Raw genomic sequence first — 53,831 nt, forward strand, 5'->3', positions numbered from 1 at the left:
ACGCTTCGGCCTGTGGATTTCCTTCTACCCCTTCAGCCAGGACGACTACCTCAACATCACCGCCCACTGGCTGGCCCACTTCGGCTGCGCCGCGGCGGCGCGCGAGAGCTGGGAGCGGGATGCCCTCAACTGGGCCCTGCAGCGCGGCTCCCGCAGCGGCCGGGTGGCCTGGCAGTTCGCCCGGGACTACGCCGGCAGCCATGCGCCGAAGGGTGGCAAATGAGCAAGGTGGTGGAAGTATCGGCGGCCGTCATTGAACGCAATGGCGGCCAGGAATTTCTCCTCGCCTGCCGCCCCGAGGGCAAGGTCTACGCCGGCTACTGGGAGTTTCCCGGCGGCAAGGTGGAAGCCGGCGAAAGCCACCGCCAGGCCCTGGACCGGGAACTGCAGGAAGAACTGGGCATCACCGTCACCGCCGCCACGCCCTGGATTTCCCGCCGCTTCGTCTATCCCCACGCCACGGTGCGCCTCAAGTTCTTCCGCGTCACCGCCTGGGAGGGGGAGATCGCCCCGATCGAGCACTCCGCTTTTGCCTGGGCCAGGATCGGCATGGATGCTGGCGTTGAGCCCATCCTGCCGGCCAACGGCCCCATTCTGCGGGCCCTGGCCCTGCCCCCCCTGTACGCCTTGACCCAGGCCGAGGAGCGGGGAGTGGAGGCTGAAATGGCACGTCTGGAGCGGGCCCTGGCCGGGGGGCTGAAGCTGGTGCAGGTCCGGGACAAGCAACTGCCCCCTGCCGTACGCGCCGATTTCGCCGCCCGGGTGGTGGCCCTGGCCCGCGCCCACGGTGCCCGGGTCCTGCTCAACGCGCCGGACGAGGCCAGCGACCTTCTCGCCCGCCGCCTCGGCGCCGACGGCCTCCACCTGCCCGCCGCCCGCCTGCAGACCCTCACGGCCCGCCCCGATTTCCCCCTGGTGGCCGCCTCCTGCCACTCACCCCAGGAACTGGCCCTGGCCGACCGTCTGGAACTGGATTTCAGCGTCCTCGGCCCGGTCCGGCCCACCCCCAGCCATCCGGAGCAGGCCGGGCTGGGCTGGGACGTTTTCGGCGAGTGGGTATTCGATTGCGCCCAGCCGGTCTACGCCCTGGGAGGCATGACCACGACCGAACTGGAAACGGCCCGCCGCCACGGCGCCCAGGGCATCGCCCTGATGCGCGGCTGGTAGGCCTCAGGCCTTGGGGAAGGGGCTGTCGGCAACGGCCCCGTCTTCCCCCGGGCCGGCCTCTTCCTGCACCGGCACCCGGTAGGACTCGGAAGCCCAGGCGCCCAGGTCGATCAGCTTGCAGCGCTTGGAGCAGAAGGGACGATAGGGATTGTCGGGGGACCAGAGGGAGTCGCCGCCGCACTGGGGGCAACGGACTTTACGGGGTGCGCTCATGGGCGATGGCAGCCAAGGACGGAATGGGCGAAAGGGAAAAGGTACGGCGGCGGCAGGAGCAATCCCGCAGCGCCACGGGCCGCATTAAAGCAGAATTTCCAGACCGCCGCAGTCTTCCCAGGCGCAGACGTGAAAGCCACGAGTCCGGAACGGGAAAAGAACATTCAGCTGCGGGATGGAAGGCGAAGCGGCGCGAGCGGCCGCCCCAATGACGCTCAGAGGTTGCAGAAGGTCATGTCGAAGGCGACCTCGCGGTCGCAGGCCCGGGGCTTGAGGTCGCCGTCCGGGCAGGTGAAGCGGATGTTCAGGGCGTATTTGTTGGCGCTGATTTCGGGAATGGCGGGGTCGCCGTCCCGCAGGGTGACCCGCACCATCTGGGCATTGCTGCCGCCGAGCATGAGCTGGAAACCGCCGGAGGGCGCCACCTGGGCCTTGGGCCGGCCGGAGGAGCGCAGCAGGCGCAGCACGATGGTGAGGCCGTCGCGCAGGGGCAGCAGGGGCTTGAGCCAGCCCATGAGGGCGGCCCGGCGCTGCTCGGCCGGGTGGTGCTGCCAGAAATGGTAGGAGGGCAGGTCGAATTCGCAGACGCCGCCGGGAATGGCGGCCCGGCTCTTGATGCTCATCAGCCACTCGTTGTCGCGCAGGTGCTGACCGATCTTGCCGGTCATGGCCAGCAGGGCGGCGGAGGCCTGCTCGATCTCGTAGAGGGCACCGGAAAGGGCCTCTTCGGAAATGTCGGGGTTGTTGCGGAAAGCCAGCAGGGTCTGGCGCTGACGCTCCAGTTCCTGGATCAGGTCCATTTTCAGGTCGGCCCGGGAAACTTCCAGGATTTCGAACAGGGTCAGCAGGACGACATGGTGTTCCAGGTGGCCTTCGGCCTGGAGATAGTAGGCGGCCTTGTCGAACAAATCCTCCAGCCGCAGCAGGGTGCGGATGCGCTCATTGAAGGGATATTCGTAGGTGATCACGCCAGGTTTCGCCAGGGTTTGCCAGTCAGGGTCCGGTAAGTGCGCTTACGGCGGGCATTATGTCGTCAAAGTGCGAGGATTCTGAACCATTCAGCCATAAACCTCAACACTAATAAGCCTTTGGGCATAAATTTGAATAATATGCATCAAGTTGGTGCATGAATTCCGGAAGCGGCCGCCAGATACTGGCGGTGCAGGCGCTCCACCTGGGGGACCAGGGCGGCCGCATCGCCGCCGTTGTCCACCACGTCGTCGGCCACCGCCAGGCGCTGCTGGCGGCTGGCCTGGGCCGCCAGGATGGCCTGCACCTCGGCCTCGCCCATGCCGTTGCGGGCCGTCACCCGGGCCACCTGGACTGCCTCGGGGCAATCCACCACCAGCACCCGCTGCACCCGTTCCCGGTAGCTGCCCGATTCCACCAGCAGGGGCACCGCCAGGATGACGTAGGGCGCCCGGGCCGCCTGGCAGCGGCGATCGCTCTCGGCGCGGATCAGGGGATGGAGAATGGCTTCCAGGCGCTGACGCGCCGTGGCATCGGCAAAGACCTGGCGGCGCATGGCGGCCCGGTCCAGGGCGCCCCGGGCATCCACCACCGCCGGCCCGAAGGCCTCGGCGATGGCTGCCATGGCGGCGCCCTGGGGCCCGGTCAGTTCGTGGGCGATGGCATCCGTATCCACCAGGGCGGCGCCCCGGGAGACGAAGAGGTCGGCCACGGTGCTCTTGCCGCTGCCGATTCCGCCGGTGAGCCCGACGACGTAGGGCATTTCAGGGCTTCTTCGCCGCCTTGGCCTCGCAGGCGGAGGGCGTGGCGGTGATGGCGGTGCCCGAATCCTTGAGGCCCTGGATCTGGGTCGGATCGCCCCGGGCTTCCACATGCACGGCGGTGGTCTTGCCGCCCCGCAGCCCCACCTTGGCCGAACGCACGCCCTTGGCCTTGAGGCTGTCCAGCTGGTCCTTGGCGCCCTGCTCGCTGGAGAAGATGCCGAGGGAAATGGCGTACTGGTTGGCGCCGGCTTCGGTGACGATGAAGAACTCGGTGACCCCCAGCTTCTTCAGCTCGCCGGCCTTGCGCTCGGCGTCGGCCTTGCTCGCCAGGGGCGGAATGAACACCCAGTGGCTGCCGCCTTCGGCGGAGACCACGCTGCGGGAGAGGGTCAGGCTCGGGTAGCGCTTCTTGGCCAGGGCCACCAGGGCGTCGGCCTCGGCCGCCGGCAGGTCGGGCCAGGCCAGGCAGGCCTGGGCCTTCTTCTCCTCGGCTTTCTTGTCCTCGGCCTTTTTCTCTTCCGGCTTCTTTTCCTCCGGCTTTTTCTCGTCGCCCTTCTTTTCGTCCGCCTTCTTGTCGGTCGCCTGGGAGGCAGCAGGGACGGGCGTCTCCGCCACCCCCTGGCTGGCAGGCGCGTCCTCCTTGGCTACGGGGGCAGGGGCCTCGGTGGCCGGCTTCTCAGCTGCCTCCGCCGCCGGCTCGCCCTTGCTGACGATGACGATGCGCTCCGGCTGCAGCTGCTGGTGCAGCCGCTCCCCATCCGGGTTGTCGCCGCCGCCCAGATAGCCCCGGGCGAAGACGAAGAACAGCAGATTGGCCAGAACCAGCAGGAAGACCAGGACGCGCATGACGGAAATCTCCGGAAAAGGCCGGCTGGCCTCAGCCCACCTTGGGCAGATGTTCCAGGGAACGGGCGACCGCCTCGGCCGGGTAGTCGTAGTCCTCCAGCTTGCCGCTGAAGAAGCGCTCGTAGGAGGACATGTCGAAGTGGCCGTGGCCGGTGAGGTTGAACAGGATCACCTTGGGCTCGCCGGTCACCTTGGCCTTCAGGGCCTCGTCGATGGCAGCGCGGATGGCGTGGCAGGATTCGGGGGCGGGGATGATGCCCTCGGCCCGGGCGAACTGCACGCCGGCCTCGAAGGTGGCCAGCTGGGAGACGGCCACCGGCTCCACCAGGCCCTCATGCACCACCTGGGAAACCAGGGGCGAGGCGCCGTGGTAACGCAGGCCGCCGGCGTGGATGCCGGGGGGCATGAAGTCGTGACCCAGGGTGTACATCTTCATCAAGGGGGTGAAGCCGGAGGCGTCGCCGAAGTCGTAGGCGTAGGCGCCCTTGGTCAGGGTCGGGCAGGAGGTGGGTTCCACCGCCAGGCAGCGCAGGTTTTCTGCCCGCTTGTCGCCGGCGGCCTTGTCGGCCAGGAAGGGGAAGGCGATGCCGCCGAAGGAGGAGCCGCCGCCACAGGGCCCGATGACCACGTCCGGGTATTCGCCGATCTTGTCGAACTGCTTCTTCGCTTCCAGGCCGACGATGGTCTGGTGCAGCAGTACGTGGTTGAGCACGGAGCCCAGGGTGTAGTTGGTGTCGGGGCGGGAGGCGGCCTCTTCCACCGCTTCGGAGATGGCCAGGCCCAGGGAGCCCTGGTTGTCAGGATTCTCCGCCAGGGCGGCACGGCCGGTCTGGGTCAGCTCGGAGGGGCTGGCGAAGACTTCGGCACCCCAGGTCTGCATCATCAGGCGGCGGTAGGGCTTCTGGTCGTAGCTGACCTTGACCATGTACACCCGCACCGGCAGGCCGAACATCTGGCCGGCGAAGGAGATGGAGGAACCCCACTGGCCGGCGCCGGTTTCGGTGGTCAGGCGCTTGATGCCGGCCTGCTTGTTGTAGAAGGCCTGGGGCACGGCGGAGTTGGGCTTGTGGGAGCCGGCCGGGGAGACGCCTTCGTACTTGTAGTAAATCTTGGCGGTGGTGCCCAGGGCCTGCTCCAGGCGCACGGCCCGGACCAGGGGCGCGGGGCGCCACAGGCGGTAGATTTCGCGCACTTCCTGGGGAATGGGAATCCAGCGCTGGTCCGACATTTCCTGTTCGAGGATGGCGCCGGGGAAGATGACGCCCATCTGCTCCGGCGTCGCCGGCTGGCCGTCCGGACCCAGGGGCGGGGCCGGCGGGGTCTTCAGGTCGGCCACGATGTTGTACCAGTGGGTCGGAATCTCGTTCTGCTCGAGCAGGATGCGGGTGTTCTCCATGATCTCCCTTTGTCTTTTAACGGTTCTGGCCGGCAGCAAGGCCGGCAGGCGAAGTATAACGCGGCCCCGCCCCGGCTTTCCGGCCGGGCGGGGCCGCCGCGGCGGCCGTCAGGCGACGGCCGGCAGATCGGCGACCCGGGCCAGTCCTTCCAGCACCAGGTAATCCACCCGGCGCACCGGCAGGGTCGGGTCCAGGCATTCGTCCAGCTGGGCGGCGCCGCCGCCGGAAAGCAGGCAGGGGGAGCCGGGCGGCAGCTGCCGGTAGAGCCGCTCCACGGCGCCGGCCTGGGCATGCAGGCAGCCGCTGACGATGGCCGCATCGGTGCTGCGCGGCAGCTCGGCGAAATCCCCCTCGGCCAGGGGCAGCTGGGCCGTATGGCGGTTGAGGGCACCCCGCATTAGGTCGAAGCCGGGCAGGATGCAGCCGCCGGCGAAATAGCCGTGACCGGGTCGTTCCGGGTCTTCCAGCAGCACATCGATGGTCAGGGCGGTGCCCGCATTGACCACCAGGCAGGGCCGTCGCTCCTGGTTCCAGGCGCCCACCAGGGCGGCCCAGCGGTCCGCCCCCAGCTGGGCCGGGCGGGCGTAGCCGTTGCGCACCCCGGCAGCTTCCGGCGTCGCCAGAAAATTCTCCAGCCCGGGGGACAGGGGCACCAGGGCCTGGGCCACGGCCGCCGCCACTTCCGGTCCGGCCACGTTGCAAAAGAGAATGCGCTGCAGGCCCTGCCCCACCGGCAGGGCCTGGCGCAGGGCATGGGGCAGGTCGCCGATGCGCTCCCGTTCCAGGGCGCCCCGGGCACGCCAGGCGCCGGCCTGGCGCAGGCCCCACTTGAGGCGGGTGTTGCCGGCATCGAGCAGCAGGATCATAGGGGCCTCAGGGAAAGGTCGCCGGCCAGATGGCGCAGCACGCCGTCCGGGCCCTCCAGCAGCAGGGCGCCGTCGCCGTCGGCGCCGCGGCACAGGCCGGAGGCCACCACCTTGCCTTCCTCCAGCAAATGCACCGGACAGTCCTGCCAGGCATGGCGCTGCTGCCAGTCGTCGGCGAGGGCGGCAAAGCCGCCGCGGCTGAAGCGGTCCAGCACCGCCACCAGCTCCCGCAGCAGGGCCGCCAGCAGGTCGTGGCGCTCCGGCACCGCGCCCAGCAGGGTGGCCAGACCGGCCGGGGCCAGACCGCCGGGCGCACTCACCGCCGGTGCCCGCAGGTTGATGCCGATGCCGATGATGGCCTCGGTGCCGCTGCGGCTGGACGACAGTTCCACCAGGATGCCGGCCAGCTTGCCGAGGCCGCCCGGCACCGGGGCCAGCACGTCGTTGGGCCATTTCAGGACCACGCCGGTGGCGCCGAGGGATTCGCAGGCCCGGGCGACGGCCACGCCAACGGCCAGGGACAGGCCGGCCACCTTGTCGAAGCCGCCGGCAAAGCGCCACAGCAGGGAAAAGGTGAGACTGTCCTCGGGGCTGGAAACCCAGTCCCGGCCCCGCCGCCCGCGGCCGGCGCTTTGCCGGTCGGCCACCACCACACTGCCGGCCGGCGCCCCCCGGGCGGCCCGGCGCGACAGTTCGGAACTGGTGGAATCGCAGCTTTCCAGGCTGTCCACATCCACCCGGCCGACGATGGCGCCGAGGCGGGAAACGAGGAGGGCCGGGTCGATCAGGGATGCAGCCATGACAGCGCCAGAAGGAATGAAGGCGCCATTATCGGGGATAAGGCCGGGAAGGAAAAACTTCTCTGGCCCCATGCTCTGGCCTCATAGGCAGCCGCCGCCGGGAATCGAATCCCCCGGCGGGGCCGAAGCCGCTTATTCCGCCGCCGGTTCCTCGGCCGCAGCGGCGGCCTTGCCGCCCTCCAGACCCAGTTCCTGGATCTTGCGGGTGATGGTGTTGCGGCCGATGCCCAGGGCCTGGGCCGCCTCGATGCGGCGGCCGCCGGTGTGGGCCAGAGCGCGGGAGATGAGGATGCGCTCGAAGGTGTCGGAGAGCTTGCCGTGGATGTCCGGCACGCCCCGGGCCAGGAGCCGATCAGCCTCGGCCGCCAGGGCTTCCTCCCAGCCGCCGATGACGCCGGCGCCGCTGGCGGGGGAGGTTTCCCGCAGTTCCGGCGGCAGGTCCCCCACTTCCACCAGCTGGCCGGGAGCCATGACGGTGAGCCAATGGCAGAGGTTTTCCAGCTGCCGCACGTTGCCCTGGAAGTCGAGGGAGACGAGGAACTTCACTGCCCCGTCGGACAGGCGCTTGGGCTCCACCCCCAGCTCCTGGGCGCTCTTGGCGAGGAAGTGGCGGGCCAGCAGGGGAATGTCCTCACGCCGCTCGCGCAGGGCCGGCAGGCGGATACGGATAACGTTGAGGCGGTGGAACAGATCCTCCCGGAAGAGGCCGTCCTTGACCCGGGTTTCCAGGTTCTGGTGGGTGGCGGCGATGACCCGCACATTGGCCTTCAGCGGCTGGTGGCCGCCGACCCGGTAGTAGTGGCCGTCGGAGAGCACCCGCAGCAGGCGGGTCTGCAGTTCCGAGGGCATGTCGCCGATTTCGTCGAGGAACAGGGTGCCGCCCTCGGCCTGCTCGAAGCGGCCCCGGCGCTGGGTGGCGGCGCCGGTGAAGGCGCCCCGCTCATGGCCAAACAGTTCGGATTCGAGCAGGTCCTTGGGAATGGCCGCGGTGTTGATGGCGATGAAGGGCTTGTCCGCCCGGGGGCTGTGGCGATGCAGGGCCCGGGCCACCAGCTCCTTGCCGGAACCGGATTCGCCGGTGATGAGCACGGTGGCGTGGCTCATGGCCAGACGGCCGATGGCGCGGAAGACTTCCTGCATGGCCGGAGCCTGACCGAGAATCTCCGGACTGATGCTGGTTTCCTCGACCGCACCATCCTGGTGCATCGACTCATCCAGGGCCCGGCGGATCAGTTCCAGGGCCTGGTCCACGTCAAAGGGTTTGGGCAGGTATTCGAAGGCCCCGCCCTGGAAGGCGGCGACGGCGCTCTCCAGGTCCGAGTAGGCGGTCATGATGATGACCGGCAGGGAGGGGATGTGGGACTTCACGTGCTGCAGCAGCTCCAGGCCGGACTGGCCGGGCATGCGGATGTCCGAAAGCAGGACCTGGGGCACCTCTCCGGCATCCAGGGCGGCCAGGGCATCCACGGCGGAGGCGAAGCTCTTGTGGGCGATCTGTTCCCGGGCCAGGGCCTTTTCCAGGACCCAGCGGATGGAGCGGTCATCGTCGACAATCCAGACGGGTTTCATTGTGATCCCTTATTCGTTTTACGCTGTGGCGAAATGGTCCACAGCACCGAGCAATTACTTTGCCAGCTTGGCTGCCGGCCTCAGGCGTGTTCCAGGGGCAGGCGCACGATGAAGCAGGTGCGGCCCGGGCGGCTCTCGCATTCCACCGTGCCCTGGTGCTGCTGCACGAAGCTCTGGGCCAGGGTCAGGCCCAGGCCGGAACCACCGTCCCGGCCCGAGACCAGGGGGTAGAACATGCGCTCCCGGATGTCTTCGGGAATACCGGGGCCGTTGTCGATCACCTGCAGTTCCAGGGCCAGGCGGAAGCGCTTCTTGGCCAGGGTCACCTGGCGCACGGCCCGGGTGCGCAGCACGATCTCGCCCTTGCCTTCCATGGCCTGGGCGGCGTTGCGGGCGATGTTGAGGATGGCCTGGATCAGCTGCTCCCGGTCGCCGATGAGGTCCGGCAGGCTGGTGTCGTAGTCGCGGCGGATCTTCAGCTGGCCGGGGAATTCGGCCAGCAGCAGGCTGCGCACCCGTTCCAGGATTTCGTGGATGTTCACCGGCCCGGGCTGCATCGGCCGGTGGGGCGAAAGCAGGCGCTGCATCAGGTCCTGCAGGCGGTCCGCTTCCTTGATGATGACCTGGGTGTATTCCCGCAGGCTGGGGTTGTTCAGTTCGAATTCCAGCAGCTGGGCGGCGCCCCGGATGCCGCCGAGGGGATTCTTGATCTCGTGGGCCAGGTTGCGGATCAGCTCCCGGCTGGCCTGTTGCTGCTGCAGCAGGCGCTCTTCCCGGGAGGCGCGGATCTGCTGGTCGATGGGGCGCAGCTCCAGCAGCAGGCGGGCCTCCGGGGCATCCACCGGCGTCACGGTGCAGTTGATCTGCAGCACCTCGTCGTCTTCGCGGCGAATCTCGATGTTGTGGCCGGTATAGCTCCAGTCGTTGTCCAGGGCGCTGTCCATGGCCTTCTGCAGGCCGGCCGAGGCCTGGATGATGTCCAGCAGGGAGCGTCCCACCACCACCCGGCCGCTGGTGGCCAGCAGATTCTCCGCCGCCGGGTTCATGTGGCGGATGACGAGGCCATCACCCAGGAGGATGACAGCGGACGAAAGCAGGTCGAGGCCGCTGAAGGGGCCGGGATTCAGATTAGGCATGGCTGGTTGGATAGCAGGAAGCGTACCAGCCGCGGCGCTCAACGCAGATTGCCGATTTCCTTGCGGATGGCTTCGATGTTGCGCTCATGCAGTTGCACCTTGTCCTTGTAGGGCTGCACCCGCTCGGCCACCTTGGCGCCGTTGATGCCGCCGCCGACGTTGCGGTCGGTCGGCTGGATGTTGGCCTCCTGATTGGCCAGCTCCTTCTTGGCGGCCTCCAGGTTCTTCTGCTCGGCCGCCAGTTCCTGTTCCAGGATGGTGCGGCGGTCGTTGTCGCGGCTGCGCTGGGTTTCGCTGCCCACCTTGGGGAAATCCGAAGGCGAAGGCGTGCTGACCTTGGCCGGGGCCCGGCTGCCGCCGCTGGGAGCCGAGTTGGCGGGATCGGTGATGATGCGCTTGCAGCCCTTGCCGGGGGCATTGGCATAGGTGATGTGACCGGCGTCGTCGGTACATTTGAAGATGTCGGCCCGGACCGGGCCGACAAACCCCAGGGCCAGCAGGCTGGCCAGCAGGGAGGCACGGGAAAGCTTGGTATTCATTGCCGCTCCTTGAGTTCGGGGCAAGTGTATTGGATCGATAGGGCTTTTACAAATGCCTTTGCCATTGCTCCGGGCAAGCCCGGACACGGCGTCGGAGGCCACGCTCGGCGGCCTCGGGAGCAAAAAAAAGGGACGGCCGCGGCCGTCCCTTTTCTTGGTACTACAGCCGCTTAGCAGCTGTAGTACAGGTCGAATTCCACCGGGTGGGTGGTCATGCGCAGCTTGTTCACTTCTTCCATCTTCAGGTCGATGAAGGAATCGATCCAGTCGTTGGAGAAGACGCCGCCGCGGGTCAGGAACTCGCGGTCCTTGTCCAGGTTGGCCAGAGCTTCGTCCAGGCTGGCGCAAACGGTCGGGATCTTGGCATCTTCTTCGGGCGGCAGGTCGTACAGATTCTTGTCGGCAGCGTCGCCGGGGTGAATCTTGTTCTGGATGCCGTCCAGGCCAGCCATCAGCAGTGCAGCGAAGCACAGGTAGGGGTTGGCGATGGGATCGGGGAAGCGGGTTTCGATACGGCGGGCCTTGGTGGATTGCACGAAGGGCACGCGGATGGAAGCGGAACGGTTCTTGGCGGAGTAGGCCAGCTTCACCGGAGCTTCGTAGTGGGGCACCAGACGCTTGTAGGAGTTGGTACCGGGGTTGGTGATGGCGTTCAGGGCCTTGGCGTGCTTGATGATGCCGCCGATGTAGTACAGGGCGGTTTCGGACAGGCCGGCGTAGCCGTTGCCAGCGAACAGGTTCTGGCCATCCTTCCAGATGGACTGGTGCACGTGCATGCCGGAACCGTTGTCGCCAACGATGGGCTTGGGCATGAAGGTGGCGGTCTTGCCGTACTGGTGTGCCACGTTGTGCACGATGTACTTCAGGATCTGGGTCTGGTCGGCGCGACGCACCAGGGTGTTGAAGACGGTACCGATTTCGTTCTGGCCGGCGGTGGCGACTTCGTGGTGGTGCACTTCGACGGGCACGCCGCAGGCTTCCAGCAGCAGGCACATCTGGGCGCGCATGTCGTTGAAGGAATCAACGGGGGGCACGGGGAAGTAGCCGCCCTTGACCATGGGACGGTGGCCGGCGTTGCCGCCATCGAACTTCTCGGCGGTGGACCAGGCAGCCTCTTCGGAGAAGATCTTCACGTAGGTGCCGGACATGTCGGTCTTCCACTCCACGGAGTCGAAGATGAAGAATTCGGGTTCCGGACCGAAGAAGGCGGTGTCGCCGATGCCGGAGGACTTCAGGTAGGCTTCAGCGCGCTTGGCGATGGAGCGGGGGTCGCGGTCGTAGCCCTTGCCATCGGCCGGTTCCACCACGTCACAGGTCAGGATCAGGGTGGTTTCGTCGAAGAAGGGGTCGATGTAGGCAGTGTTGGGGTCCGGCATCAGCAGCATGTCGGAGGCCTGGATACCCTTCCAGCCAGCGATGGAGGAACCGTCGAAAGCGTGGCCGGATTCGAACTTGTCTTCGTCGAAGGCGCTGACGGGCACGCCCACGTGTTGCTCTTTACCGCGGGTGTCGGTGAAACGGAAATCGACGAACTTGACGTCGTTTTCCTTGACCATCTTCATGATGTCTTGGGGGGTAGCCATACGCTAAGTCTCCTAACTGAACAGGTACCGGCCGGACCGGCAAAATCAAATAATTCGGTGCGCGACTTTCATAGCAGGTTCCATGCCAGCACTTCGCGCCGAGTAGGCCATTGTGCCATAAGCAAACTTCCCGACCGGGACTTTTTTGACGCACGCAAACGGTGCATTTTACAGGCTAACGCACCATTCTGGTGCGTTCGTGTATATCAGCGCCCCAAAGCTGCTCGTCCCCCCTCGCGACAACTCCGGCGCCAGGAAACCTGGATGGCTCCGCCGGCAGCGGCATCTGACTTATACTTTTTCCATCAACCAGCAGAAGGACAAGCGCCATGGGCAAGATTTCCGACATTCTGACCCTGGCCCAGGAACGGGCCCGGCAACTGGGCCTGCCCTATGGCGGCGCCCTGACGCCCCGGGAGGCCTACGAACTGCTGCAGTCAGCGCCGGGAGCCAAGCTGGTGGATGTGCGCACCCACGCCGAGTGGGACTGGGTCGGCCGCATTCCCGGTGCCGTGGAAATCGAATGGATGCAGTATCCCGGCAACCAGCCCAATCCCCACTTCGCCGCCCAACTGGTGCATCAGGTGGATAAGGAGGCACTGGTGATGTTCATCTGCCGCAGCGGCGCCCGCTCCCACAAGGCCGCCGAAACGGCGGTGCAGGCCGGTTACACCGAGGTGTACAACGTCCTCGAAGGCTTCGAGGGCGACAAGGATGCCAACGGCCAGCGCAACAAGGTGGGCGGCTGGCGCCATGCCGGCCTGCCCTGGCAGCAGGGCTGAGGATCAGCCGAGCAGGTCCTTCAGCCCGGTGTAGATGGACAGCACCGTGGTGCCGATGGCCACCAGGGAGCTGGAAACCTCGTTGATGCGGGACACCGCCTTCTGCAGCTTTTCCATGCTGGGCGGGCCGCTCACCAGGCGCCGCGCCAGGGCCATCTTCCAGCCCCCCTGCCCTGCCGCCGACTCCGCCGCCAAGTCCGCCGGCAGCGCGGAGACACGGCGGGCCAGCAGGCGCCCCAGCAGCATGCCGGTGAGGTAGCTGAAACCGATGCTGGCGGCGTACTCGGCGAATTCACGCCACTCCACCCGCCCCTGGGGCAGCCAGGGCACCCCATCCACGTAGGCCACCAGACCACTCATGCCGAGCACCGCCAGGGCCGCCATGGCAAAGGCGGCAGCGCCGGCATGCCAGAGGGACCGCGGCCCCCGTTGCAGCAGCAGAAAACCGAAGGGCAGGGGAATGAGCAGGGAAACGATGCGCAGATATAGCGTGTCGAGATCGAAGGCCAGCACGATGAGGCCGTGGGCAAGCAGCAACAACAGCAGGGGCAGCCCCCAGTACAGCAGCCAGCTGCCCCGCCCGCAGCCGGAACCGCCGGTCGCCGCGCCGGGCATGGCCCCGGGCGGGCTGCCGCCTTCCAGCAGGCGAATCCGCTCCTGCAGGGCCGACAGTTCCGGTGCTGCCTCGCGGCTCTCCTGCAGCCGGGCCTCCAGGTCCGCAATGCGGGCCAGGAGCGGCTTGAACAGGTAGAGGTCGCGGCGGCAGACGGGACACACCAGGGCTTCCCGGGAAATGTCGGAGGTGCAGTAGGGGCACTTCATGGGATCACTTCACCACATTGAGCTGCAGCACGGTGGAGGACTGACGCCCCTCGCTGTCCTGCACGGTGACGCGGATCTGGTGCTCCCCCGGCGGCACTTCGGCGCCCGCCAGTTCGATACCGCCCGCACTCAAGCCGGTCTTGACCCGGGGCAGCAGGTCCACCGGGGTCGCCTTCAGGTAGGTGACGGAGACGCTGGCCGGATCGATCCGGGCGCCACCACGGGGTTCGAAGCTGACCTTCAGGTTGAAGGGGGATTTGACCGGGCCGGCCGCCGGGTCGGGGGACAGCATCTTCACCCCCGGGCCCCGGGTGATGCCGCGGGTGACCAGCCCCGCCGCCGCTGCCGGCAGACGGGCTTCCTCATCCTTGATCAGGGTCACCGCCGCGGCCGGGCCGCTGAGGAGGCCGAGCAAGGCCATCGTCGCAAAAAAACTCGTCACTCGCTGCATCGTCGCTCTCCTCTCAATCGCCCACCACCACGAAGGGGGCCCAAAACAGGGGATGGGCATAGCTGAACGCAGCCTTGCCCGTTTTCGCATCCACGCTGCCCGGCCCGGACAGAAGGGCCAGCATGGACTGGCGCAGGGCCTCAGCCTTGGCCAGCCCCGGCGTCTGCACCTGGCGGCGGAACAGGTCCGTCATGATGAGACGGGCCGCCACAGTTTCCACCGGCCAGTTGGAGACCAGCAGGGCCCGGGCGCCGGCGTAGAAAAAGGCCCGCCCCAGGCCGGATACGGCTTCGGCGCCACTGCCCTCCCCCGCTGCCGTATTGCAGGCGGAGAGTACCACCCAATCCGCATTCAGCTTCAGGCCGAGAATCTCGTCCAGGGTCAGCAGGCCGTCGCCCTTGCCGCCGCTGAGCTGGGGCGCCGTGAGGGCCAGGGCCGGCTGGGTCAGGCCATCCAGGTCGCCGGGCACCAGGCCGTGGGTGGCGAACATCACCACCCGCCGGTTGCTCAGGTCCGTCTCCAGGACGGAGCGTTCGCTGGCCCGGGTCTGCAGGTAGATGTCGTCATCCCGTTCGGCCCCCAGGACCCGGGCAATTTCCCGGATTTCGCTGCCCGTGTCGGGCAGGCGCGGCAGCAGGGCCAGCTCGGCCGAATCGACGCCGCCGGTGCGGGGCACGCTGCGCAGGTGCAGGGGCGCTCCCCGGGTGGCCATGCCCTTGGGGGGCAGCGCCGCCAGCCGGGCCTGCTCCTCGCTGAACAGGGGATCGCCGAAACCGATGAAGGGACGACGCCCGGAATCCCCCGGCTTGAGGGCCCGCAGGCTGCCCAGGGCCGTCACCGAGGGCAGCTGGGCGATGGCGACGCTACGGGCCAGCCAGGGCACCTCCTTGTAGGCGGCGAAAGGCAGCGGGCTGCGCCCCGGCGCCGGTACCGCTTCCGTCACCAGGACGGACAGGGGCAGCTGGCCCAGCTCGGCGTGGGGCACCGCCAGCAGGACCCGGGCGCCCTGCCAGGCCGGCAGCACGGGCTGCAGCAGTTGCACGTAGAGATCGTGGGCGGCGGCCACGTCGAAGGGGGGGATTTCCTCGATGCTGGTCACCCCCGGGTCCAGGGCGCGGCGCAGGCCGGCCACGGCCTCCGCCAGCCGGGCCCGCGACAGGGCGACGGGCGCCGAGCGGGCCTGGCCCTGGGCCGGCACCGCCCATACCTGACCGCCCTCCTCACCGAAGTACCAGGCCACCAGCACCTCCCCCGGGTGCAGCCGACGCCGCGCCTCCTCCAGGGTCACCGGCCGGGGATCCACCAGCTGGGCGTAATCGGGGAAACGGCGGGCGATGTCCTTACGATAGCTTTCCCGTTGCTGGCGCAGGGCATCCACATCGCTGCGGATCTTCTGCTGCACCTGGGGCAGCTGCTGGTCCGCGGCAGCCGACAGCAGCTGGGTCAGCAGGGTGTTGAGAGAATTGATGCGACGCTGGGCGTCCTGTTCCTTGCGCGCCAGCTCGGCCAGGGCCGGATCGTCGATGCGGGCCCGGGCGGCACTGGCGGTAAGGGCCCGCTGCACGCCACTGGAACGGGCAATGTCGGCCAGGCGGAAGGACTCGGCCACCACATCGAAGCCCTTGGGCAGGACCGGGCTGGAGGCGTCCAGGCGACCCAGCAGCTGCAGGTAGCTTTCCAGGATCAGCAGCAGGCGCTGCTGGCGTTTGCGGCTGCCGGTTTCCGCCTCGGCATCGTTGCGGGCCTGGTCCAGCAGGATCGGCACCGCCTGGGCAAAGGCCTGGAAGGCCTCCTCGGGGCGGCCGGCGGCGCCCAGGGTCATGGCCAGGAAGCCCCGCACTTCGGCACTGCGGGCACTGCCCTCGCCGTAGCGCTGGCGGGCCCAGTCGTACATGGCCCTGGCCATCTGCTCGGCCCGCGTCACATTGCCGGTACGCAGCAGGGCCAGCACCCAATCCAGGTCGGCGGCACCGGTCTTGGCCAGCAGCTCGGGGGAAGCGGCGATGCCGGCCCGCAGTTCCTCGAATACCTGGAGGGCCTCGCCGTAACGGCGCTGGGCCACCAACGCCGCCGCCAGGGCACGGCGGGCATCCGAAAGCAGGCGGGATTCTGGCACGGCGCCGGCCTCGAGGAAAGTGTCCAGGGCCGCCCGGGCCAGCAGGGAGGACTCCTCCAGGCGCCCCTCCTCGGCCAGGATGGAGGCCAGGATGCGCAGGCCCTGGCCCACATCGGTCGAATCCCGGCCGCCCCGCTCCAGGGAGTGGCGGATGGCCTGGCGGGCATAGATCTCGGCCTCCGCCGTCTTGCCCTGGGCCAGCAGGGTGGCCGCCAGGCTCCGTTCCAGCACCTCGGTGAAACGGCGGCTGCCATCCACGCTGCCGCCGTCGATGTTCCGCTCCTCCAGCCGGGGCAGTAGCGCCAGGTAGGCGTCGTTCTCCCGCAGGGCACGGCGGTAGGCCGCTTCGGCTTCAATGAAGCGGCCCTCGACACGGAACAGCTCACCCCGGGCCCGCTCGTAGTTAGCCACCCAGGAATGGCCGAAGTTGTCCCAGTTGCGGCTCTGCTTCATGCGGGTCAGGATGGCCTCCAGGTCCCGCAGCCGGGCCCGGGCGCTGTCGAAATCGCCGATCAGGGTGTACTGGTAGGCGGCCAGCTGGTTGGTCCCCGTCAGCTGGCCCTGGGAATTGGCCGGGGTGGCGCGGATGGCTTCCTCGGCGTAACGCACGGCCGCCAGCAGGTTGCCGCCGGAGGTCTCGGCGGAGGCCAGTTCCCGCAGGGCGCGGGAATAGCGGGCCGAACCGGCTTCGCCCAGGAGCCGGGCCTGGCCCAGGTCGGCGATCTGCTGCCGGACCCGGCCGATACGGCCGGCAGCCCGGGCCCGTTCCAGATAAAACTCGAACAGCACATTGCGGTCCGAGGTATCGGGTACCGGCTTTTCGGCTGCGGCGACGGCTTCGGCCGCCACCTTGGGGTCCGGCTTGTACTGGGCCAGCAGGCGGGTTACGTCCTGGATGGTGCGGGGCGGCGGCGCCAGCAGCAACTCCTCCGGCTCCAGCAACGCTTCCTCGCCGAACACCGGTGCAGCGCCCCCCGCCAGCAGCAGGCAAAGCAGCGAAAGGGGCCGGCCCCAGCGATGATAGAATTTCCGCTTTCCCAACATTGCTCCTCGCCCCCGGGCTCCCATTCCGTACGGGAACATACTAGCAAATGCAAGCCACCATTCAATTCGACCGTTTCAACCAGATGGCCGACGCCGACTGCCAGGAGCGCATCCGCGCCGCCCGGGCCAAGCTGGGCAAGAAGGCCGTCCTGCTCTGCCACCACTACCAGCGGGCCGACGTGTACCAGCACGCCGACCTCACCGGCGACTCCCTCAAGCTGTCCCGCCTGGCCTCCCAGACCGACGCCGAATACATCGTCTTCTGCGGCGTGCATTTCATGGCCGAGGTGGCGGACATCATGTCCAAGCCGGAACAGATCGCCATCCTGCCGGACCTGGCGGCCGGCTGTTCCATGGCCGACATGGCCAACCTGGCCAAGGTGGAGCGCTGCTGGCGCGAACTGAACGAAGTGCTGGGCAATGCGGAAAGCCTGGTGACCCCGGTCACCTACATCAACTCCGCTGCCGACCTGAAAGCCTTCTGCGGCGAACGGGGCGGCATCGTGTGCACCTCCTCCAACGCCGGCACCATCGCCAAGTGGGCCTTCGCCCAGCGGGAAAAGGTGTTGTTCTTCCCCGACCAGCACCTGGGCCGCTGGACCGGCCACAACATGGGCATCCCCATGGAGCAGATGGTGGTGTGGGACCCGGACCAGGAATACGGCGGCCTCACCCCCCAGCAGATCAAGGAGGCCAAGATCCTGCTGTGGAAGGGCCACTGTTCGGTGCACCAGATGTTCCAGCCGGCCCACATCCAGCGCTTCCGCCAGGAGCATCCGGACGGCCTGGTGATCTCCCATCCGGAATGCTGCTTCGACGTCTGCAAAGCCTCCAACTACGTGGGCTCCACCGAACACATCGTCAAGACCATCAAGGAAGCCGCCCCCAACACCCGCTGGCTGGTGGGCACCGAGCTGAATCTGGTGAACCGCCTGGCCGAGGAAGTGAAGGCGGAAGGCAAGATCGTCCAGTTCATGGCCCCCACGGTGTGCATGTGTTCCACCATGCAGCGCATCGACCCCCAGCACCTGGCCTGGACCCTGGAAAACCTGGCCGAGGGCAACGTGGTGAACCGCATCAGCGTGCCTGCCCACGAAGCCCCCATGGCCAAGCTGGCCCTGGACCGGATGCTGGCCATTTCCTGAGCCATGGCAGAAAGAAAAAAGGGCGTCCTCGGACGCCCTTTTTTTTGCCCCGCTGAATCAGAGACGGAAACGCGCCACGGCATCGTGCTGGGCCTCCGCCAACCGGGTCAGACTCACTGCCGTCTGGGCGACTTCCTGGATGGCCAGGTTGTTATCGCTGGAGACCCGGGCAATTTCGTCCACCTGATGAGTCACGTGGCGACTGTTTTCGGCCTGGGACCTGAGGGCTGATGAGATGGTCACGATCTCTTCGGTAATGGCCTCGGTGCCAGCCTTGATTTCCAGCATGGTGGCCGCTGCCTGTTGCACCAGGCCCACGCCGTCCTTGGCTTTCTCGGAGCCAAGCAGCATGGATTCCACCGCCCGGCTCGTGCCGGTCTGCACTGCGGTAATCATGGCCGTGATTTCGTGGGTGGATTGACTGGTGCGCTCCGCCAGCTTTCGCACCTCATCGGCCACCACGGCAAAGCCCCGCCCCGTTTCCCCCGCCCGGGCCGCTTCAATCGCCGCGTTGAGCGCCAGCAGGTTGGTCTGGTCGGCAATTTCCTTGATTACATTGACGATGTCAGAGATGCGCCGGGACTGGTCGCCCAAGGACTGGATGGTGTCCGATGTTTCTCCCACCCGGCGCGCCACTTCCGCCACCTCTTCCGCGGTGCGGGTCACCGCGGCGCTGCCCTGCGCCGACGTATTGCCTGCCTCATGCACCATGGTTTCCGAACGATTGGCGCTCTCAGCCATGGCTGCGATCTGCTCGGTCAGGGCAGAAACTGCACCGGCAATGTTCTGGGCCGACTGGGACTGATCCTGAGTGCGGGCCGAAACCTGCTCCGCCGACACGGACAGTTGCTGGGATGCGCTGAAAATATGGTCGGCACTCTCGCCCAGATGGGCAATCAGTTCCCGCAGCCGCAACTGCATGGTCTGCAGGGCCGACATCAACTCGCCGACCTCACCGCCCCCATCCACCGTGACCGGGGTACGCAAGTCGCCCTGGGCCACCCGGGTGGCCACCTCGGCAGCCTGGCGGATGCGCTTGATCAACCCCCTGCTGATGACCAAGGCCAGCGCCCCTCCGCCCAGCAAGGCCAGGCCAAGCACCAGGACCAGCCCGAAGCCGGCGCGGGAAATGGCCCGATCGGCCTGTTGCTCCTGGGTGGCATTGCTACGGTTGGCCATCTCCACCACCCGGTCCACGGCCTGCCGATGGGCCTCGTAACTCGTCCGCAAAGTTTTCAGGTCGCCGCGTAGCGCGGCATTGTCTCCCGCCTTCAAGTGGGGCAGGAAGCGCTCGTTCACCAGCTGAAAGAACTGCTCCGCTGGCCGATGCGCTTGGGTCAGCAACTGTTCCCGGATATCGGAGGCCAGCGGTTCCCCCTGCCAGAAAGTGCGGCGGCTGGCGTACTCCTTTTCAAGGTTGTGGAGGCGGGCGATCAGGGACTCGCGCTCGGCAGCCTGTTCCGAATCGGCCAGCTGCAGCACCACCAGATAGGACTCGATAATGTAGCTGGGGGGCGGCAGAACATCGGCCACAAGGTCCTTGCCGCGGACGATATCGCGGTAGATCGGGCCATTGACTTCCACCTGCCCTAGGGTACGGAAGGACCAGGCGCCGAAAACCAGCATGCCGAGCACCAGCACTCCCAGCATGATGGCAATCTGGGTGCGAACTCGGAAATGGGAGATATCCATGTTGGGCATCGGGTTTATTTGATTGAGCGCGCATCTTACCGACCGGCCCAGGGCGCCAGAACTAGGGCGTTACCTAGTTCGTGCATAAGGGCGTGGTAACCTCCGACTATCGAAAATGGACGGAATCACCTCCCCATCGCCATGCCCGCGCCCACGTTGCATATCACCACCTACAACATCCACAAGGGCTTTTCCCAGTTCAACCGCCGCATGATGGTGCACGAGCTGCGGGAACGCCTGCGGGCCCTGGGTCCGGACCTGGTCTTCCTGCAGGAGGTGCAGGGGCTGCACCTGGGCCATGCGGAACAGCACGAGCACTGGCCGGAGGAACCCCAGCACGAATTCCTCGCCGAGGACGTGTGGCCCGACGCCGCCTACGGCCGCAACATGGTCTATGACCACGGCCACCACGGCAACGCCATCCTCTCCCGCTTTCCCATCCTCTCCAGCCACAACCAGGACGTCACCCATCTGCGCTTCGAGCGCCGCGGCCTGCTCCATTGCGAAGTCCGGGTGCCGGGCTGGGAGCACCACCTACATTGCGTCTGCGTGCACCTGTCCCTGATCGGCCGCAGCCGGCGGCGGCAGATGGACGCCCTGGCCCAGCGCCTGGAGGGTCTGGTGCCCGAGGATGCCCCCCTCATCATCGCCGGCGATTTCAACGACTGGCGCAACCGGGCCGACGGCCTGCTGGCCGAGCGCCTGGGCCTGACCGAGGTCTTCCACGGCGCCCGGGGCCGCCCGGTGCGCAGCTATCCGGCCGGCCTGCCTTTGTTCCGCCTGGACCGCATCTACGCCCGGGGCTTTGCCGTCAGCGCCACCCAGGTCCATTTCGGCCGTCCCTGGTCGCGCATCTCGGACCACGCGGCCCTCTCCGCCCACCTCACCCCCGTCTAGGCACCATGGACGCGGCCTACCTGCCAGGCAACCGGGTCACCCTGCTCAACAGCGGCGACGAGTTCTTCCCCGCCCTGCTGGCCGCCATCGACGGGGCGGAGCGGGAGGTGCATCTGGAGACCTACATCTTCGAGGCCGACGAGACCGGCCAGGCCGTCGCCTCCGCCCTCTGCCGGGCCGCCCGGCGCGGCCTCAAGGTGCGGGTCCTGGCCGACGGCTTCGGCGCCCGGGACTTTCCCCGGACCCTGATGCCGGCCCTGGTGGCCGATGGCGTGCAGGTCCTCATCTACCGCCCGGAACTGCCCGACCTGGGCCTGCGACGGCATCGCCTGCGCCGCCTGCACCGCAAGATCACCGTGGTGGACGGCCGCCTGGCCTTCGTCGGCGGCATCAACATCATCGACGACCGCAACACGCCGCACCAGATTCCGCCCCGCTTCGATTACGCCGTCTGCGTCGAGGGCCCGTTGCTGGAACCGATCCAGCGCTCGGTGCGGCATGTCTGGGAAATCGTCGTCTGGGCCAGTTTCCGCCACCGCTTCCGCCTGCCGCCGCCGGCCCCGGCCTGTTGCCAGCCGGTTGGCAACCAGACGGCCGCCTTCGTGGTGCGGGACAACATCCGCCACCGGCGCGACATCGAGGATGCCTACCTGCAGGCCATCGCTGCAGCCCGGGAGGAAGTGATCCTGGCCAACGCCTATTTCCTGCCGGGGCGCCGCTTCAAGGAAGCCCTGCGGGAAGCCGCCGCCCGGGGCGTGCGCGTCACCATCCTGCTGCAGGGGCGGGTGGAATACCGGCTGCTGCACTACGCCAGCCAGGCCCTCTACGGCAGCCTGCTGGAGGCCGGCATCCGCATCGTCGAATACCACCGCAGCTTCCTCCACGCCAAGGTGGCGGTGGTGGACCGGGACTGGGCCACCGTGGGCTCCAGCAACATCGATCCCTTCTCCCTGCTGCTGGCCCGGGAGGCCAATGTGGTGGTGCGGGACGCCACCTTCACCTCCCAGTTGCGGAGCAGCCTGCAGCAGGCCATGGCCGAGGGCGGACGGGAGCTGCTGCCGGGACGCTGGCGCCGCATTCCCTGGCATTCCCGCTGGCTGCGGCGCCTGGCCTATTCCCTGGTGCGGCTGATGATCGGATTGGCGGGCTACGGCGCCAGGCACTGAGGGCCTGGGAGCCAGCAGGCAAGCCCTATTCCAGGCTGACGGCCCGGCAACGGGGAACCAGCGCCAGGTTCCAGTGGGCCACTGCCCAGGCCCATACCTCGTCCCGGCTGGCGGCACGCAGGGCCGGAGGCGGCCGCTGGCCAAGGAACTCCAGGGCATCCACCAGGGCCGGCACCGGCCGGCCGTCGTCCAGGGCCGGTGCCCGGGTCTGCTTGGACAGCTTCTCGCCCCGGGCATTGGTGGCCAGGGGCAGATGCACGTAGGCCGGCGTCGGCACGCCCAGGCACTGCTGCAGCCAGATCTGGCGCGGCGTCGAATCCAGCAGGTCGGCCCCGCGCACCACATGGGTGACGCCCTGGAAGGCATCGTCCACCACCACCGCCAGCTGGTAGGCGTACTGGCCGTCGGCCCGCAGCAGGACGATGTCCCCCACGTCCCGCTCCAGGTTGTGCCCCACCCGGCCCAGCAGGCCGTCCTCGAAGCTCACCTCCCGGTCCGGCAGACGCAGGCGCCAGGCCCGGGGCGACTGCCCGGGCTGCAAACCGCCGCGGCAGGTGCCGGCATAGCGGGGGGCGCCGTCGATGGATCGGCCGCCGTGGCCCTCGGCGATCTCCTTGCGCGAACAGGCGCAGGGATAGGCCTGCCCCGCCGCCTGCAGGCGGGCCAGGGCGGCGGCATAGGCCTCGTGGCGCTGGCTCTGCCACAGCACCGGGCCGTCCCAGACGAAGCCGTAGGCTTCCAGGCTGCGCAGGATGGCATCCGCTGCGCCCGGCACCGTGCGCGGCCCATCCACATCCTCCATGCGCACCAGCCACTCGCCCTGGCGGCAACGGGCCTCCAGGCAACTGCCGAGGGCAGCCACCAGGGAACCGAAATGCAGGGGGCCGGAGGGCGAGGGGGCAAAACGGCCGCGATAGGCCGAAGGGGAGCGGGTCATGGGCCGGAGTTTACCGGATCGGCACCAAGAAAAAGCCGGCCCGCTCTGACGAGGGGGCCGGCCGGCATGGGGCGGAAGGAAATCAGACGTTGAACAGGAAGTTCATGACGTCGCCGTCCTGCACCACGTATTCCTTGCCTTCGGAGCGCATCTTGCCGGCTTCCTTGGCGCCCTGCTCGCCCTTGAAGGCGATGAAGTCGGCGTAGGCGATGGTCTGGGCCCGGATGAAGCCCTTCTCGAAGTCGGTGTGGATGACGCCGGCGGCCTGGGGCGCGGTATCGCCCTTGTGGATGGTCCAGGCGCGCACTTCCTTGACCCCGGCGGTGAAGTAGGTCTGCAGACCGAGCAGGTCGTAGCCGGCGCGGATGAGACGGTTGAGGCCCGGCTCCTCCAGGCCCAGGTCGGCCAGGAAGGCCTGCTTGTCCTCGTCTTCCAGGTCGGCCAGTTCTTCCTCGATCTTGGCGCACACGGCCACCACGGGAGCACCTTCCTTGGCGGCATGTTCGCGCAGGCGGTCCAGGTGGGGATTGTTCTCGAAGCCGTCTTCCATGACGTTGCCCACGTACATGGCGGGCTTCACGGTAAGCAGACAGAGGGGCTTGACGATGAGCTTGTCGTCGTCGGACAGGCCGGCGGTGCGGGCGGGCTTGCCTTCGTTGAGGTGGGGCAGCAGCTTTTCCAGCACGGCCACCAGCTTCTGGGCTTCCTTGTCGCCGGACTTGGCCTTCTTGCCGTCCCGGGCGATGGTGCGCTCCACCACGGCCAGGTCAGCCAGGGCCAGCTCGGTGATGATGGTCTCGATGTCGGCGATGGGATCCACCTTGCCGGAGACATGCACCACATTGGGGTCGTCGAAACAGCGCACCACGTTCACGATGGCATCGGTTTCCCGGATGTTGGCCAGGAATTGGTTGCCCAGGCCCTCGCCCTTGGAGGCGCCAGCCACCAGGCCGGCAATGTCCACGAACTCGACGATGGCCGGCTGCATGCGCTGGGGTTTGACGATCTCGGCCAGGGCCGCCATGCGGGGATCGGGCACTTCAACGATGCCCACATTGGGCTCGATGGTGCAGAAGGGGTAGTTGGCCGCTTCGATGCCCGCCTTGGTCAGGGCATTGAAGAGGGTGGATTTGCCGACGTTGGGCAGACCAACGATGCCGCATTTCAAGCTCATGGTGTTTTCCTTGCTAAACGGTTTTGCCGTGTAACTGTTGTTGGGCGGCGGCGAAATCGCCGGCGGCGATGCGGGGCCAGGCCAGCAGGCAGCGGTCGATGGCTTTGTCGATTTCCGTCTGCTCCTCGGCCCGGGGGCGATGCAGGACGAAATCGACGACTTCCTGCTTCAGGTTGAGGCTGCGGGGGTGGCCGATCCCCAGGCGCAGGCGCCAGAAATTGGGACTGCCGAGCTGGGCCTGGATGTCCTTGAGGCCGTTGTGGCCGCCGTTGCCGCCGCCCTGCTTGAGGCGGATGGCACCGGGCATCAGGTCCAGTTCGTCATGCACCACCAGCACCTCTTCCGGTTCGATCTTGTAGAAGCGGGCCAGGGCCGCCACCGCATGGCCGGAACGGTTCATGAAGGTGGTGGGCTGCAGCAGCCAGGTGTCACCGGCCCGGGCGGCCAGGCCGAGGAACTTGCTCTGGGGCGCCAGGCTGACCTTGAGGTCCCGGGCCAGGCGGTCCACCAGCCAGAAGCCCGCATTGTGCCGGGTATCTTCGTATTCCGCGCCGGGGTTGCCCAGGCCAACGATGAGACGGGGAGCGTTCACTGGAAAGACTCAAAAAATAAAGCCGCCGCGAGGGCTGAGCCCGGCGGCGGCTTCTTGCACGGTCAGACCGGAAGATTAAGCAGCAGGAGCCGCTTCTTCGGCTGCGGCAGCGCCGCGCACGGTCATGATGGTGGCGACCACGGGGTTGTCCTGGCCGTGCTGCACCAGAGCCACGCCCTTGGGCAGCTTGACGTCGGCGATGTGGATGGAGTGGCCAGCAGCCAGGTCCTTCAGGTCCACTTCGATGAACTCGGGCAGGTCGGCAGCCAGGCAGGTCACTTCCACTTCGTTCAGCACGTGGGAGACGATGCCGCCGCCCAGCTTGACGCCGGGAGCAATGTCAGCGTTCACGAAGTGCAGGGGCACCTTGGTGTGCAGCTTCTGGTTGGGATCGACGCGCTGGAAGTCCACGTGCAGCACGATGGCCTTGTAGGGGTGAGCCTGGTAGTCGCGCAGCAGAACGGATTCCTTCTTGCCGTCGATGTTCAGGTTGATCAGGGAAGAGTGGAATGCTTCCTTGCGCAGAGCCAGGTAGATGGCGTTGTGGTCCACCTCGATGGAGATGGGGGCAGCGGTACCACCGTAGACGATGCCCGGGACCTTGCCGGCACGACGCAGGCGGCGGCTCGCTCCGGTGCCCTGGTCGTTGCGCTTATCGGCGTTGAATTCAAAGATCATGATGACTCCAAAGTAAAGACCCCGACCGCGACCAGCCGGGGGGTTGAGAAAACTTATTCGATGAACAGGGAGGACACGGAGTCCTCGTTGCTGATGCGCCGGATGGTCTCGGCCAGCAGTTCGGCCACGGACAGCTGGCGGATGCGGGAACAGGCCATGGCATCGTCGCGCAGCGGAATGGTGTCGGTCACCACCAGTTCGTCCAGGTCGGAGGAATTGACCCGCTCCACGGCGGCGCCGGACAGCACCGGGTGGGTGCAGTAGGCCACTACCTTCTGGGCGCCGTTGGCCTTGAGGGCGGAGGCGGCCTTGCACAGGGTGCCGGCGGTGTCGACGATGTCGTCCATGATGATGCAGGTGCGGCCGTCCACTTCGCCGATGATGTTCATCACCTCGGAGACGTTGGCCTTGGGACGACGCTTGTCGATGATGGCCAGGTCGCACTCCAGGCGCTTGGCCAGGGAACGGGCGCGGACCACGCCGCCGTGGTCGGGGGAGACCACCAGCAGGTTTTCGTGGTTCTGCTTCTGAATGTCTTCCAGCAGGATCGGCAGGGCGTAGACGTTATCCACCGGGATATCGAAGAAGCCCTGGATCTGCTCGGCATGCAGGTCCATGGTGAGGACCCGGTCCACGCCGGCGGCGGTCAGCAGGTCGGCCACCAGCTTGGCGGCGATGGGCACCCGGGAAGAACGGGAGCGGCGATCCTGGCGGGCGTAGCCGAAATAGGGAATGGCGGCGGTGATGCGACCGGCGGAGGCGCGCTTCAGCGCATCCACCATCACCAGCAGTTCCATCAGGGTATCGTTGGAGGGGGCGCAGGTGGACTGCAGGATGAAGACGTCGTGACCACGCACGTGCTCTTCGATTTCCACACTCACTTCCCCGTCGGAGAAGCGGCCTACGCTGGCACGTCCCAGGGGACGGCGGCCCAGGCGGGAAACCACGTCGGCAGCCAACTTGGGATTAGCGTTGCCGGTAAAGACCATCAGGCTATTGAAAGCCATAGGGGCGCCCCCAGAAATGCAATACGGGCAGGTATGTACCTGCCCGTTGTCTCGGAATTATTGGCTGGGGAGGAAGGATTCGAACCTTCGCATGCCGGAATCAAAATCCGGTGCCTTAACCAACTTGGCGACTCCCCAGTAACCGGTTTGGCGCTGCCGGACATCAGAACTGCTGCCGCCAGCGACTGGAAATCTGTGCCTGTCCCGCAACCTGCGTTGCGCTGCGTGACTAGCGAGGCGCGGATATTACACAAAAAATTTCGGGCGGGCAAATCTTTTGCCAAAAAACTTCGCCACCCACCCGGCCACCCTAGGGCAACAGTCCGTACAGGGGGTGGCTGTCCAGCCCGGGCGCCACCCAGCCCCGCATGTCGGGCGGCAGCTGGGCCAGGGCCGCCTCGGCCCCGGCCTGGTCCGGGAATTCGGCAAAGACGCAGGCCCCGGAGCCGCTCATGCGGGCCCGGCCGAAACGCTGCAGCCATGCCAGGTGACGCGCCACCTCGGGAAAGCGGGCGCAGGCCACCGGCTCCAGGTCGTTGCCGCCCAGGCCGGGTCGCCAATCGGCAGCCGCCATGGCCGGCGTGTCCCGCTTCAGTTCGGGAGCCCGGAAGATGTCCACGGTGGGCACCGCCACCGGCGGTTGCAGCACCAGATACCAGGCCGGCGCCGCCGGCACGGCCTGCAGCGCCTCGCCCACGCCCTCGGCGAAGGCGGTGCGGCCGAAGACGAAGACCGGCACATCGGCCCCCAGGGTCAGGCCCAGGGCCTGCAACCGTTCCCGGGACAGGCCCAGTTGCCACAGGTGGTTGAGGGCCAGCAGCACGGTGGCGGCGTCGGAACTGCCGCCGCCCAGGCCGCCGCCCATGGGCAGCCGCTTCTCCAGGCGGATATCCGCCCCCCGGGTGCAGTTGGCCGCCTGCTGCAGGAGACGGGCAGCCCGCACGGTCAGGTCGCTCTCCTCCGGCACCCCGGGCAGGGGATTGAGCAAGCGCACCCGGCCGTCCTCCCGGGGCGCGAAGTGCAGGGTGTCGCCGTAATCGACGAAACGGAACAGGGTCTGCAGCAGGTGATAGCCATCGGCGCGGCGGCCCACCACGTGCAGGAAGAGATTGAGCTTGGCCGGCGCCGGGTAGGCGCTGTCCCAGGTCCAGGCCGGGTTCATTGGGCGCTCCAGTCGTCGATGCGCAACTTCAGCTCCAGGGCCTCGCCCCGGCGGGCCGTCAGCCGCACCGGCAGGGCCTGGGGACTGGGGTTGTCGCCATAGTCGTAGTCGATGCTCCAGCCGGCCTCCTGCAGGCGCAGCAGGCGGCCGGCGCCGTCGCGCTCCGCCGCCCCTGCCGGGGTGGCACGGGCCAGCAGCCATTCGCCCATGCCGGCCACCGGCAGGGGATAGCCCAGCACGTCGGCCACCAGCTGGTCCGCATCGGCGGCCTGGAATTCCTTCTGGTCGGCCGTCACCAGGCGGGCAACGCCGGGACGGCGGCTGATCTCCGCCGCGCCCTGGCCGAAGGGATTCATGAGGAAGATGTCGTCGCCTTCAGGGGCATGGCGCCAGGCGATCTTGCCGGAATAGCTGGCCTGTTCGTAGCGCAGGGAAAAACGCCCCTCGATCTGGAAGGACTGCAAGGTTTCCCGCGCCACGGCGGGTACGGCATAGCGCTCCGGCACTGTGCTGCAGGCGGCGAGCAGGGCCAGGAGCGCTCCGGCGCCTAAACGGAGAAATGCGGCGACCACGGATCAGGGCTGGAATTTCTTGACGGCGGCAGCCAGGGCTTCGTTGTCCGGGTCCTTCCTGGCGGCTTCGCGCAGCACGCGGCGGGCCTCGTCCTGGCGCCCCAGGCCCCACAGCACCTCGCCCATGTGGGCGGCGATCTCCGGGTCCTGGCGCAGGCCGTAGGCCTTCTGCAGCTGGATCAGGGCGCCGGCCAGGTCGCCCTGGCGATAGAGCACCCAGCCCATGCTGTCGATGATGAAGGCGTCGTCCGGCAGCAGGGCCAGGGCCCGTGCCACCAGTTCCCGGGCTTCGTCCAGGCGCATGTTGCGCTCGGCGAAGGTGTAGCCCAGGGCGTTGTAGGCATGGGCGTTCTCGGGCTGCAGGGCGATCACCTGCCGCAGGCGCTCTTCCACCAGGGCCACCTTGTCGAGACGGTCGGCCACCAGGGCAGAGTCGTAGAGCAGCTCCGCATTGCCCGGATTGCTCTTGAGCAGGCGTTCCAGCACCTCCAGGGCCTCGGCGTAACGCTTGGCGTCGCGCAGCAGCTGGGCTTCGGACTGGCCCAGGGCAACCCGCTCGGTGGGATGCATGGTGGCGGTCTGCTGCAGCACCTGCCGCGCCTCGTCCAGCTTGCCGGCCCGGGCCAGCAGCATGGCCTGGCGGTTGCGGGCGTTGAGGAAGGGCTCGCTGAGGCCGACCTGGCCGTAGTAGTCGATGGCGGCCGCCTCGTTGTTGCGCGCCTCCATGACCTGGCCCAGGTAGTAATTGACCAGGTTGCGGTCGCCGAACTCCAGCTCCAGCAGGTGCTTGAGTTGGGTCTCGGCAGTGTCCAGGTCATTCTGCTGCAGGGCCAGGATGGCCACCGGATAGACCACTTCGACGCTATTGGGGAAGTCCCGCAGCAGGCGGCGGAACTCGGCGCTGGCATCGCTGAAGCGCTTGTCGCCCACATAGGCCCGGGCCAGGTGCAGGCGTACGTCCTTGGCGTTGGGATGGCGGCTCAGATAACGCTCCAGCAGGGGCACCACCTTGGCCGGCGCTTCGGCGGAGACGATCTGGGCCTCCAGCAGCACCGGCATTTCCCATTCGGGACGCAGCTCCTGGGCCCGGCGCACCGACTCCTGGGCCAGAGGACGGTCGCCTGCGGCCAGGGCGGCCTGGGCCACGGCAAAGTGGGCTTCGGCCACGCTCTGGTAGGGCTGGGTGACGCGCTGCACCAGACGCAGCACGGCGCTCTTGTCCGGCTGGCGGACCAGCATGCGGTTGAGGCGGCTGAGGTTGTCGCCCAGGTTGTCCTTGTCCTGCTCCAGCAACTTGCTCAGGTGGGGCACCAGGTCGTCCAGGCGGTTGAGGACGATCAGCACCCCCACCAGGGTCTGGCGGGCCGTCACCGACTCGGGTTCCGTTTCCACCCACAGCTGGGCCAGTTCATGGGCCAGATCCATGCGCCGGGCAAAGCCCGCCACCTCGATGGCCCGGGCCAGCACCTGGGGGTCCCGGCTGCGCAGGGCCAGCTCCGCGTACACGGACAGGGCCAGGTCGCCGTAGCCCCGGCGCAGGGCGATTTCCGCCAGCAGCACCTGGTACGCCACCTGGCCGGCCGGCAACTCGGCGGCAGAGGTGGGCACGGCCGCCGGGGCCCGGGGCGCCCGCTCGGCCTTGGCCGCCCGGGATTTGGCCACGGGGGCGGGGGCGGCATCGGCGGCAAGGGCACCATTGGCGGCCAGGGCGGCGACCAGGACAGCGAGGGGGATCATTTTCATGGCAGTGTCAGTCACCGGGGAGGAGACCGCGTTAGAAGCTTTCGCTTAAGATTAGTGCCGCATGTTAGGCAGTTTTCCAGGGCGCCACAAGCGGGCGGCCGTGCCGCTTACATCCGCTCGCAACACTTTACCAATCCATACATCCGCTCATTCATCCACTTTTCGCCATGCCCGAACTCCCCGAAGTCGAAGTCAGCCGCCTCGGCCTCCTGCCCTACCTGCCCGGCCAGGTGCTGCAGGGCGTCAGCCTGCGGGCTCCGCGCCTGCGTCACGAACTGTCGCCGACCCTGGCCGAACGCCCCGTGGGCCGCTGCCTGAAGCGGGTGGAGCGGCGCGGCAAGTACCTGCTCTTCGACTTCGAGAGCGATGGAGGCGGCGGCTGGATCATCCTGCACCTGGGCATGTCCGGCAGCCTGCGCCTGGTCCCGCCCGGCACGCCGCCGGGCAAGCACGATCACGTGGACCTGCATTTTCCCGGCCGCACCCTGCGCTACCGGGACCCGCGCCGCTTCGGCACCCTGCTGTGGGTGGACGGCCCCGTTGTGCTCGACCACCCCCTGCTGGCGCCCCTGGGCGTCGAGCCGCTTAGCGACGCCTTCGACGGCGCCTGGCTGCACCAGGCCCTGCGGCGGCGCCAGGCCCCCATCAAACAGGTGCTGATGGACGCCCACTGCATCGTCGGCGTCGGCAACATCTATGCGGCGGAAAGCCTCTTCCGGTCCCGCATTTCGCCCCTGACGCCGGCCTGCCGCCTCAGCCGCCAGCGCTGCGACAGGCTGGCAGCCACGGTGCGGGAGGTGCTGGCGGAATCCATCGCCGCCGGCGGCAGCAGCGTGCGCGACTACGTGCACAGCGACGGCGGCGCCGGCAGCTTCCAGCTCATCGTCGCCGTCTACGACCGGGAAGGAGAGCCCTGCCAGGTCTGCGGCGGCCCCATCCGCCGCATCACCCAGGGCGGACGCAGCACTTTCTACTGCCCCCGCTGCCAGCGCTGACGGCCCCGGCGACCGTCCGTCGCCCCATTTCAACCAGTGCTGGCACAAGCGGCGCCAGCGCGTTGATTCCATTTGGCATTGTGGGGTAGAGTAGCCTCTCCCTTTTTGTCGCCGGTGTCGCCATGCCGAATACCCTTGCCCAGAACTTCGCCGCCTACAGCCAATGGCGGACGCAGCTGTCGGAGTGCATCGAGCACTTCCGCGCCTGGCTGGCGGACAATGAACTGGGCGATGCCCAGAGCGACCTGCGCCTGACCCAGCTGCTCGAGCGCCTCAAGGAAGACCGCCTCAACGTGGCCTTCGTCGCCGAGTTCTCCCGGGGCAAGTCGGAACTGATCAACGCCATCTTCTTCGCCGACTACGGCAACCGCATGCTGCCCTCTTCCGCCGGCCGTACCACCATGTGCCCGACGGAGCTGCTGTTCGATGCCGACAAACCCTCCTGCATCGAGCTGCTGCCCATCCACACCCGGGCCACCAATGCCGGCATTTCCGAATACAAGCGCTTCCCCAACGAGTGGGAGACCGTGCCCCTCAACGTGGACTCCCCGGAAGCCATGCAGGACACCCTGCGCCACGTCAGCGAAGTGGTGCGGGTGGACCGGGACACGGCGGAGAAGCTGGGCTTTCCCGTCGGCGACGACGAGGCCGCCACCTACCGCATCGGCGAGGACGGCCTGGTGGAAATCCCCCGCTGGCGCCATGCCGTCATCAACTTCCCCCATCCCCTGCTGCAACAGGGCCTGGTGATCCTGGACACCCCGGGCCTCAATGCCATCGGCGCCGAGCCGGAACTGACCCTGTCCCTGCTGCCCAACGCCCACGCCGTGCTCTTCATCCTGGCCGCCGACACCGGCGTCACCCAGTCCGACCTGGCCATCTGGAAGGACAACATCGGCGCCGGCGGCAACCGCAAGCGGGGCCGCCTGGCGGTGCTCAACAAGATCGACGGCCTCTGGGACGAGCTCAAGAGCGAGGCCGAGATCCAGGCCGAAATCGCCCGCCAGGCCGACAGCTGCGCCTCCATCCTGGGCCTGCCCCAGGAGCAGGTGTTCCCCGTCTCCGCCCAGAAGGCCCTGGTGGCCAAGATCAACGGCGACGACGCCCTGCTGCAGCGCTCCCGCCTGCCGGAACTGGAACGGGCCCTCTCCGAGGAGCTGATCCCGGCCAAGCAGGACATCGTGCGCGACAACACCGAGGCCGAGTTCGGCGAACTGCACGCCCGCATGCGCGCCCTGCTGGATTCCCGCATGCGGGGCCTGAAGGAACAGCTGACCGAACTGACCGAGCTGAAGGGCAAGAACAAGGGCGTCGTGGAATACATGATGGCCAAGATCAAGACCGAGAAGGAAGAGTTCGAATCGGGCCTGCAGCGCTACTACGCCGTGCGCAGCGTCTTCTCCACCCTGACCAACAACCTCTTCGCCCATCTGGGCCTGGACGCCCTGCGCAGCCTCACCCACGAGACCCGGGACGCCATGCAGGCGGCCACCTTCTCCCGGGGTCTGTCCGCGGCCATGGACCGCTTCTTCCGCACCTCCAAGGAGAACGTGCAGAAGTCCGGCAAGGAGATCGGCGAAATCCTCTCCATGATGGAGGCCATCTACAAGAAGTTCAGCGTCGAGCACGGGCTCAAGCTGGGTTCGCCGACCCAGTTCAACCTGCTGCGCTACGAGAAGGAACTGGAGCGCCTGGAGCAGTGGTGCAACACCCACCTCAACACCATGTTCCAGCTGCTGACCCACGAGAAGGGCAACGTCACCCAGAAGTTCTTCGAGGAAGTGGCGGTGCAGGTGCGCCGCGCCTTCGAGCACGCCAACCGGGACGTGGAAATCTGGCTGAAGGCAGTCATGGCCCCCATGGAAACCCAGGTGCGGGAACACCAGATCCAGCTGAAGCGCCGCCTGGAGAGCATCAAGCGCATCCACCAGGCCACCGACACCCTGGAAGACCGCATCGGCGAACTGAACCACATGGAGGCCGCCCTGCTGGCCCAGATCGACACCCTGCAGGCCCTCGGCAACGACCTGCAGGCCCTGCTGCACCCCCAGGGGGAAGGCCTCCAGGCCGCCGCCTGACGCGCTTCTCGCGGGCAATAAAAAAGCCACGGCATGCCGTGGCTTTTTTATTGGGACCGTTGCCGGCCCGGAGAAGGCTCAGGCGCGCTTGTTGCCGGTCAGCTTCTCGTACTTGCCCCACAGCTGGTCTTCGCTTTCGACCACGTCCGGGTTCTTGGGGATGCAATCCACCGGGCACACTTCAACGCACTGGGGGGTGTCGTAGTGGCCGACGCACTCGGTGCACTTGCTGGGGTCGATCTGATAGATCTCTTCGCCCTGGGAGATGGCCTCGTTGGGGCACTCCGGCTCGCACACGTCACAGTTGATGCATTCGTCGGTAATCATCAAAGCCATAGCTGCTTTCCTTCATTCAAGATAGTTCGGAGACTTTTTTCGCCGCCAGCCGCTTCTCCACGACTGGCTGGACGAACTTGCTGACATCCCCCCCCAACCGGGCGATCTCGCGCACCATAGTGGCGGAAATGAACATGTACTGCTCCCCAGGCGTCAGGAATACTGTTTCGACCTCGGGATACAGATTACGGTTCATCCCCGCCATCTGGAATTCGTATTCAAAGTCGGACACCGCCCGCAAACCGCGGATGATGACCTTGGCGCCTTGCTGATGGAGGAAATCCATCAGCAGGCAGGAAAAACCTTTCACTTCCACGTTGCCATAGGGCGCCAGGATTTCCTGGGCCATGGCGACCCGGTCTTCCAGGCCGAAGAACGGGCGTTTGTTCGGGCTGTCGGCCACGGCCACGATGACCCGGTCGAACAGGCTGGAGGCACGCCGGACCAGATCCTCGTGCCCCTTGGTCAGGGGGTCGAAGGTTCCCGGGTAGATCGCCAGTCGGTTATTCAGCATCGGCATTGTTCCGCGCCATAAGGTGGTAGAAGACCTGCCCGGCCTTGCCGCGCTTCACTGTGGCCCAGTCGCCCAGGCTTTCCAGGGGCTTTTCCGCTTCGGCGTAAATCACGCCGTCTTCCTTCAGCACCCGGGACAGGAGGGGTTCCAGTTTTTCCAGCCAACCAAGATGGTAGGGCGGATCGAGGAACACCAGATCGAAACGCAGCTCCGTAGAGGCGACGAATTTTAGCGCATCTTCCCGGATTATCTGCAAATTTTCCCCTTGCAGCAGGGCGGCGTTGTCTTTCAGGGCGACAAAGGCCTTGGGCGAGCGCTCCACCAGGACGGAGCGGGCGGCTCCGCGGGAGGCCGCCTCGAAACCGAGGGCGCCGCTGCCGGCAAAGAGATCCAGGCAGTTCCAGCCCGTCAGGTCCTGGCCCAGCCAGTTGAAGAGGGTTTCCCGCACCCGGTCCGGCGTCGGCCGCAGGCCTTCGCCGTCGGGGAAGGAGAGCACCCGGCGGCGCCACTCGCCGCCGATGATGCGTACCACGTTGTTGCCCGCCCGGGCCCGGGCGGCGCCGGCCCGGCCGGCCGGCTGCGGTCCGGGGCGGGCCATCAGTCGGCAGCCACCTTGACCGTCACCAGGTGCTGGGGCAGCACGTGGCGCTGGAAGGCGGCCTTGATGTCGGCGGCGCTGACCTTCTCCACCTTGGCGGCGTAGGTATCCAGGTAGTCCAGGGGCAGGCCGTAGAAGCCGATCACCGCCACGTTGTCGAGCAGCTTGCGGTTGCTGTCCAGGCGCAGGGGGAAGCTGCCAACCATGTTGTCCTTGGCCGCCTTCAGCTCCTTCTCGGTGACGCCCTTGGCGAGGAACTCCTGCAGCACCTCATTGACCACCTTGAGGGCATCGCCGGCCTGGGCCCGCTTGGTCTGCAGGCCGATCTGGAAGGGACCCCGGGCCACCATGGGGGCGAAATAGCTGTAGGTGCTGTAGGCGTAGCCCCGGGCATCGCGTACCTCCTTGAGCAGGCGGGAAACGAAGCCGCCGCCGCCAAGGACGTAGTTGCCCACCTGCAGGGCGTAGAAGTCCGGATCGCCCCGGGGAATGGCGGGCAGGCCGAGCAGGAGATGGGACTGGGTGGCCGGATGGGACACCGACACCACCCGCCCCTGGGGCAGGCTGGCCGCCGGGATGGGGGCAGCCGGGCCACCGGCGGGCAGCCCCGCCGTCAGCTTCTCGGCAATGGCTTCGGCCTCGCTGCGGGAGAGGTCGCCCACCAGGGTGACGCTGGCCTTGGCGGCGTTGTAGTTGGCGCGCCAGAAGGCCTCCACATCGGCCCGGGTCAGGTTTTCCAGGGACTCGGGGGTGGATACCCGGCCATAGGGATGGTCCGGGTAGAGGGCCTGCCAGAAGGCCCGACTGACCAGCACTTCAGGCTTAGTCAGGGCGTCCCGCAGGCCGGCCACGGCGCGCACCTGCTCCCGCTGCAGCACCGCCTCGGGGAAGCGGGGCTGCTGCAGCACCAGGCGCATAATCTCCAGAGCGCCGTCCCGGGTTTCCCGGGCCGCCAGGGTACGCAGGCTCAGGCTGGCCCGGTCCTGGTCGGCACCGCCGCCCAGGTTGGCGCCCAGGTCGGCCAGGCGGTTGGAAATGGCGGTCTCGTCCAGGTCGCCGGCACCGCCGTCGAGCAGGCCGTGGGTGAAGCCGGCCAGGCCCGACTTGCCGGCCGGGTCCCGGGAGCTGCCGGCGGCAAAGTCCACCTGCACGTCCACGATGGGCAGGGCATGGTTTTCGACAAAATAGACCCGGGCGCCGGAGGGGGCGGTCCAGTGCTCGATGGTGACCCCGGCCTGGGCGGCAGAGCCCAGCAGGGCGGCGGCAAAGAGCAGGAAATTAGGCAGTCGCATCATGGTCTCCTCGATCAGTGGCGCACGCCGGCGGGGGCGCGGCGGCGGGGAGCATCGGCCAGGGGCTGGGGTTCCAGCAGGCCCACGGTGAGGCTGTCGTCGTTGAAATACTGCTTTGCCACCCGCTGCACGTCGGCAGCGGTGACGGCCTGGAGCTTTTCGATCATGCGGTCCACAGACTTGTAGGAGAGGCCGACGATTTCCATCTGGCCGATCTCCATGGCCTGGGCGAACATGGAATCCCGCTTGTACACCTGGCTCGCCACCAGCTGGGCGCGGGCCCGCTTCAGTTCTTCCTCGCTGACGCCGTCGGCGGCAATGCGCGCCACTTCGGCCTTGAGGGCGGCCTCCAGTTCGGCCGGGGTGTGCCCCTCGGCGGGCGTGCCCAGCATGAGGAAGAGGGAGGGGCCGCGGCTGCTGTTGTCGTAGCCCGAGCCCACGGACTGGGCCAGACGCTGGTCCTTCACCAGGTGCTGGGTGAGGCGGGCGCCGTCGTGGCCATCCAGCACGGCACCGAGCATTTCCAGGGCGTAGGGGTCGCTGTCCTTGTTAACGTCGCGCAGGGTCGGCGCCTTCCAGGCCAGCAGCACCTGGGGCAGTTCCGCCGGGCCCTTCACGGTGACGCGGCGGATGCCCTTCTGGGGCGCCTCGGCAATGGGCTTGCGCGCCGGCAGGGCGCGGGGCTTGAGCTGGCCGTAGGTCTTTTCCGCCTGGCGGAAGACGGCCTCGTGGTCCACGTCGCCCACCACCACCAGGGTGGCGTTGTTGGGCACGTACCACTGCTGGTACCAGTGGCGCAGGTCGGCGGCGGTCATCTGCTCCAGGTCCGCCATCCAGCCGATCACCGGCCGGCGGTAGGGATGGGCCGAGTAGGCCACGGCGTTGAGGGCCTCGAACAGCAGGGACTGGGGATTGTCGTCGGTGCGCATGCGCCGCTCTTCCATGATCACCTGGATTTCCTTGGCGAATTCCTTCGGGTCCAGGGTCAGGTGGCCCATGCGGTCCGCCTCCAGGGCCATCATCTCAGGCAGTTTCTGCTTGGGAATCTGCTGGAAGTAGGCGGTGTAGTCGTAGTTGGTGAAGGCGTTGTCGCGGCCACCGGCGGCCGCCACCCGCTTGTTGAACTCGCCCGGGCCGACCTTGGGCGTGCCCTTGAACATCATGTGCTCCAGGGCATGGGCGACGCCGGAGGTGCCGTCCACCTCGTCCATGCTGCCCACCTTGTACCAGACCATGTGCACCGCCGTGGGCGCACGCCGGTCTTCCTTGACGATGACCTTGAGGCCGTTCTTCAGGGTGGTTTCATAGGGATTGGCCAGGACTGCGCCAATGGGGAGCAGGCCCAGCAGCAGGGCCAGGAGTCTCGATTTTCTGGGGATCATGGTTCGCTTCCGAAATGAAATGCCCCGCAGGGCCATGAACGGGCGAATTCGGCAACGTCCTCGGGGGACGCTTGGGCTAAAATTCGGATTTTCCTGCGGCGCATCTTACCGAGCCGCCCTCCCCCTGTCAGCCCTGACAGCCCGGGAACGAACTTAGAACGGAACCCCGCATGTTTGGTTTCTTGAAAAAATCCGACAAAGACCAGGACGCCACGCCCGCCACCGCAGCCGCCGTGGCGCCGGTGCCGGAGCCCCTGGACAAGCCGCTCTCCTGGCGCGAGCGCCTTTTCGCCGGCCTCTCCCGCACCCGCTCCCAGCTTGGCGGCAAGCTCAAGTCCGTCTTTGCCCGAGGCAAGGTGGACGACGAACTGCTGGAAGAACTGGAGACCCTGTTGCTGACCAGCGACGTGGGCATGGACGCCACCATGCACCTGCTCGACGAACTGAAGCGCCGCGCCAAGCAGGACAAGCTGGAAGGCGCCGCCGCCATCCAGCAGGCCCTGGCCGACACCCTGGCCCAGATGCTGGCGCCCCTGGAAGCGCCCCTGCAGGTGGATAGCCACAAGCCCTTCGTCATCATGATTGCCGGGGTCAACGGCGCCGGCAAGACCACCTCCATCGGCAAGCTGGCCAAGTACTTCCAGGGCCAGGGCAAGAGCGTGCTGCTGGCCGCCGGCGACACCTTCCGCGCCGCTGCCCGGGAACAGCTGATGACCTGGGGCGAGCGCAACAACGTCACGGTCATCGCCCAGGAATCCGGCGACCCGGCGGCCGTGGTCTTCGATGCCATCGCCGCCGCCAAGGCCCGGGGCATCGACGTGGTGCTGGCTGACACCGCCGGCCGCCTGCCCACCCAGCTGCACCTCATGGAAGAGATCGCCAAGGTGCGCCGGGTGATCCAGAAGGCCGACCCCACCGGCCCCCACGAGGTGATGCTGGTGCTGGATGCCAACATCGGCCAGAACGCCCTGGCCCAGGTGAAGGCCTTCGACAAGTCCATCAACGTCACCGGCCTGGTGCTGACCAAGCTGGACGGCACCGCCAAGGGCGGCGTCATCGCCGCCATCGCCCGCCAGTGTCCCAAGCCGGTGCGCTTCATCGGCGTCGGCGAAGGCATCGACGACCTGCGCCCCTTCGTCGCCCGGGACTTCGTGGACGCCCTCTTCGGCGAGTAAGCTCAGGACCGTCATGATCTCCTTCTCCGCGGTACACAAGCGCTACCCCACCGGCTACGAAGCCCTGCGGGGCGTGAGTTTCGACATCGACGCGGGGGAGCTGGTCTTCATCACCGGCCACTCCGGCGCCGGCAAGACCACCCTGTGCAAGCTGGCCGCCGCCATCGAGCGCCCCACCTCGGGCAGCGTGGTGGTGAACGGGCAGAACCTGGCAGCCCTGCGCAAGAGCGCCATTCCCTACGTGCGGCGCAACTTCGGCCTGGTCTTCCAGGACCAGAAGCTGCTCTTCGACCGCACCGTGCTCGACAACGTGCTGCTGCCCCTGGCCATCGTCGGCCTCTCCCCCAAGGAAGCCGGCAAACGGGCCCGGGCGGCCCTGGACAAGGTGGGCCTGCTGGAACGGGAGAAAGCCAACCCCATCGCCCTCTCCGGCGGCGAACAGCAACGGCTGGCCATCGCCCGAGCGGTGGTTAACCGGCCCGCCATCCTCCTCGCCGACGAGCCCACGGCCAACCTGGACACGGATTCCGCCGGCGAAGTGATGGAGCTGTTCAAGGCCTTCCACCAGGTCGGCGTCACCGTCATCCTCGCCACCCACGACACCCAATGGGTGCGCCACCTGAATCCCCGGGTCCTGTGGGTCGAACACGGCCAGGTGCGGGCCCCCGGCGAACGCCCGGAAGGACAAGCATGAATGCCTGGCTCACCCAACACCTGTCGGCCCTCCAGGGCGCCTGGCAGCGGCTTGCCGCCTCGCCCCTCAACACCGTGCTGTCCCTGCTGGTGATCGGCATCGCCCTGACCCTGCCCGCCGCCGGCGTGGTGGTCCTGGACAACCTGCGCCAGGCCGCCGCCGGCGTCGCCAGCACCCAGCAGATCAGCGTCTTCCTCAGCCCCGAGGCCAGCCGCAAGGAGGCCACGGAGATGGAATCCCGCCTGCGCCAGGAGGTCTCCGGCAGCATCGTCTTCGTGCCCCGGGAAGACGCCCTGAAGCGCCTCCAGGGCACCGCCGGCATGGCCGAACTGGTGGCCAGCCTGCCGCGCAACCCCCTACCCGACGCCTTCATCGTGGAACCGCGCAACGCCGCACCGGAACAGCTGGAAGCCCTGGCCAAGACCCTCTCGGCCTGGCCCAAGGTCGCCCACGTACAGCTGGATTCGGCCTGGATCAAGCGTTTCGACGCCTTCCTGCGCCTCGGCCGGCTGGCCGTGCTGCTGCTGGCCGCCGCCTTCGCCGCCGCCCTGGTGGCCGTCACCTTCAACACCATCCGCCTGCAGATCCTGGCCCAGGCCGACGAAATCGAAGTGGCCAAGCTGATCGGAGCCACCGACGGTTTCATCCGCCGCCCCTACTACTACTTCGGCGCCCTCCAGGGCATCCTCGGCGGTCTCATCGCCATGCTCCTGGTCAGCGCCGCCGTGGCCGTCCTCTCCGGGCCGGTCAGCCAGCTGGCCAGCCTCTACGCCACCGCCTTCCGCCTGCACGGCCTGGGCCTCGACCACTCCCTGCTGCTGCTCGGCGTCGGCGCCCTCCTCGGCTGGCTCGGCGCCCAGCTCTCGGTAGGCCTCTACCTACGGCAGATCGAACCGAAGTAACGGCTTTTCGTAGGCCTCCCATCAACACAACCTGGCGGCCTAGGGCCGGCAGAGGCCAACGTTCGGCATGTCTTGGTTTTTTACCGCCTCGAAACGGCCCAGGGTGCGTTGGCGGACCAGATTGTGGTCCACCACCGGCGCCGGGTAGTCGCGGCCGATGATTACGCCAGCAGCCTGCTGCTCCAGGGGGGCCATGCGCCAGGGAGCGTGGATGTGCTTGTCCGGTACCCCGGCCAGCTCCGGCACGTAGCGGCGGATGAAGCGGCCCTGGGGATCGAATTTTTCCGACTGGGTGATGGGGTTGAAGATGCGGAACCAGGGCTGGGCGTCGCAGCCGGTGGAGGCGGCCCATTGCCAGCCGCCGTTGTTGGCGGAGAGGTCGAAGTCCAGCAGCAGGTCGGCAAAATGCCCTTCCCCCAGGCGCCAGTCCAGGCCCAGGTCCTTGGTCAGGAAGGAGGCCACCACCATGCGCAGCCGGTTGTGCATCCAGCCGGTCTGGGCCAGCTGGCGCATGGCCGCATCCACCAGGGGATAGCCGGTACGGCCCTCCCGCCAGGCCGCCAGCAGGGCGGGGGCCTCGTCCCACAGCATCCGGTCGAACTCGGGTTTGAAGCAGCCGTCCGGCAGTTGGGGGAAACGGTCCAGCACCATGAAATAGAAGTCGCGCCAGATCAGCTCCGAAAGCCAGGTGGCGGCGCCGGGGCCGCCGCTGCGCCAGGCCTCGCCCGCCAGCTGGCGGATGGAGAGGCAGCCGAAGCGCAGATAGACGGAGAGGTAGGAGACGCCCTTCACCGCCGGAAAATCCCGCTGCTCGGCGTAGCGATCCAGACGCTGGCGGAAGTCCTGCCAGCGGGCGGCGCCGCCTGTCATGCCGGGCACGACGCCGATGCGCTCAAGGTCCGTCGGCAAAAAGCCGATATCTGCCAGTGAAGGCACCCCGCCGCCGTCCGGGGGCGGGGCCAGGTGCCCGCTGTAGCGATCCACCGGATAGGGACGGACATGAAAATCCTCCAGTTTCCCCAGCCAGCAGTTCTTGTAGGGCGTGAACACGGTGTAGGGCGTGCCGCCCTTGGTCAGGACCTCGTCGCCGTCGAAGACGGCCTGGTCCTTGAACAGGTGCAGGGCGATGCCGTCCCGCTCCAGGTCGGCGGCCACCGCCGCGTCCCGGGCCTTGGCCCGGGGCTCGTAGTCCCGATTGGCGAACACCGCCGCCACGCCCAGCTGGCGCGCCAGGGCGGCAATTTCCGCGGCCGCCGGGCCGTGGCGCACCATGAGGCCGCCGCCCTTGGCCTGGAGGGTCACATGGAGTTCCGCCAGGGATTCCCGGATGAACTCGACCCGCCGGTCGCTGCGCCCGGGCAGGGCCTCCAGGATGTCGCTGTCGAAGACGAAGGCGCACCACACCCGGCGCGCCGACTTCAGCGCGTGGTAGAGGGCGGCGTGGTCGTAATCGCGTAGATCACGGCGGAACCAGACAAGGGCGGATTCAAGCATAATGGCAATCGATTCAGGCGCGGCGGAGCAGTGCCGCCCCCACAGGGAAGGGGCTTCCGGGTTCGACGGCCGGAAGGTGCGCCAGATGTTAGCTCTAAATTCTCCAGTCGGCGAAGAGGCGTGCGACAGACACGCCTGATCTCAGGAAGGGATCAATGGAAGCGCAAGGACTCGATTTCACCTACGACCCCGAAAGTCGTAGCCTGGTCGCCAGCTTCACTCCGGAAGCGGGAGTGGCGCCCCCCACGATAGACGTCCCCTGGCTGGAAGAACGCATCGCCGAGCTCGGCCACGGCGCCCTGCGGCGCAATGCGGCTGCCCTCGGCGTGCTCGCCGACAGCATCAAGGGCGCCCGCCCGGTGGCGGCCCTGGCGGTGGCCGAGGCGGTGGACGCCAAGGCCGAGGTCAGCGTCGCCGGCGACAAGATGGCCGCCTTCCTCAGCATCACCCCGCCCCAGGGCGGCGCCCCCATCGACGACGCTGCCATCCGCCGGGCCCTGGCCCAGCAGGGCGTCACCACCGGCATCCGGGAGTCCGCCATCGCCCAGGCCCTGGCCCTGGGCCAGGCCGACAACCTGCTCATCGCCGAGGGCCGGGCCCCGGTCCACGGCGAGGACGGGCGCATCGAGGTGCTGGTGCCGGAAAGCCGCAGCCGGGTGCCCCAGGTCAACGAGAAGGGCCTCATGGACTACCGCAACCTGGGAGAAATCCTCACGGTACACGCCGGCCAAGCCGTCATGCAGCGCATTCCCGCCACCCCCGGCACCCCGGGGGAAACCGTTTCCGGGGCCGTGATCCCGGCCCTGGCGGGCAAGGAGACCATGTTCTCCCCCAACCTCTCCGGCGTCGCCCCGGACCCGGCGGACCCCAACAAGCTGGCCGCCGCCATCACCGGCCAACCGGTGCGTACCCGGGAAGGGGTGATCGTCGAGCCCACCTACACGGTGAATGAAGTCACCATCAATTCGGGCAACATCGACTTCGACGGCGCCGTCACGGTCAAGGGCGACGTCCAGGCCGGCATGACCATCCGCGCCAGCGGCGACATCGAGATCGGCGGCACGGTGGAGGCGGCGGTCATCGTCGCCGGCGGCGACATCGTCATCAAGGGCGGCGCCATCGGCTCAGGCGGCCGCAAGGACGCCCAGGGCAACGAAATCCCCTCCTACATCCAGTGCGGCGGCAGCTTCACCGCCACCTACGTGCAGCAGGCCAAGGTGGAGGCGGGCGACAGCATCTTCATCGACGACGTGGCCATGCAGAGCAATCTCATCGCCATCAACCAGATCGTCGTCGGCCACAAGCAGCGGGGCCACATCATCGGCGGCCGGGCCCAGGCCACCCTGCTGGTGAAGGCCAAGGTGATCGGCTCCGGCGCCCACATCGGCACGCGCATCGACATCGGCCTGGACCCCAAGCTGCGGGCCCAGCAGCAGCGCCTGGTGCTGCACCGGCAGCAGGTGGAGGAGCAGCTGGCCCAGGTGGTCAAGCTGCTGGAGCTGGCGGCCAAGCTGCCGGAACGGGTGCCGCCGGAGACCCTGAAGCGGGCCCGCATCACCCGGGAATCCCTGCTGCGCACCCTGACCCGCCTGGGGGAGGAGGAAACCCTGCTGCAGGAACAGCTGCGCCTGGCCCAGAACGCCAAGGTCATCGCCGAGCAGGCGGTGTACGAGGGCATGGAGGTCCATTGCGGCCTGCTGCACTACACCCTGGTGGGAGACAAGGCCCACGGGCTGCAGGTGCGGGTGGCGGAAGGGGCCCTGGAGGCCGACCAACTGGCCCGGGGCAAGAGCTGAGCGGGACGCCCATGCCGGGACCCGTTCCGGGGTAAAATCCGCCCTGCCATGGACAGCGTCAATCTCACCGACCACTTCCTCATCGCCATGCCGGCGATGGACGATCCCTATTTTTCCCGCGCCCTCGTCTACGTCTGCGAGCACAACGACCAGGGCGCCCTCGGCATCGTCGTCAACAAGCCCCTGGACATGCCCCTGCAGGACCTTTTCGAGAAGGTGGACATTCCCCTCGACGCCGCCGGCCTGAACAACCTGCCGGTGTATTTCGGCGGCCCGGTGCAGACCGACCGGGGCTTCGTCCTGCACCGGCCGGTGGGCCAGTGGCAATCCACCCTGGCGGTCAATGACGAGGTGGGCCTCACCAGCTCCCGCGACATCCTGGTGGCCATGGGCCGGCAGGGCCAGCCCAGCGAAGTGCTGGTGACCCTGGGCTACGCCGGCTGGGGCGCCGGCCAGCTGGAAAGCGAACTGGCCCAGAACGGCTGGCTCACCGTGCGCGCCGATCCCTCCATCGTCTTTTCCCTGCCTCCGGAAGAGCGCCTGGCCGCCGCCATGCTCGCCCTGGGCATCGACTTCGCCCATCTGGCCGAGGACGCCGGGCATGCCTGAGGCTGCCGTCGGCTCCCCTTCCGCTCCGACCGGCACGGTCCTGGCCTTCGACTTCGGCGAGAAGCGCATCGGCGTCGCCGTCGGCGAGCCCCAGGTCAAGCACGCCCATCCCCTGACGGTGATCCACGCCCAGTCCAACCAGGAGCGTTTCGCCGCCATCGCCGCCCTCATCGCAGAATGGCGCCCCGCCTTGCTGGTGGTCGGCCTGCCGATCAGTCTGGACGGCAATCCCCACGGCATGACGGCCCGCTGCACCCGCTTCGCCAACCAGCTGAAGGGCCGCTTCGCCCTGCCGGTGGCCTTCGCCGACGAACGCCTGACCTCCCTCGACGCCAACGAGCGCCTGCGGGAAACCGGCCACAACGCCAAATCCGCCAAGCAGCATCTGGACGCGGTGGCGGCCCAACTCATTCTGCAAGCCTATTTCGACACTTCCGACCCTTTCTCCGAACCTGCCGCCCATGCCTGAAGCCATTCCCACCCAGCTCCCCGACGCAGAACTGCAGCTCGCCAGCCTGGCCGAGCAACTGCGCCCCCACCTCACTCCCGACACCGCCCTGGTGGGCATCTACTCCGGCGGCGCCTGGGTCGCCGAGCGTCTCAAGCAGCTGCTCGACATTCGCGAGGAAGTGGGCCAGATCGACGTCTCCTTCTACCGCGACGACTTCGCCGAGAAGGGCCTGCATCCCCAGGTGCGTCCCAGCCACATCCCCTTCGAGGTGGAAGGCCGGCCCCTGATCCTGGTGGACGACGTGCTGTACACCGGCCGCACCACCCGGGCCGCCATCAACGAGCTGTTCGACTACGGCCGCCCGGCCCGGGTCGAACTGGCGGTGCTGGCCGACCGGGGCGAGCGGGAGCTGCCCATCGAGCCCGGCTACTGCGTCTGGGAAGTGGACCTGGAAGAAGGTGAAGAATTGATCCTGGGCCGGGAGGAATCCGGCCGCCTGTTCTGGAAAATGGGGAGGAACGACCGTGGCTGAGATGCTCACCCAGAGCCGTCTGAATCCGCAGCTCGACGCCGAGGGCAAGCTGCAGCACCTGCTGTCCACCGAGGGCCTGCCCCTGCCGGTGATCACCCAGATTCTCGATACCGCCGAGAGCTTCCTCGAGGTCTCGGACCGGGACGTGAAGAAGGTGCCCCTGCTGCGCGGCAAGAGCGTCTTCAACCTCTTCTTCGAGAACTCCACCCGCACCCGCACCACCTTCGAGATCGCCGCCAAGCGCCTCTCGGCGGACGTCATCAACCTGGACGTGTCCCGCTCCTCCACGGCCAAGGGCGAGACCCTGCTCGACACCATCGACAATCTCTGCTCCATGCACGCCGACATGTTCGTGGTGCGCCACGCCACCTCCGGCGCCCCCTTCCTCATCGCCGAGCACTTGAAACGCATCGGCCGGGACGACATCCACGTGGTGAACGCCGGCGACGGCCGCCATGCCCACCCCACCCAGGGGCTGCTGGACATGTACACCATCCGCCACTACAAGAAGGACTTTGCCAACCTGCGGGTGGCCATCGTCGGCGACATCCTCCATTCCCGGGTCGCCCGCTCCGACCTGCACGCCCTGCGCACCCTGGGCTGCGGCGAAATCCGCGCCATCGCGCCGAAGACCCTGCTGCCCGGCTACCTGGAACAGCTGGGGGTGAAGGTCTTCCACGACATGAACGAAGGCCTCAAGGACTGCGACGTGGTGATCATGCTGCGCCTGCAGAACGAACGCATGAACGGGGCCCTGCTGCCCTCCGCCGGCGAGTATTTCAAGCGCTACGGCCTGACGCCGGAAAAGCTGGCCCTGGCCAAGCCCGACGCCATCGTCATGCACCCGGGCCCCATGAACCGGGGCGTGGAAATCGACTCGTCCGTGGCCGACGGGCCCCAGGCGGTGATCCTCAATCAGGTCACTTTCGGCATCGCCGTGCGCATGGCGGTGATGGGCATCCTCGCGGGGAACTGAACACCATGAACATCAGCATCAAGAACGGCCGCCTCATCGATCCCAAGAACGGCATCGACGCCCGGCAGGATCTCTTCATCGCCGACGGCCGCATCGCCGCCGTCGGCCAGGCCCCCGCCGGCTTCGTCACGGAGCGGGAAATCGACGCCGCCGGCTACGTGGTCTGCCCCGGCCTGATCGACCTTTCCGCCCGCCTGCCGAGCCTGGAGGCGGAGCTGGCCTGCGCCGCCGCCAACGGCATCACCACCGTGGTCTGCCCGCCGGACACCCGGCCGGTGCTGGACGAACCGAGCCTGGTGGAACGCCTGATCCAGCGCGCCGAAGCCCTGGGCCTGGCCCGGGTGCTGCCCCTGGGTGCCCTTACCAAGGGCCTGCAGGGCCAGACCCTGGCCAGCATGGCCGGCCTCGCCAGCGCCGGCTGCGTCGCCTTCTCCCAGGCCAGCCAGCCCGTCACCGACCTGCAGTCCCTGTACCGGGCCATGCAGTACGCCGCCACCTACGACTTCGCCGTCTGGCTGCGACCCCAGGATTATCAGCTGGCCAAGGACGGCGTCGCCCACGACGGCGAAATGGCCGCTCGCCTGGGCCTGGCCGGCATCCCCGTGGCTGCCGAGACGGTGGCCATCGCCACCCTGATCGAACTGGCCAAGAGCACCGGCGTGCGCCTGCACCTGATGCGCCTCTCCTCCGCCGCCGGCGTCGCCATGGTGCGCGAGGCCAAGGCCCGGGGCGTCGCCGTCAGCTGTGACGTGGCCGCCCATCACCTGCACCTGGCGGAAGAGGACATCGGCTACTTCAACGCCCAGGCCCGCTTCGACCCGCCCCTGCGCTCCGTGGCGGACCGGGCCGCCCTGCGCTTCGGCCTGGCCGAAGGCGTGATCCAGGCGGTCTGTTCCGACCACACGCCGATGGAGGCGGACGGCAAGCAGGTGCCCTTCGGCGAGGCGGAAGTGGGGGCCCGGGGCCTGGAACTGCTGCTGCCCCTGGTGCTGGCCTGGGCCCGGGAGGACGGACTGTCCCTGGGCACGGCCCTGGCCCGGGTCACCAGCGACGCCGCCGCCGTCATCGGCCGCAGCGACCTGGGCCATCTGGCCGTGGGTGCCGTGGCCGACGTCTGCGTCTTCGACAACGAGACGGAATGGACCATCACTCCGGACGCCTTTACCAGCGTGGGCCGCAACAGCCCCCTGGCGGGACGCACCATGAGCGGCCGCATCCAGGCCGTGGTGGCCGGCGGCCGGCTGCTCTAGCCACTCTGCGGCAGGCGGGCGCCGCAATGGCCGCCCCGCCTGCCTCTCCGGGCAGGTCCCTGCCCGGTTCCCATTCCCGCTCTAGCAGCACTCCAGTTCGGCCCGCTGCAGCAACTGCAGCCCTTCCGCATCGCCGAATTTCTCGAACAGTTCCTCGATGTAGTAGGTATTGGAACAGACCAGGTAGAGCAGGTCCTCCGTCGGCGCGCCGCTGTAGTAGCCCGGCGGGATCTTGGCGACGAAGTATTCCCAGTACTTGTTGGTGCGCTCAGGCCCCTCGTAGTGGTGCAGCACCCGGGCCACCACCGCACAGGCGTTGTGCCAGCAGTCGATGCCCTCGAAGGAAACGTAACGGTCCGCCGCGGCGGCTGCTTGTTCTGACATGGCCCATCCTCCCCTGATTGCAATGATTGACGGCCCATTCTGGGGAGCCCGGCGCGGGGCGGACAAGGGCCCCTGCACCAACGGCAGGCTTCTTGCATGAACGACATCATTCCTGCACGAACGACGGAAAGCCGACATGGAAAGCCTGGAATACCTGCTGCAGAAGATGGACCCCGGCGTGGTCATGCTGGACCGGGAGGGGCGCATCCGCCAGCTCAACCCCGCCGCCCGCCAGTTGCTGCAACGCTACCATCCGGCCCTGGAGGGCCGCGCCGTGGTGGACCTGCACCCGGAGCCGAGCCGGCGCAAGATCGCCTGGCTGCTGCAGGAGGCCGCCGCGGGCGATACCCCGGTGCCGGTGACCATGACCATCAACACCCCCGACCGGCCCCTGCTGCTCAGCATCAGCCGCCTGGAAAGCAGCGACGGCGCTGGTAAAGCCGCCGCCGGCTTCTGCCTGCTTCTCTACGACTACCGGGGTCTCACCGCCCTGCCCCAGGCCGCGGCGGAAGAAGGGCGCCTGGCCAAGCTGCCGGTGCTGCTGCAGGGCGGCACCGCCCTGGTGGACCCGGCGGAGGTGGTGCACCTGCAGGCCGAAGGCCATTACGCCCGGCTGTACACCGCCCGGGAATCCTTCCTCTGCCACCTCAGCCTGGCCCAGCTGGAGCGGCGCCTGGACCCGGAACAGTTCCTGCGCATCCACCGCCGCCACCTCATCGCCGTGGCCCACGCCGCCCGCCTGGAGCGCCAGGAGGGACGGCCCTCGGTGGTGATGGCCACCTTTCCCGCCAGCCGTCTGCCCATCGGCCGCAGCCGGGCCGCGGCCGTGGCGGCCCGCCTCGGCTGGTAGCCGCCTGCGCTAAAACAGGGAATCGGAGAAGGGAAAAAGTCAGGCGTCGGGCAGCAGGCGCTGCACCGCGTCGGCCGGCGGCTCGGCCACTTCCACCACCTTGCGCCGGGAGGTCTGGCCGCTCTTCAGGCTGACGGCGCTCTTGGGCAGGTCGAGGCGGTCGGCGACGAAGGCCAGCAGGGCCGCGTTGGCCTTGCCGTCCACCGGCGGGGCCGCCAGGCGGATTTTCAGGGCGTCGCCGTGGAGGCCGCAGACCTCCGTCTTCTTCGCCCCGGGCTGGATGTGCAGGGTGAGGAGCAGGCGGCCATCGCCGCCGCGCTGGTGGAACATCAGAAGAGCAGGGGCATGAGGGCGGCCTTGGTGTAGGCCAGCAGCATCAGCAGCACCTGGGCCAGGACGATGGCCACCAGGGGCGACAGGTCCACGTTGGCGATGGGCGGCACGATGCGGCGCAGGGGCTTGAGCAGCGGGTCGGTGAGGGCGTGGATGGGGCCGGCCAGGGGCGTATGGGGATTGACCCAGGAAATCACCGCCTGTACCAGCATGAGGACGATGGCCGCCATCACCGCCATGTGCAGCAGTTCGAAGAAGCCCATGGCCAGGGCCGCCGTGACCAGGGCGCTGGCGCCGAGGGCGGCGCCGCCCTTGACCGCCAGCATGGCCGCCTTGACCGCGGCCTGCAGCAGCCAGGCCGGCACCAGGCTGGCGAAGTCCAGGCCGAAGAGGCCGGGAATCGCCCGGCGCAGGGGCAGCACCACCCAGTTGGTGGTCTGCAGCACGAAGTGGCCCAGGGGGTTCTTGAAGGAAACCCGGCGCCACTGCATGACGAAGCGCAGCAGCAGCAGATAGCCGAAGAAACTGGCGACCACGTCGAGCAGGAAATTGAGGATGTCGAGCAGCATGGTGGGTATCCGTTCGGTTAGGGGCTATGGGAGCGGGACTCAGTCGGCGCCGAGCTGCTGGCCCAGTTCCACGCCCCGGGCTTCGGCCGCCTTGACGCCGGCGATGATGCCGGCCTTGACCCCGGCCGTTTCCATCACCGCCAGGGCGGCGGCGGTGGTGCCGCCCTTGGAGGTGACCCGCTCCCGCAGCACGCTGGCCGGGTCCGGCGACTGGGCCGCCAGCTGGGCGGCGCCGAGCACGGTTTCGATGGCCAGGCGGCGGGCCTGCTCGTCGTCGAAGCCCAGGTCCTTGCCGGCCTGCTGCAGGGCCTCGATGAAGAGGAAGACGTAGGCCGGGCCGCTGCCGGAAACGGCGGTGACCGCATCCATCTGGGACTCGTCGGCGAACCACACGGCGCTGCCGACGGCCTCCAGCACGCGCTGGGCGGCGGTGCGGCCGGCGGCGTCCACTTCCGGCAGGGCGTAGAGGCCGGTGACGCCGGCGCCGATCAGGGCCGGGGTGTTGGGCATGGTGCGCACCAGGCGGCGGTGGCCGCCCAGCCAGCGGGAGAGGGAGGCCAGGTTGAGGCCGGCGGCGATGCTCACCACCAGCTGGTCCTTGAGATGGGGGCCGATGGGGGCGATGGCCTCCTTCATGCTCTGGGGCTTCACTGCCAGGACGATGACGTCGCAGTCCCAGGCCGGCGCCTCGGCGCCGGCAAAGGTGCGCACGCCGTAGGCCGCTTCCAGCTTGCTGCGGTTGTCGGCGTTGAGCTCCACCACGGCGATGTCGCCGGCGGCGAAGCCCTTGTTCACCAGGCCGCCGATGAGGGCATTGGCCATGTTGCCGCCGCCGAGGAAAGTGATCTTCATGGGGAAAGTCCTTTTAGGTCTTGGAGTAATCGCGGGCACCGAAAATGGCGGTGCCGACGCGGACAATGGTGGCGCCTTCGGCCACGGCGGCCTCCAGGTCGTGGGACATGCCCATGGACAGGGTGTCCAGGGCCAGGCCCTCGGCCCGCAGCTGTTCATAGAACTGGCGCAGGCGGCGGCAGGGCTCGCGCTGGGCCGCTTCGTCTTCTGCCGGCGCCGGGATGGCCATCAGGCCGCGCAGGGTCAGGTTGGGCAGGGCCGCCACGGCCCGGCACAGCTCGGCCGCCTGGTCCAGGTCGCAACCGCTCTTGCTGGCTTCGCCGGAGATATTCACCTGGACGCACACCTGCAGCGGCAGCAGGTCTGCCGGACGCTGCTCGGAAAGACGCTGGGCGATCTTCAGCCGGTCGATGCTGTGCACCCAGTCGAAGCGTTCAGCCACGGGCCGGGTCTTGTTGCTCTGCAGGGGGCCGATGAAATGCCATTCCAGATCGCTGTGCCCTGCGGCCCGCAGCTGGTCGATCTTGTCGCAGCCTTCCTGCACGTAGTTCTCGCCGAAGGCCCGCTGGCCGGCAGCGGCTGCCTCGACCACGCACTCCGCCGGCCAGGTCTTGGCCACGGCCAGCAGCGAGACCGCGGACGGATCCCGGCCGCAGGCGCGGGCAGCGGCGTCGATGCGGGCTTTGACAGCTTGCAGGTTGGCGAAAATAGGCGTCATAATCGGGCGCTAAAACATGGGCAATCGTGGCGCGAAAGTATAGCACCGCCGGGCCGGAGCGCCCGGCACCGGGCCGGCGCCGCCGCCCTGCTCCAGCGCGCGCCGGGCGCCCCGTTTAGCTCCCATTCACTCCCGTTTTCCGCCTCCAAGGACCGTTGATGGACATCACCGAACTGCTCGCCTTCGGCGTCAAGAACAAGGCCTCCGACCTGCACCTCTCCGCCGGCCTGCCGCCCATGATCCGGGTCCACGGCGACGTGCGCCGCATCAACCTGCCGGCCATGGAGCACAAGGACGTGCACGCCATGGTGTACGACATCATGAACGACGGCCAGCGCAAGACCTACGAAGAGAACCTGGAGTGCGACTTCTCCTTCGAAGTGCCCAACCTGGCCCGTTTCCGGGTCAATGCTTTCGTCCAGCACCGGGGCGCCGGCGCCGTCTTCCGGACCATTCCCTCCAAGGTGCTGAGCCTGGAGGACCTCAACGCGCCGAAGATCTTCAAGGAGATTTCCGAATTCCCCCGGGGCATCGTGCTGGTCACCGGCCCCACCGGTTCCGGTAAGTCCACCACCCTGGCGGCCATGGTGAACCACATCAACGAAAACGATTACGGCCACATCCTGACCGTGGAAGACCCCATCGAATTCGTGCACGAAGCCAAGAAGTGCCTCATCAACCAGCGGGAAGTGGGTCCCCACACCCTGTCCTTCAACAACGCCCTGCGCTCGGCCCTGCGGGAAGACCCGGACGTGATCCTGGTGGGCGAAATGCGCGACCTGGAAACCATCCGCCTGGCCATGACGGCGGCGGAAACGGGCCACCTGGTGTTCGGCACCCTGCACACCTCCTCCGCCGCCAAGACGGTGGACCGGATCATCGACGTCTTCCCTGCGGCGGAGAAGGAAATGATCCGGGCCATGCTCTCCGAATCCCTGCGCGCCGTCATTTCCCAGACCCTGCTGAAGACCAAGGACGGCAATGGCCGGGTGGCAGCCCACGAGATCATGATCGGCACCCCGGCCATCCGCAACCTGATCCGGGAAGCCAAGATCGCCCAAATGTATTCGGCCATCCAGACCGGCCAGCAGTTCGGCATGCAGACCCTGGACCAGAACCTCACCGACCTGGTGCGGCGCAACGTCATTTCGCCGGCGGAAGCCCGCACCAAGGCGGTCAACAAGGACATGTTCGGCGGCTAGGCGCCGGGGAAGAATTATGGAAAGAGATCAGGCACTCAAATTCATCCAGGACCTGCTGCGCCTCATGGTGCAGAAGAAGGGCTCGGACCTCTTCATCACCGCCGGCTTCCCCCCCGCCATCAAGGTGGACGGCAAGATGACCCCGGTCTCCAACCAGGCCCTGACGCCCCAGCACACGGCAGAACTGGCCCGCTCCATCATGAACGACCGGCAGGCGGCGGAATTCGAATCCACCAAGGAGTGCAACTTCGCCATCTCCCCCGCCGGCATCGGCCGCTTCCGGGTCAATGCCTTCGTCCAGCAGGGCCGCATCGGCGTCATCTGCCGCACCATCAACACCACCATTCCCCGTTTCGAGGACCTGGGCCTGCCGCCGGTGCTGAAGGACGTGGCCATGACCAAACGGGGCCTGGTGCTGTTCGTCGGTGGCACCGGCTCCGGCAAGTCCACCTCCCTGGCGGCCATGATCGGCTACCGCAACGAAAACTCCTACGGCCACATCATCACCATCGAGGACCCGGTGGAGTACGTGCACGAGCACAAGAACTGCATCGTCACCCAGCGCGAGGTGGGCGTAGATACGGACTCCTGGGAAATGGCCCTGAAGAACACCCTGCGCCAGGCGCCGGACGTGATCCTGATCGGCGAAATCCGCGACCGGGAGACCATGGAGCACGCCGTGGCCTTCGCCGAGACCGGCCACCTGGCCATGGGCACCCTGCACGCCAACTCCACCAACCAGGCCCTCGACCGGATCATCAACTTCTTCCCGGAAGAACGTCGCCAGCAGCTGCTGATGGACCTCTCCCTCAACCTGCGCGGCATCGTCTCCCAGCGCCTCATCCCCCTCAAGGACGGCAAGGGCCGGGCGGCGGCCATCGAGGTCATGCTCAACTCGCCCCTGATCTCGGACCTGATCTTCAAGGGCGAGGTCACCGAGATCAAGGAGATCATGAAGAAGTCCCGGGAGCTGGGCATGCAGACCTTCGACCAATCCCTCTTCGATCTCTACGAGGCCGGCCGCATCAGCTACGAGGACGCCCTGCGCAACGCCGACTCGGTGAACGACCTGCGCCTGCAGATCAAGCTGCACGGCAAGGAATCAAAGGACCGGGACCTGGCGGCCGGCATCGGCCACCTGGACATCGTCTGATACGGGCGCAGCCCCAAAGAAAAACGGCGGAAATTTCCGCCGTTTTTTATTGTCTGCGCCCACCGTGGCGGCGCAGCGCAAGGCTTACTCCCCGGACTCTTCCTCGCCCGGCTTCTTGCGCCGGTTGAAGCCGGCCACCATCTTGAACTGGTACAGGCGGCATTCCAGGGCCCCATTGTAGAGGGGCGTCTTCTTGCCCGGCTTGAGGCCGACGCCCTTGGGCAGGGCCGGGTCGGCGGTGAGGAAGTAGCAGGTCCAGCCGGCGTACTTCTGCTTGAGGGCGGTGCCCAGCTGGGGATAGAAGGCCAGCAGGTTGTCCAGCTCCTCCAGCCGCTCGCCGTAGGGCGGGTTGCAGACCATGAGGCCGGCTTCGGACGGCGGCGCCGTCTCCAGGATGTCGCCCACGGCCAGATCGACGGCCGGCAGCAGGCCGGCCCGGTCCAGGTTGGCCAGGGCCGAACGGTAGGCACTGGGGGACACGTCGCGGCCGAACAGGGTCGGCTTGCCGGCGGGCTTGCGCTCGCCCTGCACGGCGGCGTTCTTGAGGCGCTGCCACAGCTGGGCGTCGAAGCCCTTGAGGTTCTCAAAGGCGAAGCTGCGGCGGGCGCCGGGAGCGATGTTGCAGACCTGCTGGGCCGCCTCCAGGAGGAAGGTGCCGCTGCCGCACATGGGGTCCAGCAGCACGGTGCCCGGCTGCCAGCCGGCCAGACGCAGGATGCCGGCGGCCAGGTTCTCCTTCAGCGGTGCCTCCACCGTCTTCTGCCGGTAGCCCCGCTGGTAGAGGGGGGCGCCGGTGGTGTCCAGGTACAGGGTGCAGTCCTCGGCGGTGAGGAAGGCGTGGATGCGCACTTCCGGCTCCCGGGTATC

Annotated in this window: 55 protein-coding genes and 1 tRNA gene (2 of these 56 cut by a window edge); 20 read left to right on the top strand and 36 right to left on the bottom strand. The window is 67.7% G+C overall.

Annotated elements, in window-relative coordinates; all coding sequences use genetic code 11:
- Together AZSP09_RS10735 and AZSP09_RS10740 are read left to right on the top strand one after the other, a co-directional pair.
- A protein-coding gene (locus AZSP09_RS10735; protein ID WP_232058785.1) for an ATP-binding protein crosses the window boundary here: on the top strand, window positions 1-223 show its 3' end. The gene continues 701 nt to the left of window position 1, outside the view; only the last 223 of its 924 coding nucleotides appear in the window; the start codon falls outside the window, past its left edge; the stop codon is at window positions 221-223.
- Window positions 220-1,167, top strand: coding sequence for a Nudix family hydrolase (locus AZSP09_RS10740; RefSeq protein ID WP_152090027.1), 948 nt, complete (start codon window positions 220-222; stop codon window positions 1,165-1,167). Before AZSP09_RS10735 ends, AZSP09_RS10740 begins: the two co-directional genes overlap by 4 nt.
- Window positions 1,168-1,170: 3 nt before the next feature.
- On the opposite strand, the gene AZSP09_RS10745 is transcribed toward AZSP09_RS10740, so the two are convergent.
- The 11 genes from AZSP09_RS10745 to glnA all read right to left on the bottom strand — a co-directional run bounded on the left by AZSP09_RS10745 (window position 1,171) and on the right by glnA (window position 11,849).
- Window positions 1,171-1,380 (bottom strand): DNA gyrase inhibitor YacG, encoded by a 210-nt coding sequence (locus tag AZSP09_RS10745; RefSeq protein ID WP_130459465.1) that lies wholly within the window; start codon window positions 1,378-1,380, stop codon window positions 1,171-1,173.
- Between the two features lie 215 nt (window positions 1,381-1,595).
- Window positions 1,596-2,348 carry a cell division protein ZapD gene (gene zapD, locus AZSP09_RS10750; RefSeq protein ID WP_014236160.1) on the bottom strand — a complete coding sequence of 251 codons (753 nt, stop codon included), beginning with the start codon at window positions 2,346-2,348 and terminating at the stop codon, window positions 1,596-1,598.
- 146 nt (window positions 2,349-2,494) lie between these two features.
- Entirely contained in the window at window positions 2,495-3,112 is a 618-nt protein-coding gene (coaE, locus tag AZSP09_RS10755; protein ID WP_152090028.1) for a dephospho-CoA kinase, read from the bottom strand.
- Between the two features lies 1 nt (window position 3,113).
- Window positions 3,114-3,959: an SPOR domain-containing protein gene (locus AZSP09_RS10760; protein WP_152090029.1), complete on the bottom strand. Its 846-nt coding sequence runs from the start codon at window positions 3,957-3,959 to the stop codon at window positions 3,114-3,116.
- 31 nt (window positions 3,960-3,990) lie between these two features.
- The gene (locus tag AZSP09_RS10765; protein ID WP_130459468.1) at window positions 3,991-5,355 is read right to left on the bottom strand and encodes a TrpB-like pyridoxal phosphate-dependent enzyme; all 1,365 of its coding nucleotides are present in this window, start codon (window positions 5,353-5,355) and stop codon (window positions 3,991-3,993) included.
- Window positions 5,356-5,463: 108 nt separating this feature from the next.
- A complete protein-coding gene (locus AZSP09_RS10770; RefSeq protein ID WP_152090030.1) occupies window positions 5,464-6,222 on the bottom strand; it encodes a type III pantothenate kinase in 759 nt (252 codons plus the stop codon).
- A complete protein-coding gene (locus AZSP09_RS10775; protein ID WP_232058786.1) occupies window positions 6,219-7,022 on the bottom strand; it encodes a biotin--[acetyl-CoA-carboxylase] ligase in 804 nt (267 codons plus the stop codon). Before AZSP09_RS10775 ends, AZSP09_RS10770 begins: the two co-directional genes overlap by 4 nt.
- A 132-nt stretch (window positions 7,023-7,154) precedes the next feature.
- Window positions 7,155-8,591, bottom strand: a complete 1,437-nt coding sequence (ntrC, locus tag AZSP09_RS10780) for a nitrogen regulation protein NR(I) (protein WP_014236154.1) — start codon at window positions 8,589-8,591, stop codon at window positions 7,155-7,157.
- An 80-nt stretch (window positions 8,592-8,671) separates the two neighbouring features.
- Window positions 8,672-9,727 (bottom strand): nitrogen regulation protein NR(II), encoded by a 1,056-nt coding sequence (glnL, locus tag AZSP09_RS10785; protein ID WP_152090032.1) that lies wholly within the window; start codon window positions 9,725-9,727, stop codon window positions 8,672-8,674.
- Between the two features lie 38 nt (window positions 9,728-9,765).
- Window positions 9,766-10,266 (bottom strand): DUF4124 domain-containing protein, encoded by a 501-nt coding sequence (locus AZSP09_RS10790; protein WP_152090033.1) that lies wholly within the window; start codon window positions 10,264-10,266, stop codon window positions 9,766-9,768.
- Between the two features lie 170 nt (window positions 10,267-10,436).
- Window positions 10,437-11,849 (bottom strand): glutamate--ammonia ligase, encoded by a 1,413-nt coding sequence (gene glnA / locus AZSP09_RS10795; protein WP_014236151.1) that lies wholly within the window; start codon window positions 11,847-11,849, stop codon window positions 10,437-10,439.
- A 329-nt stretch (window positions 11,850-12,178) separates the two neighbouring features.
- Between glnA and AZSP09_RS10800 the strand changes: the two genes are divergently transcribed.
- Window positions 12,179-12,631 (top strand): rhodanese-like domain-containing protein, encoded by a 453-nt coding sequence (locus tag AZSP09_RS10800; protein WP_014236150.1) that lies wholly within the window; start codon window positions 12,179-12,181, stop codon window positions 12,629-12,631.
- Window positions 12,632-12,634: 3 nt separating this feature from the next.
- On the opposite strand, the gene AZSP09_RS10805 is transcribed toward AZSP09_RS10800, so the two are convergent.
- Genes AZSP09_RS10805 through AZSP09_RS10815 form a run of 3 tightly spaced genes read right to left on the bottom strand, consistent with a single transcriptional unit; the run spans window position 12,635 to window position 17,061 of the window.
- Window positions 12,635-13,453, bottom strand: a complete 819-nt coding sequence (locus AZSP09_RS10805) for a hypothetical protein (protein WP_152090034.1) — start codon at window positions 13,451-13,453, stop codon at window positions 12,635-12,637.
- A gap of 4 nt (window positions 13,454-13,457) precedes the next feature.
- Window positions 13,458-13,904, bottom strand: coding sequence for a hypothetical protein (locus AZSP09_RS10810; RefSeq protein WP_152090035.1), 447 nt, complete (start codon window positions 13,902-13,904; stop codon window positions 13,458-13,460).
- 13 nt (window positions 13,905-13,917) lie between these two features.
- Window positions 13,918-17,061, bottom strand: coding sequence for a CHAT domain-containing protein (locus tag AZSP09_RS10815; protein ID WP_152090036.1), 3,144 nt, complete (start codon window positions 17,059-17,061; stop codon window positions 13,918-13,920).
- 50 nt (window positions 17,062-17,111) lie between these two features.
- Between AZSP09_RS10815 and nadA the strand changes: the two genes are divergently transcribed.
- A complete protein-coding gene (nadA, locus tag AZSP09_RS10820) occupies window positions 17,112-18,209 on the top strand; it encodes a quinolinate synthase NadA (RefSeq protein ID WP_152090037.1) in 1,098 nt (365 codons plus the stop codon).
- Between the two features lie 57 nt (window positions 18,210-18,266).
- On the opposite strand, the gene AZSP09_RS10825 is transcribed toward nadA, so the two are convergent.
- A complete protein-coding gene (locus AZSP09_RS10825) occupies window positions 18,267-19,901 on the bottom strand; it encodes a methyl-accepting chemotaxis protein (RefSeq protein WP_172974746.1) in 1,635 nt (544 codons plus the stop codon).
- A gap of 141 nt (window positions 19,902-20,042) precedes the next feature.
- Between AZSP09_RS10825 and AZSP09_RS10830 the strand changes: the two genes are divergently transcribed.
- Both AZSP09_RS10830 and clsB read left to right on the top strand, forming a co-directional pair.
- A complete protein-coding gene (locus AZSP09_RS10830; RefSeq protein ID WP_152090039.1) occupies window positions 20,043-20,798 on the top strand; it encodes an endonuclease/exonuclease/phosphatase family protein in 756 nt (251 codons plus the stop codon).
- A 5-nt stretch (window positions 20,799-20,803) separates the two neighbouring features.
- Window positions 20,804-21,964, top strand: a complete 1,161-nt coding sequence (gene clsB, locus AZSP09_RS10835; protein ID WP_152090040.1) for a cardiolipin synthase ClsB — start codon at window positions 20,804-20,806, stop codon at window positions 21,962-21,964.
- 25 nt (window positions 21,965-21,989) lie between these two features.
- Here the strand turns inward: clsB and gluQRS are convergent, their stop codons facing one another.
- The 9 genes from gluQRS to AZSP09_RS10880 all read right to left on the bottom strand — a co-directional run bounded on the left by gluQRS (window position 21,990) and on the right by AZSP09_RS10880 (window position 29,829).
- Complete coding sequence (gluQRS, locus tag AZSP09_RS10840; protein ID WP_152090041.1) at window positions 21,990-22,901, bottom strand: tRNA glutamyl-Q(34) synthetase GluQRS; 912 nt, start codon at window positions 22,899-22,901, stop codon at window positions 21,990-21,992.
- 82 nt (window positions 22,902-22,983) lie between these two features.
- Complete coding sequence (gene ychF, locus AZSP09_RS10845) at window positions 22,984-24,075, bottom strand: redox-regulated ATPase YchF (protein WP_014236142.1); 1,092 nt, start codon at window positions 24,073-24,075, stop codon at window positions 22,984-22,986.
- Between the two features lie 13 nt (window positions 24,076-24,088).
- Complete coding sequence (gene pth / locus AZSP09_RS10850; protein WP_014236141.1) at window positions 24,089-24,667, bottom strand: aminoacyl-tRNA hydrolase; 579 nt, start codon at window positions 24,665-24,667, stop codon at window positions 24,089-24,091.
- Window positions 24,668-24,742: 75 nt separating this feature from the next.
- Window positions 24,743-25,345, bottom strand: a complete 603-nt coding sequence (locus tag AZSP09_RS10855) for a 50S ribosomal protein L25/general stress protein Ctc (protein WP_014236140.1) — start codon at window positions 25,343-25,345, stop codon at window positions 24,743-24,745.
- A 53-nt stretch (window positions 25,346-25,398) separates the two neighbouring features.
- Window positions 25,399-26,352 carry a ribose-phosphate pyrophosphokinase gene (locus AZSP09_RS10860; protein ID WP_014236139.1) on the bottom strand — a complete coding sequence of 318 codons (954 nt, stop codon included), beginning with the start codon at window positions 26,350-26,352 and terminating at the stop codon, window positions 25,399-25,401.
- 61 nt (window positions 26,353-26,413) lie between these two features.
- Window positions 26,414-26,490 (bottom strand) — tRNA-Gln (locus AZSP09_RS10865).
- A 172-nt stretch (window positions 26,491-26,662) separates the two neighbouring features.
- Window positions 26,663-27,514, bottom strand: a complete 852-nt coding sequence (gene ispE, locus AZSP09_RS10870) for a 4-(cytidine 5'-diphospho)-2-C-methyl-D-erythritol kinase (RefSeq protein WP_152090042.1) — start codon at window positions 27,512-27,514, stop codon at window positions 26,663-26,665.
- Entirely contained in the window at window positions 27,511-28,086 is a 576-nt protein-coding gene (lolB, locus tag AZSP09_RS10875) for a lipoprotein insertase outer membrane protein LolB (protein ID WP_152090043.1), read from the bottom strand. Before lolB ends, ispE begins: the two co-directional genes overlap by 4 nt.
- Window positions 28,087-28,089: 3 nt before the next feature.
- Entirely contained in the window at window positions 28,090-29,829 is a 1,740-nt protein-coding gene (locus tag AZSP09_RS10880) for a tetratricopeptide repeat protein (protein ID WP_152090044.1), read from the bottom strand.
- A 167-nt stretch (window positions 29,830-29,996) separates the two neighbouring features.
- On the opposite strand from AZSP09_RS10880, the gene mutM reads away from it, so the two are divergent.
- Both mutM and AZSP09_RS10890 read left to right on the top strand, forming a co-directional pair.
- The gene (gene mutM, locus AZSP09_RS10885; protein ID WP_152090045.1) at window positions 29,997-30,824 is read left to right on the top strand and encodes a bifunctional DNA-formamidopyrimidine glycosylase/DNA-(apurinic or apyrimidinic site) lyase; all 828 of its coding nucleotides are present in this window, start codon (window positions 29,997-29,999) and stop codon (window positions 30,822-30,824) included.
- A gap of 122 nt (window positions 30,825-30,946) precedes the next feature.
- Complete coding sequence (locus tag AZSP09_RS10890) at window positions 30,947-32,902, top strand: dynamin family protein (protein WP_130459494.1); 1,956 nt, start codon at window positions 30,947-30,949, stop codon at window positions 32,900-32,902.
- A 78-nt stretch (window positions 32,903-32,980) separates the two neighbouring features.
- On the opposite strand, the gene AZSP09_RS10895 is transcribed toward AZSP09_RS10890, so the two are convergent.
- Genes AZSP09_RS10895 through AZSP09_RS10915 form a run of 5 tightly spaced genes read right to left on the bottom strand, consistent with a single transcriptional unit; the run spans window position 32,981 to window position 37,024 of the window.
- Window positions 32,981-33,238 carry a YfhL family 4Fe-4S dicluster ferredoxin gene (locus AZSP09_RS10895; RefSeq protein WP_152090046.1) on the bottom strand — a complete coding sequence of 86 codons (258 nt, stop codon included), beginning with the start codon at window positions 33,236-33,238 and terminating at the stop codon, window positions 32,981-32,983.
- Between the two features lie 16 nt (window positions 33,239-33,254).
- The gene (gene coaD / locus AZSP09_RS10900; RefSeq protein ID WP_014236132.1) at window positions 33,255-33,752 is read right to left on the bottom strand and encodes a pantetheine-phosphate adenylyltransferase; all 498 of its coding nucleotides are present in this window, start codon (window positions 33,750-33,752) and stop codon (window positions 33,255-33,257) included.
- Window positions 33,742-34,350: a 16S rRNA (guanine(966)-N(2))-methyltransferase RsmD gene (gene rsmD, locus AZSP09_RS10905; RefSeq protein ID WP_232058787.1), complete on the bottom strand. Its 609-nt coding sequence runs from the start codon at window positions 34,348-34,350 to the stop codon at window positions 33,742-33,744. Before rsmD ends, coaD begins: the two co-directional genes overlap by 11 nt.
- Window positions 34,350-35,645, bottom strand: a complete 1,296-nt coding sequence (locus AZSP09_RS10910; RefSeq protein WP_232058788.1) for a M16 family metallopeptidase — start codon at window positions 35,643-35,645, stop codon at window positions 34,350-34,352. The genes rsmD and AZSP09_RS10910 overlap by 1 nt, the downstream gene beginning before the upstream one ends.
- Window positions 35,646-35,656: 11 nt before the next feature.
- Window positions 35,657-37,024, bottom strand: a complete 1,368-nt coding sequence (locus tag AZSP09_RS10915) for a M16 family metallopeptidase (RefSeq protein WP_152090047.1) — start codon at window positions 37,022-37,024, stop codon at window positions 35,657-35,659.
- 170 nt (window positions 37,025-37,194) lie between these two features.
- On the opposite strand from AZSP09_RS10915, the gene ftsY reads away from it, so the two are divergent.
- The 3 genes from ftsY to ftsX are packed head-to-tail and all read left to right on the top strand — an operon-like array spanning window position 37,195 to window position 39,795.
- A complete protein-coding gene (ftsY, locus tag AZSP09_RS10920) occupies window positions 37,195-38,199 on the top strand; it encodes a signal recognition particle-docking protein FtsY (RefSeq protein WP_130459496.1) in 1,005 nt (334 codons plus the stop codon).
- 13 nt (window positions 38,200-38,212) lie between these two features.
- The gene (locus tag AZSP09_RS10925) at window positions 38,213-38,893 is read left to right on the top strand and encodes a cell division ATP-binding protein FtsE (RefSeq protein ID WP_130459497.1); all 681 of its coding nucleotides are present in this window, start codon (window positions 38,213-38,215) and stop codon (window positions 38,891-38,893) included.
- Window positions 38,890-39,795: a permease-like cell division protein FtsX gene (ftsX, locus tag AZSP09_RS10930; protein WP_014236126.1), complete on the top strand. Its 906-nt coding sequence runs from the start codon at window positions 38,890-38,892 to the stop codon at window positions 39,793-39,795. The genes AZSP09_RS10925 and ftsX overlap by 4 nt, the downstream gene beginning before the upstream one ends.
- A 39-nt stretch (window positions 39,796-39,834) precedes the next feature.
- Here ftsX and AZSP09_RS10935 read toward each other — a convergent pair whose 3' ends face one another.
- The gene (locus tag AZSP09_RS10935) at window positions 39,835-41,289 is read right to left on the bottom strand and encodes a cryptochrome/photolyase family protein (protein WP_152090048.1); all 1,455 of its coding nucleotides are present in this window, start codon (window positions 41,287-41,289) and stop codon (window positions 39,835-39,837) included.
- Between the two features lie 155 nt (window positions 41,290-41,444).
- Between AZSP09_RS10935 and AZSP09_RS10940 the strand changes: the two genes are divergently transcribed.
- Genes AZSP09_RS10940 through AZSP09_RS10965 form a run of 6 tightly spaced genes read left to right on the top strand, consistent with a single transcriptional unit; the run spans window position 41,445 to window position 46,903 of the window.
- On the top strand, window positions 41,445-43,085 hold the full coding sequence (locus tag AZSP09_RS10940; protein WP_152090049.1) for a DUF342 domain-containing protein: 1,641 nt from the start codon (window positions 41,445-41,447) through the stop codon (window positions 43,083-43,085).
- A gap of 48 nt (window positions 43,086-43,133) precedes the next feature.
- A complete protein-coding gene (locus AZSP09_RS10945) occupies window positions 43,134-43,694 on the top strand; it encodes a YqgE/AlgH family protein (protein ID WP_014235704.1) in 561 nt (186 codons plus the stop codon).
- The gene (gene ruvX / locus AZSP09_RS10950; RefSeq protein WP_152090050.1) at window positions 43,687-44,163 is read left to right on the top strand and encodes a Holliday junction resolvase RuvX; all 477 of its coding nucleotides are present in this window, start codon (window positions 43,687-43,689) and stop codon (window positions 44,161-44,163) included. The genes AZSP09_RS10945 and ruvX overlap by 8 nt, the downstream gene beginning before the upstream one ends.
- The gene (gene pyrR / locus AZSP09_RS10955) at window positions 44,156-44,677 is read left to right on the top strand and encodes a bifunctional pyr operon transcriptional regulator/uracil phosphoribosyltransferase PyrR (RefSeq protein WP_014235706.1); all 522 of its coding nucleotides are present in this window, start codon (window positions 44,156-44,158) and stop codon (window positions 44,675-44,677) included. Before ruvX ends, pyrR begins: the two co-directional genes overlap by 8 nt.
- A 1-nt stretch (window position 44,678) precedes the next feature.
- Window positions 44,679-45,653: an aspartate carbamoyltransferase catalytic subunit gene (locus AZSP09_RS10960; RefSeq protein ID WP_152090884.1), complete on the top strand. Its 975-nt coding sequence runs from the start codon at window positions 44,679-44,681 to the stop codon at window positions 45,651-45,653.
- 5 nt (window positions 45,654-45,658) lie between these two features.
- Window positions 45,659-46,903 carry a dihydroorotase gene (locus AZSP09_RS10965; RefSeq protein ID WP_152090051.1) on the top strand — a complete coding sequence of 415 codons (1,245 nt, stop codon included), beginning with the start codon at window positions 45,659-45,661 and terminating at the stop codon, window positions 46,901-46,903.
- Between the two features lie 81 nt (window positions 46,904-46,984).
- Here AZSP09_RS10965 and cowN read toward each other — a convergent pair whose 3' ends face one another.
- Window positions 46,985-47,287 carry a N(2)-fixation sustaining protein CowN gene (gene cowN, locus AZSP09_RS10970; RefSeq protein ID WP_152090052.1) on the bottom strand — a complete coding sequence of 101 codons (303 nt, stop codon included), beginning with the start codon at window positions 47,285-47,287 and terminating at the stop codon, window positions 46,985-46,987.
- Window positions 47,288-47,423: 136 nt separating this feature from the next.
- Here cowN and AZSP09_RS10975 point away from each other — a divergent pair, with 136 nt between their 5' ends.
- A complete protein-coding gene (locus tag AZSP09_RS10975) occupies window positions 47,424-48,137 on the top strand; it encodes a LytTR family transcriptional regulator DNA-binding domain-containing protein (protein WP_152090053.1) in 714 nt (237 codons plus the stop codon).
- Window positions 48,138-48,176: 39 nt separating this feature from the next.
- Here AZSP09_RS10975 and AZSP09_RS10980 read toward each other — a convergent pair whose 3' ends face one another.
- From AZSP09_RS10980 to AZSP09_RS10995, 4 genes are read right to left on the bottom strand one after another with little or no spacing between them, the layout of a single operon-like run.
- Window positions 48,177-48,467 (bottom strand): DUF167 domain-containing protein, encoded by a 291-nt coding sequence (locus AZSP09_RS10980; RefSeq protein ID WP_152090054.1) that lies wholly within the window; start codon window positions 48,465-48,467, stop codon window positions 48,177-48,179.
- A complete protein-coding gene (locus AZSP09_RS10985) occupies window positions 48,467-49,039 on the bottom strand; it encodes a YggT family protein (protein WP_152090055.1) in 573 nt (190 codons plus the stop codon). Before AZSP09_RS10985 ends, AZSP09_RS10980 begins: the two co-directional genes overlap by 1 nt.
- Before the next feature lie 39 nt (window positions 49,040-49,078).
- Window positions 49,079-49,891, bottom strand: a complete 813-nt coding sequence (proC, locus tag AZSP09_RS10990; protein WP_152090056.1) for a pyrroline-5-carboxylate reductase — start codon at window positions 49,889-49,891, stop codon at window positions 49,079-49,081.
- A 13-nt stretch (window positions 49,892-49,904) separates the two neighbouring features.
- Complete coding sequence (locus AZSP09_RS10995) at window positions 49,905-50,609, bottom strand: YggS family pyridoxal phosphate-dependent enzyme (protein WP_152090057.1); 705 nt, start codon at window positions 50,607-50,609, stop codon at window positions 49,905-49,907.
- A 158-nt stretch (window positions 50,610-50,767) separates the two neighbouring features.
- On the opposite strand from AZSP09_RS10995, the gene AZSP09_RS11000 reads away from it, so the two are divergent.
- Window positions 50,768-51,811: a type IV pilus twitching motility protein PilT gene (locus AZSP09_RS11000; protein WP_014235715.1), complete on the top strand. Its 1,044-nt coding sequence runs from the start codon at window positions 50,768-50,770 to the stop codon at window positions 51,809-51,811.
- A 16-nt stretch (window positions 51,812-51,827) separates the two neighbouring features.
- Window positions 51,828-52,964, top strand: coding sequence for a PilT/PilU family type 4a pilus ATPase (locus AZSP09_RS11005; protein WP_014235716.1), 1,137 nt, complete (start codon window positions 51,828-51,830; stop codon window positions 52,962-52,964).
- Between the two features lie 84 nt (window positions 52,965-53,048).
- On the opposite strand, the gene AZSP09_RS11010 is transcribed toward AZSP09_RS11005, so the two are convergent.
- A protein-coding gene (locus AZSP09_RS11010) for a THUMP domain-containing class I SAM-dependent RNA methyltransferase (protein ID WP_152090058.1) crosses the window boundary here: on the bottom strand, window positions 53,049-53,831 show its 3' portion. 390 nt of this gene lie beyond the right edge of the window; the window shows 783 of its 1,173 coding nt (coding positions 391-1,173); its start codon lies beyond the right edge, outside the window — the gene reads right to left on this strand; the stop codon is at window positions 53,049-53,051.

Origin of the sequence: Azospira sp. I09 (genome assembly GCF_009177135.1) — a bacterium.
Lineage (GTDB): Bacteria > Pseudomonadota > Gammaproteobacteria > Burkholderiales > Rhodocyclaceae > Azospira > Azospira oryzae.

What these genes read in the sequence shown, in the direction of transcription:
- AZSP09_RS10975 (WP_152090053.1), top strand. Translation starts at nt 47,424, where the DNA reads ATGGAAAGCCTGGAATACCTGCTGCAGAAGATGGACCCCGGCGTGGTC.
- ftsY (WP_130459496.1), top strand. Translation starts at nt 37,195, where the DNA reads ATGTTTGGTTTCTTGAAAAAATCCGACAAAGACCAGGACGCCACGCCC.
- AZSP09_RS10980 (WP_152090054.1), bottom strand. Translation starts at nt 48,467, where the DNA reads ATGTTCCACCAGCGCGGCGGCGATGGCCGCCTGCTCCTCACCCTGCAC.
- AZSP09_RS10825 (WP_172974746.1), bottom strand. Translation starts at nt 19,901, where the DNA reads ATGGATATCTCCCATTTCCGAGTTCGCACCCAGATTGCCATCATGCTG.
- glnA (WP_014236151.1), bottom strand. Translation starts at nt 11,849, where the DNA reads ATGGCTACCCCCCAAGACATCATGAAGATGGTCAAGGAAAACGACGTC.
- AZSP09_RS10760 (WP_152090029.1), bottom strand. Translation starts at nt 3,959, where the DNA reads ATGCGCGTCCTGGTCTTCCTGCTGGTTCTGGCCAATCTGCTGTTCTTC.
- ftsX (WP_014236126.1), top strand. Translation starts at nt 38,890, where the DNA reads ATGAATGCCTGGCTCACCCAACACCTGTCGGCCCTCCAGGGCGCCTGG.
- ispE (WP_152090042.1), bottom strand. Translation starts at nt 27,514, where the DNA reads ATGAACCCGGCCTGGACCTGGGACAGCGCCTACCCGGCGCCGGCCAAG.
- AZSP09_RS10855 (WP_014236140.1), bottom strand. Translation starts at nt 25,345, where the DNA reads ATGATCTTTGAATTCAACGCCGATAAGCGCAACGACCAGGGCACCGGA.
- AZSP09_RS11000 (WP_014235715.1), top strand. Translation starts at nt 50,768, where the DNA reads ATGGACATCACCGAACTGCTCGCCTTCGGCGTCAAGAACAAGGCCTCC.
- clsB (WP_152090040.1), top strand. Translation starts at nt 20,804, where the DNA reads ATGGACGCGGCCTACCTGCCAGGCAACCGGGTCACCCTGCTCAACAGC.
- AZSP09_RS10995 (WP_152090057.1), bottom strand. Translation starts at nt 50,609, where the DNA reads ATGACGCCTATTTTCGCCAACCTGCAAGCTGTCAAAGCCCGCATCGAC.
- AZSP09_RS10810 (WP_152090035.1), bottom strand. Translation starts at nt 13,904, where the DNA reads ATGCAGCGAGTGACGAGTTTTTTTGCGACGATGGCCTTGCTCGGCCTC.
- AZSP09_RS11005 (WP_014235716.1), top strand. Translation starts at nt 51,828, where the DNA reads ATGGAAAGAGATCAGGCACTCAAATTCATCCAGGACCTGCTGCGCCTC.
- AZSP09_RS10965 (WP_152090051.1), top strand. Translation starts at nt 45,659, where the DNA reads ATGAACATCAGCATCAAGAACGGCCGCCTCATCGATCCCAAGAACGGC.
- proC (WP_152090056.1), bottom strand. Translation starts at nt 49,891, where the DNA reads ATGAAGATCACTTTCCTCGGCGGCGGCAACATGGCCAATGCCCTCATC.
- coaE (WP_152090028.1), bottom strand. Translation starts at nt 3,112, where the DNA reads ATGCCCTACGTCGTCGGGCTCACCGGCGGAATCGGCAGCGGCAAGAGC.
- AZSP09_RS10790 (WP_152090033.1), bottom strand. Translation starts at nt 10,266, where the DNA reads ATGAATACCAAGCTTTCCCGTGCCTCCCTGCTGGCCAGCCTGCTGGCC.
- AZSP09_RS10770 (WP_152090030.1), bottom strand. Translation starts at nt 6,222, where the DNA reads ATGATCCTGCTGCTCGATGCCGGCAACACCCGCCTCAAGTGGGGCCTG.
- AZSP09_RS10935 (WP_152090048.1), bottom strand. Translation starts at nt 41,289, where the DNA reads ATGCTTGAATCCGCCCTTGTCTGGTTCCGCCGTGATCTACGCGATTAC.
- AZSP09_RS10765 (WP_130459468.1), bottom strand. Translation starts at nt 5,355, where the DNA reads ATGGAGAACACCCGCATCCTGCTCGAGCAGAACGAGATTCCGACCCAC.
- coaD (WP_014236132.1), bottom strand. Translation starts at nt 33,752, where the DNA reads ATGCTGAATAACCGACTGGCGATCTACCCGGGAACCTTCGACCCCCTG.
- AZSP09_RS10915 (WP_152090047.1), bottom strand. Translation starts at nt 37,024, where the DNA reads ATGATCCCCAGAAAATCGAGACTCCTGGCCCTGCTGCTGGGCCTGCTC.
- pyrR (WP_014235706.1), top strand. Translation starts at nt 44,156, where the DNA reads ATGCCTGAAGCCATTCCCACCCAGCTCCCCGACGCAGAACTGCAGCTC.
- gluQRS (WP_152090041.1), bottom strand. Translation starts at nt 22,901, where the DNA reads ATGACCCGCTCCCCTTCGGCCTATCGCGGCCGTTTTGCCCCCTCGCCC.
- AZSP09_RS10805 (WP_152090034.1), bottom strand. Translation starts at nt 13,453, where the DNA reads ATGAAGTGCCCCTACTGCACCTCCGACATTTCCCGGGAAGCCCTGGTG.
- AZSP09_RS10940 (WP_152090049.1), top strand. Translation starts at nt 41,445, where the DNA reads ATGGAAGCGCAAGGACTCGATTTCACCTACGACCCCGAAAGTCGTAGC.
- AZSP09_RS10910 (WP_232058788.1), bottom strand. Translation starts at nt 35,645, where the DNA reads ATGATGCGACTGCCTAATTTCCTGCTCTTTGCCGCCGCCCTGCTGGGC.
- AZSP09_RS10925 (WP_130459497.1), top strand. Translation starts at nt 38,213, where the DNA reads ATGATCTCCTTCTCCGCGGTACACAAGCGCTACCCCACCGGCTACGAA.
- nadA (WP_152090037.1), top strand. Translation starts at nt 17,112, where the DNA reads ATGCAAGCCACCATTCAATTCGACCGTTTCAACCAGATGGCCGACGCC.
- AZSP09_RS10775 (WP_232058786.1), bottom strand. Translation starts at nt 7,022, where the DNA reads ATGGCTGCATCCCTGATCGACCCGGCCCTCCTCGTTTCCCGCCTCGGC.
- AZSP09_RS10745 (WP_130459465.1), bottom strand. Translation starts at nt 1,380, where the DNA reads ATGAGCGCACCCCGTAAAGTCCGTTGCCCCCAGTGCGGCGGCGACTCC.
- AZSP09_RS10860 (WP_014236139.1), bottom strand. Translation starts at nt 26,352, where the DNA reads ATGGCTTTCAATAGCCTGATGGTCTTTACCGGCAACGCTAATCCCAAG.
- AZSP09_RS10740 (WP_152090027.1), top strand. Translation starts at nt 220, where the DNA reads ATGAGCAAGGTGGTGGAAGTATCGGCGGCCGTCATTGAACGCAATGGC.
- AZSP09_RS10830 (WP_152090039.1), top strand. Translation starts at nt 20,043, where the DNA reads ATGCCCGCGCCCACGTTGCATATCACCACCTACAACATCCACAAGGGC.
- AZSP09_RS10890 (WP_130459494.1), top strand. Translation starts at nt 30,947, where the DNA reads ATGCCGAATACCCTTGCCCAGAACTTCGCCGCCTACAGCCAATGGCGG.
- ychF (WP_014236142.1), bottom strand. Translation starts at nt 24,075, where the DNA reads ATGAGCTTGAAATGCGGCATCGTTGGTCTGCCCAACGTCGGCAAATCC.
- mutM (WP_152090045.1), top strand. Translation starts at nt 29,997, where the DNA reads ATGCCCGAACTCCCCGAAGTCGAAGTCAGCCGCCTCGGCCTCCTGCCC.
- ruvX (WP_152090050.1), top strand. Translation starts at nt 43,687, where the DNA reads ATGCCTGAGGCTGCCGTCGGCTCCCCTTCCGCTCCGACCGGCACGGTC.
- glnL (WP_152090032.1), bottom strand. Translation starts at nt 9,727, where the DNA reads ATGCCTAATCTGAATCCCGGCCCCTTCAGCGGCCTCGACCTGCTTTCG.
- AZSP09_RS10960 (WP_152090884.1), top strand. Translation starts at nt 44,679, where the DNA reads ATGCTCACCCAGAGCCGTCTGAATCCGCAGCTCGACGCCGAGGGCAAG.
- AZSP09_RS10945 (WP_014235704.1), top strand. Translation starts at nt 43,134, where the DNA reads ATGGACAGCGTCAATCTCACCGACCACTTCCTCATCGCCATGCCGGCG.
- AZSP09_RS10800 (WP_014236150.1), top strand. Translation starts at nt 12,179, where the DNA reads ATGGGCAAGATTTCCGACATTCTGACCCTGGCCCAGGAACGGGCCCGG.
- cowN (WP_152090052.1), bottom strand. Translation starts at nt 47,287, where the DNA reads ATGTCAGAACAAGCAGCCGCCGCGGCGGACCGTTACGTTTCCTTCGAG.
- AZSP09_RS10895 (WP_152090046.1), bottom strand. Translation starts at nt 33,238, where the DNA reads ATGGCTTTGATGATTACCGACGAATGCATCAACTGTGACGTGTGCGAG.
- ntrC (WP_014236154.1), bottom strand. Translation starts at nt 8,591, where the DNA reads ATGAAACCCGTCTGGATTGTCGACGATGACCGCTCCATCCGCTGGGTC.
- AZSP09_RS10880 (WP_152090044.1), bottom strand. Translation starts at nt 29,829, where the DNA reads ATGAAAATGATCCCCCTCGCTGTCCTGGTCGCCGCCCTGGCCGCCAAT.
- AZSP09_RS10985 (WP_152090055.1), bottom strand. Translation starts at nt 49,039, where the DNA reads ATGCTGCTCGACATCCTCAATTTCCTGCTCGACGTGGTCGCCAGTTTC.
- rsmD (WP_232058787.1), bottom strand. Translation starts at nt 34,350, where the DNA reads ATGGCCCGCCCCGGACCGCAGCCGGCCGGCCGGGCCGGCGCCGCCCGG.